The 48,012-nt window shown below is 46.3% G+C and carries 43 protein-coding genes; 38 read left to right on the plus strand and 5 right to left on the minus strand.

Annotation, left to right across the window (positions count from 1 at the left end):
* Positions 1-546, plus strand: a 546-nt coding sequence (locus BM299_RS15275) for a copper amine oxidase N-terminal domain-containing protein (protein WP_131820660.1), incomplete at its 5' end; no start/stop codon positions are given.
* 147 nt (positions 547-693) lie between these two features.
* Here BM299_RS15275 and BM299_RS15280 read toward each other — a convergent pair.
* Complete coding sequence (locus BM299_RS15280; RefSeq protein WP_092486307.1) at positions 694-2,175, minus strand: S-layer homology domain-containing protein; 1,482 nt, start codon at positions 2,173-2,175, stop codon at positions 694-696.
* Positions 2,176-2,373: 198 nt separating this feature from the next.
* Here BM299_RS15280 and BM299_RS15285 point away from each other — a divergent pair, with 198 nt between their 5' ends.
* The gene (locus BM299_RS15285) at positions 2,374-4,086 is read left to right on the plus strand and encodes a stalk domain-containing protein (protein ID WP_245779811.1); all 1,713 of its coding nucleotides are present in this window, start codon (positions 2,374-2,376) and stop codon (positions 4,084-4,086) included.
* A 245-nt stretch (positions 4,087-4,331) separates the two neighbouring features.
* Positions 4,332-5,210, plus strand: coding sequence for a type VII toxin-antitoxin system HepT family RNase toxin (gene hepT, locus BM299_RS15290; RefSeq protein ID WP_245779812.1), 879 nt, complete (start codon positions 4,332-4,334; stop codon positions 5,208-5,210).
* 332 nt (positions 5,211-5,542) lie between these two features.
* On the opposite strand, the gene BM299_RS15295 is transcribed toward hepT, so the two are convergent.
* Entirely contained in the window at positions 5,543-6,397 is an 855-nt protein-coding gene (locus BM299_RS15295) for a stalk domain-containing protein (RefSeq protein WP_092486313.1), read from the minus strand.
* Positions 6,398-6,909: 512 nt separating this feature from the next.
* Here BM299_RS15295 and BM299_RS15300 point away from each other — a divergent pair.
* The 7 genes from BM299_RS15300 to BM299_RS15335 all read left to right on the plus strand — a co-directional run bounded on the left by BM299_RS15300 (position 6,910) and on the right by BM299_RS15335 (position 15,074).
* Positions 6,910-7,371 (plus strand): MarR family winged helix-turn-helix transcriptional regulator, encoded by a 462-nt coding sequence (locus BM299_RS15300; RefSeq protein WP_245779813.1) that lies wholly within the window; start codon positions 6,910-6,912, stop codon positions 7,369-7,371.
* A gap of 95 nt (positions 7,372-7,466) precedes the next feature.
* Positions 7,467-8,564, plus strand: a complete 1,098-nt coding sequence (locus BM299_RS15305) for an efflux RND transporter periplasmic adaptor subunit (RefSeq protein WP_092486316.1) — start codon at positions 7,467-7,469, stop codon at positions 8,562-8,564.
* A gap of 13 nt (positions 8,565-8,577) precedes the next feature.
* Positions 8,578-11,682: an efflux RND transporter permease subunit gene (locus BM299_RS15310; protein ID WP_092486319.1), complete on the plus strand. Its 3,105-nt coding sequence runs from the start codon at positions 8,578-8,580 to the stop codon at positions 11,680-11,682.
* Between the two features lie 256 nt (positions 11,683-11,938).
* Positions 11,939-12,595: an HlyD family secretion protein gene (locus BM299_RS15320; RefSeq protein ID WP_092486325.1), complete on the plus strand. Its 657-nt coding sequence runs from the start codon at positions 11,939-11,941 to the stop codon at positions 12,593-12,595.
* Positions 12,585-14,135: a DHA2 family efflux MFS transporter permease subunit gene (locus BM299_RS15325; protein ID WP_092486328.1), complete on the plus strand. Its 1,551-nt coding sequence runs from the start codon at positions 12,585-12,587 to the stop codon at positions 14,133-14,135. The genes BM299_RS15320 and BM299_RS15325 overlap by 11 nt, the downstream gene beginning before the upstream one ends.
* Before the next feature lie 199 nt (positions 14,136-14,334).
* Positions 14,335-14,604, plus strand: coding sequence for a UPF0175 family protein (locus BM299_RS15330; protein ID WP_092486331.1), 270 nt, complete (start codon positions 14,335-14,337; stop codon positions 14,602-14,604).
* Entirely contained in the window at positions 14,601-15,074 is a 474-nt protein-coding gene (locus BM299_RS15335) for a PIN domain-containing protein (protein WP_092486334.1), read from the plus strand. Before BM299_RS15330 ends, BM299_RS15335 begins: the two co-directional genes overlap by 4 nt.
* Positions 15,075-15,216: 142 nt before the next feature.
* Here the strand turns inward: BM299_RS15335 and BM299_RS15340 are convergent, their stop codons facing one another.
* Both BM299_RS15340 and BM299_RS15345 read right to left on the minus strand, forming a co-directional pair.
* The gene (locus BM299_RS15340; protein ID WP_092486338.1) at positions 15,217-16,701 is read right to left on the minus strand and encodes a hypothetical protein; all 1,485 of its coding nucleotides are present in this window, start codon (positions 16,699-16,701) and stop codon (positions 15,217-15,219) included.
* A gap of 67 nt (positions 16,702-16,768) precedes the next feature.
* A complete protein-coding gene (locus BM299_RS15345) occupies positions 16,769-18,265 on the minus strand; it encodes a hypothetical protein (protein ID WP_092486341.1) in 1,497 nt (498 codons plus the stop codon).
* A gap of 423 nt (positions 18,266-18,688) precedes the next feature.
* Between BM299_RS15345 and BM299_RS15350 the strand changes: the two genes are divergently transcribed.
* The 27 genes from BM299_RS15350 (at position 18,689) to BM299_RS15480 (ending at position 46,793) form a co-directional block, all read left to right on the plus strand.
* Positions 18,689-20,344: a tetratricopeptide repeat protein gene (locus BM299_RS15350; RefSeq protein ID WP_207545208.1), complete on the plus strand. Its 1,656-nt coding sequence runs from the start codon at positions 18,689-18,691 to the stop codon at positions 20,342-20,344.
* A 428-nt stretch (positions 20,345-20,772) separates the two neighbouring features.
* Positions 20,773-23,172, plus strand: coding sequence for an O-antigen ligase family protein (locus BM299_RS15355; RefSeq protein WP_092486344.1), 2,400 nt, complete (start codon positions 20,773-20,775; stop codon positions 23,170-23,172).
* Between the two features lie 66 nt (positions 23,173-23,238).
* On the plus strand, positions 23,239-24,792 hold the full coding sequence (gene wbaP, locus BM299_RS15360; RefSeq protein ID WP_165608366.1) for an undecaprenyl-phosphate galactose phosphotransferase WbaP: 1,554 nt from the start codon (positions 23,239-23,241) through the stop codon (positions 24,790-24,792).
* A gap of 24 nt (positions 24,793-24,816) precedes the next feature.
* Positions 24,817-25,662, plus strand: coding sequence for a PHP domain-containing protein (locus BM299_RS15365; protein WP_207545209.1), 846 nt, complete (start codon positions 24,817-24,819; stop codon positions 25,660-25,662).
* 119 nt (positions 25,663-25,781) lie between these two features.
* The gene (gene cysC, locus BM299_RS15370; protein WP_092486353.1) at positions 25,782-26,384 is read left to right on the plus strand and encodes an adenylyl-sulfate kinase; all 603 of its coding nucleotides are present in this window, start codon (positions 25,782-25,784) and stop codon (positions 26,382-26,384) included.
* Positions 26,385-26,413: 29 nt separating this feature from the next.
* Positions 26,414-27,496 carry a dTDP-glucose 4,6-dehydratase gene (rfbB, locus tag BM299_RS15375; RefSeq protein WP_092486355.1) on the plus strand — a complete coding sequence of 361 codons (1,083 nt, stop codon included), beginning with the start codon at positions 26,414-26,416 and terminating at the stop codon, positions 27,494-27,496.
* Positions 27,496-28,380, plus strand: coding sequence for a glucose-1-phosphate thymidylyltransferase RfbA (rfbA, locus tag BM299_RS15380; protein ID WP_092486358.1), 885 nt, complete (start codon positions 27,496-27,498; stop codon positions 28,378-28,380). The genes rfbB and rfbA overlap by 1 nt, the downstream gene beginning before the upstream one ends.
* Positions 28,377-28,943: a dTDP-4-dehydrorhamnose 3,5-epimerase gene (gene rfbC, locus BM299_RS15385; protein WP_092486361.1), complete on the plus strand. Its 567-nt coding sequence runs from the start codon at positions 28,377-28,379 to the stop codon at positions 28,941-28,943. Before rfbA ends, rfbC begins: the two co-directional genes overlap by 4 nt.
* Positions 28,940-29,863, plus strand: a complete 924-nt coding sequence (gene rfbD / locus BM299_RS15390) for a dTDP-4-dehydrorhamnose reductase (RefSeq protein ID WP_092486364.1) — start codon at positions 28,940-28,942, stop codon at positions 29,861-29,863. Before rfbC ends, rfbD begins: the two co-directional genes overlap by 4 nt.
* Before the next feature lie 82 nt (positions 29,864-29,945).
* Positions 29,946-31,298 carry a flippase gene (locus BM299_RS15395; RefSeq protein ID WP_092486367.1) on the plus strand — a complete coding sequence of 451 codons (1,353 nt, stop codon included), beginning with the start codon at positions 29,946-29,948 and terminating at the stop codon, positions 31,296-31,298.
* Positions 31,288-32,151, plus strand: coding sequence for a sulfotransferase (locus tag BM299_RS15400; protein WP_092486370.1), 864 nt, complete (start codon positions 31,288-31,290; stop codon positions 32,149-32,151). The genes BM299_RS15395 and BM299_RS15400 overlap by 11 nt, the downstream gene beginning before the upstream one ends.
* Positions 32,152-32,165: 14 nt before the next feature.
* The gene (locus BM299_RS15405) at positions 32,166-32,405 is read left to right on the plus strand and encodes a hypothetical protein (protein ID WP_131820661.1); all 240 of its coding nucleotides are present in this window, start codon (positions 32,166-32,168) and stop codon (positions 32,403-32,405) included.
* The gene (locus BM299_RS15410) at positions 32,371-32,760 is read left to right on the plus strand and encodes a hypothetical protein (protein WP_092486376.1); all 390 of its coding nucleotides are present in this window, start codon (positions 32,371-32,373) and stop codon (positions 32,758-32,760) included. Before BM299_RS15405 ends, BM299_RS15410 begins: the two co-directional genes overlap by 35 nt.
* Before the next feature lie 216 nt (positions 32,761-32,976).
* The gene (locus tag BM299_RS15415) at positions 32,977-33,291 is read left to right on the plus strand and encodes a hypothetical protein (protein WP_092486379.1); all 315 of its coding nucleotides are present in this window, start codon (positions 32,977-32,979) and stop codon (positions 33,289-33,291) included.
* Positions 33,292-33,355: 64 nt separating this feature from the next.
* On the plus strand, positions 33,356-34,000 hold the full coding sequence (locus BM299_RS15420) for a hypothetical protein (RefSeq protein ID WP_092486382.1): 645 nt from the start codon (positions 33,356-33,358) through the stop codon (positions 33,998-34,000).
* A 21-nt stretch (positions 34,001-34,021) separates the two neighbouring features.
* Positions 34,022-34,261, plus strand: coding sequence for a hypothetical protein (locus BM299_RS15425; RefSeq protein ID WP_092486385.1), 240 nt, complete (start codon positions 34,022-34,024; stop codon positions 34,259-34,261).
* 13 nt (positions 34,262-34,274) lie between these two features.
* Positions 34,275-34,481, plus strand: a complete 207-nt coding sequence (locus BM299_RS15430) for a hypothetical protein (RefSeq protein ID WP_092486388.1) — start codon at positions 34,275-34,277, stop codon at positions 34,479-34,481.
* Entirely contained in the window at positions 34,453-35,460 is a 1,008-nt protein-coding gene (locus tag BM299_RS15435; protein ID WP_092486391.1) for an MvdC/MvdD family ATP grasp protein, read from the plus strand. Before BM299_RS15430 ends, BM299_RS15435 begins: the two co-directional genes overlap by 29 nt.
* Before the next feature lie 371 nt (positions 35,461-35,831).
* Positions 35,832-36,923 carry a glycosyltransferase gene (locus BM299_RS15440; protein ID WP_092486394.1) on the plus strand — a complete coding sequence of 364 codons (1,092 nt, stop codon included), beginning with the start codon at positions 35,832-35,834 and terminating at the stop codon, positions 36,921-36,923.
* Between the two features lie 17 nt (positions 36,924-36,940).
* Positions 36,941-38,305 (plus strand): UDP-glucose dehydrogenase family protein, encoded by a 1,365-nt coding sequence (locus BM299_RS15445; RefSeq protein ID WP_207545210.1) that lies wholly within the window; start codon positions 36,941-36,943, stop codon positions 38,303-38,305.
* A gap of 32 nt (positions 38,306-38,337) precedes the next feature.
* Entirely contained in the window at positions 38,338-39,306 is a 969-nt protein-coding gene (locus BM299_RS15450) for a GDP-mannose 4,6-dehydratase (protein WP_092486399.1), read from the plus strand.
* A gap of 133 nt (positions 39,307-39,439) precedes the next feature.
* Complete coding sequence (locus tag BM299_RS15455; RefSeq protein WP_165608368.1) at positions 39,440-40,627, plus strand: glycosyltransferase family 4 protein; 1,188 nt, start codon at positions 39,440-39,442, stop codon at positions 40,625-40,627.
* Positions 40,627-41,868, plus strand: coding sequence for an O-antigen ligase family protein (locus BM299_RS15460; protein ID WP_092486405.1), 1,242 nt, complete (start codon positions 40,627-40,629; stop codon positions 41,866-41,868). Before BM299_RS15455 ends, BM299_RS15460 begins: the two co-directional genes overlap by 1 nt.
* A complete protein-coding gene (locus tag BM299_RS15465; protein WP_092486408.1) occupies positions 41,849-42,952 on the plus strand; it encodes a glycosyltransferase family 4 protein in 1,104 nt (367 codons plus the stop codon). The genes BM299_RS15460 and BM299_RS15465 overlap by 20 nt, the downstream gene beginning before the upstream one ends.
* A gap of 62 nt (positions 42,953-43,014) precedes the next feature.
* Positions 43,015-43,944, plus strand: coding sequence for a glycosyltransferase family 2 protein (locus BM299_RS15470; RefSeq protein WP_092486411.1), 930 nt, complete (start codon positions 43,015-43,017; stop codon positions 43,942-43,944).
* A gap of 90 nt (positions 43,945-44,034) precedes the next feature.
* Positions 44,035-45,405: a mannose-1-phosphate guanylyltransferase/mannose-6-phosphate isomerase gene (locus BM299_RS15475; protein ID WP_092486414.1), complete on the plus strand. Its 1,371-nt coding sequence runs from the start codon at positions 44,035-44,037 to the stop codon at positions 45,403-45,405.
* A gap of 95 nt (positions 45,406-45,500) precedes the next feature.
* Positions 45,501-46,793, plus strand: coding sequence for a GumC family protein (locus BM299_RS15480; protein ID WP_092486417.1), 1,293 nt, complete (start codon positions 45,501-45,503; stop codon positions 46,791-46,793).
* A gap of 168 nt (positions 46,794-46,961) precedes the next feature.
* Here BM299_RS15480 and BM299_RS19480 read toward each other — a convergent pair whose 3' ends face one another.
* The gene (locus BM299_RS19480) at positions 46,962-47,156 is read right to left on the minus strand and encodes a helix-turn-helix domain-containing protein (protein WP_165608369.1); all 195 of its coding nucleotides are present in this window, start codon (positions 47,154-47,156) and stop codon (positions 46,962-46,964) included.
* Positions 47,157-47,327: 171 nt separating this feature from the next.
* Here BM299_RS19480 and BM299_RS15490 point away from each other — a divergent pair, with 171 nt between their 5' ends.
* Positions 47,328-47,864 (plus strand): DUF6431 domain-containing protein, encoded by a 537-nt coding sequence (locus BM299_RS15490; protein WP_245779815.1) that lies wholly within the window; start codon positions 47,328-47,330, stop codon positions 47,862-47,864.
* Positions 47,865-48,012 lie beyond the last annotated feature (148 nt).

A 48,012-nucleotide genomic window follows, 5' to 3' on the forward strand; every position in this document is an offset into this window, starting at 1 on the left:
AACGAAGTAAACGATGACGTAGCGGTTAAGGCTGAATTAGGCACAGCTAATGCTAATGGTTATATAGAAATTGAAACTTATGAAGCCTTCGACATAGAAACCTCTACAAGTGATGATGATTACTACAAAGTATTCCCGAAACAAGACGAAGCAGCAGTAGTAGTCAACGCTAAAGTTGGCACCCCTGCTCCTGAAGAAAAAGCTCTGTCCACCAGCATTACCCTGGGTGACAACGGCAGCTACATTTCTGACGGCCGGATCATGGTCCAGCTGCGTGACGCTGCCAAAGCCCTGGGCGTAGCTGAGCAGAACATCTTCTGGGACAACGCCACCAAGACTGCCACCTTTATCAAAGGTGACCGCGTGGCACAACTCACCGTGGGTGATCCTCAGGTCAAACTGAACGGCGTGGCTCTGCCCACTGACAAGGGCGCAGAGCTGAAGGACGGTCGGACCTATGTATCCCTGTCCGCAGCTGGTGTTGCTCTCGGCGCTACCGCCAGCTGGGATAACGCCACCAAGACTGCTACCTTAACTGTTAAGTAATCAATCAGTTTCAACAAATATCAAAAACTTTATAAAATTTAGAAAAGCGCATTGTTTAAAAATGTTTGCAAATATTGCACTAACAAATAGCCCGGGGCTGTCCTGCGCCCCGGGCTTTCCTATTTGCTCGTATACATCCTTGCCACCTTACAACACCTTCTTCATGCTCAGCAAATTATAAACCATCCGGGCGGCTTCCGCCCTGGTTATTGTTTTGTCCGGTTCAAGGTATCCTTTGCGGTTTACCGGCAGCAAGCCGTTTTGTATACAGGTAAGTATATGCGGGCTGTTCCAGCTGTGAACGCTTGCATAGTCACTGGGAAACCAGGCCTTCAGCACCCGGCTTGCCTGTTCCGGTGTTGCCAGCGGAAATCCGCCCGCCCTGGCCATGATGGCGCAGGCTTGTTCCCTGGTAATGTGGCTGTTGGGGTGGAAATACAAACGCCCGTTGTTCTCGGGAGTATTGGGGATCCACCCGGCCCTGGCAGCTGCTTCTATATACTGCGCTTCCAACAAGTCAATGCCGGCTAAATCGCTGTAGGTATGCATGTGCGGCAACAGCGGCTCTACGGGCAGCCGAAAACCCTTTACCAGCAGGCCCGTGAATTCTTTTTTGGTTATGGGCAACTCAGTTGTGCCGGATTTGTCGGCCAGGCCGAAAAACTCCTGCGGAACGGGCGACCCGTCCGGGTATGTCGCCAACGGGTTCATTATTCCCCTGGCCCAGAGCTGGGTGACATAGGGCATGGCCCATTCAAGGTCTATCTTGCCTTCTTCTTTCAGGTAAAAATCCTTAAAATCCTTTATCGCGCGCGCCACTATGTAGTGCCCGAAGCCCGCCTTGTAAAAGGGCACGGTAATGCTGCCCTCGTTCAGGTTGTAGCTGTTCAGCCTTTGCAGCATGTTGGGCCGCAGGGACGCGGGTTCAAAATTGGGCAGGGCGTATAGAACGGTGATTAAATCGCTGTTCGAGTTGGCGGCCTTGCTATCATACTTTAAAGTCAGTTCGCCCTGATTTGCAAGGCTGTAAGAAAGGGAAGCGGCCTTGATGGTGTATACCGGGCTAAGCGGAATGTAATAGGGTGAAAGATTGGCGTTCATGTCTGTGGCTCCGATGCGGATGCTCTGGTCCCACGCGGCTTTGCCGTTGTCCGTAACGGCTGTGTCCTTGGGCAGTTTTAACACGACTGACTTGTTGAAAGCGCTTAATGTCGGGCTAAATACTTCAAAGTAACGAAAGGACCCGGAAACCGGCTCATCTATAACAGTAATCTTAATTTCATCTTTTTCTGTCGTTTTATCATCTTCTTTTTTCCCGGATTTATATTTCTCCGCTTCAGCGCTGATGGTATTTTCGCCGGGCTTGAGCAGGTAATCCCGCAATATCCATAGTTCTGAATCGCCTCCTCCTATCCGGATGGCCTCCTCGCCGTTGATTTCCACGTTTTTGGCATCGGATACCCGCACTTGAATGTCAACCTTGTTAGTGGTGGTGTATGCTCTTTGTGTGTACAACGCCTGTTCGTCGTTGGCCGGTTTCCAGTAAATATTCAGCGCGTGGGCGGGGGCAGCGCTGATAAAACAAAATGAACTTGCCATGCACAGAATAGTAATTGCTTTCTTGAACATTTTTAAACTCCCCTTAGTGCGGTAAACTATTTTTTAAAATAAAATACAGCGGCAAAGTCACTATAATTGAATAATTTGGCTGTTTTTTGCACCTTTCCTGCAAAAGACCGGCAATGGAAAAATAATTTTCACAAGGAACAAAATGAGCTCCTACATGGTCAATATTATTGCATGACCAATGTGGAATGGAGTGATAGCGTGCAGCGTAAATTTATTTTAAGCATATTGCCGGTATTGTTTTTTTTGGTGACAGCTGCCCCGGCTGTTGCCGGGCCCCGTGCTGATACGGTATCCCTAAAGCTGGGAGATGCACAGGCGCAGGTTGACGGGGTGCCCTATGAACTGGGCGTGCCTCCCCGCGCAATTGAAGGCGCGACCGTGTTGCCGCTGCGTTTTATTGCCGAAATTTTCGGGGCGCAAGTAACCTGGGATGCTGAAACGAAAGAGATTACGGTTAAGCAAGATGACAAGCTGATACGCCTGCAGCCGGGCAGCGGTGAGGCTGTAGTAAACGGCGAGGCACAGGCCGTTGCCGGAAAGCCGGTCATTGAAAACGGCACTGCTCTGGTGCCCCTGCGCTTTCTGGTGGAAAGCCTGAATTACGAAGTGACGTATATGCCCCAAACCAAGGAAATACATATCAAGCAATTGCCTCCGCCCAACAAACCGCCGGTGGCGAGTTTTACATTTAAGAACAATACTGTAGCCCAGGGGGAAACGGTAATTTACGAGGACAAAAGCCATGACCCGGACGGCGACCAAATAGCGGAAAGAAAGTGGACGGGCCGGGAGCGGGCGTTTTTTGCCCCGGGGGAATATAAGGTAACTTTAACGGTAAAGGACAGCCGGGGCGCGTGGAGCGAGCCGTGCACGAAAATAATCAAGGTCACGGAAAAAGTCCTTATGGACAGGCTTGCTTATAACCTGCATTATCCTGTGCCCGGCGAACCCCTGGGCAATATTAATATTTCGGTGCTTGACCTGGCGCAAATAGACCCCGCAGTCAGTATGAGCAGGGAAAAAGTGCTGGTCAGCGACAGCCCGGAAATAGTTCGGCAAGACGGTGTATTGTACAGTGACACGTTGAGCGGGGAAAACCGGCTGTATTTTCACCACATAAACGGCTCCGGCGAAACCAAAAAAATTTACCTGCTGGCTGTAAACCAGGGCTTGGAACCGGTGCATTTAACGGTAAAAAAATGGGGCGTGGCCGGGCCTGCCGACCCCATGTCCGTTGGCCGGTCCGCTGCCTACCGTTACCTGGACTTCGACCCGCGTAACGCCCGTTTCCTGGAACTGCAGCCCGGTGAAAAAATAATATTGAATGAAAAAATGAATAATGTCATGAAGCCTGGCCAGGCTCTGCACGGGATGTTTGACATTGATGCCGGTGGGGACCTGCTTTTCGCGGTGGTGGCGGTTGGGAAACAGGATCCGTTAACCGCTTACGAACAACTACCCATTCTCCCCAGGGACGATAATCATATCCGGGGCACGTTCCCCCTGGCCAACCGCTCCGTGTCGGTACAGCTGGATGGCCGGGAGCCTGCCAGGCTGATTGTGGCCGACGGCAAAGATGACGAGTTTTTGTACGGCAAAGATGCGAACACCAGCAATATGGGGCGTTACAGCCTGCGCAGCCACAACAGCGGCAATTACGGGGTGGTATACCGGGTTAAGGTTAGCGCCAGGCACCGGGTGGGTGTAATATTCTCCCCGCGGGGCGGGGTTTTTGCCGGGGCCGGCGAGTGGGACGGGGAGGCCTTTTACCTGCCCAACAGGGGGGTTCTAAAACCCCAAACCGAGTTTGCAATGATCGGCGTGGTGGAGCCGGGACGGGAAAAGGTGCTGGAGTTTATCCCGCCGGCCGGGTCTTACCTGCCTGTTAATCTAATATTTATACCATTTTAATGGCGCTAAACCAGATTAAAATTTGACATATAGAAATACCAAGAAAAAATTCCGGCTTTCGCTATAAGCGGAACTGAATAGCGTGTTTGGACGACCCTGACTTGGACTGAGAAAACTCACTCTGTTTTTTAAAATTGCCCGCTTACTGGATTTTACATTAATACGTTTCATTGACTGTTCGTTTTTGTAATGATATGCTTTAATCAAATTTAACTTCGCAATTGCGAACTGGGATGTGTTATCTGGTGAGCGGGATTACCCCGGCTAAAGCCGTCCTCGGGGAGAAAGATTCCCTGGTATCAATTTTCAAAAGGCACGGCGTGGAGCTGGCATTTTTCTTCGGTTCCGCAGCTGAACAGGACCCGATTATTGAACCCCGTGACGTTGATATTGCCGTATATTTCTCATCTTATAACTTTCGGCGGTACCTTAGCCTGCTGCACGCGATTAGCCGAACTCTACGGCGGAAAGACATAGATCTAACGGTCCTGAATATGGCCGGCCCTGCGTTAAGAATGGAAGTTCTTGTAAAAGGAGATCTTATTTATTGCACTAATGCTGAAAAATTTGCTCATTTTAGTTCAACTACTTTCTTTGACTATGAGGATTATCTTTACTTCAAGGTGCAGTATTTGGACTGTTTAAGGAAGAGAACTCGGGAGGGCCTGTCTGTGGTGGAAAGGAACCTTAACCGCGAACGTATAGAAACCTATCTGTCCAGGATGGATGAATCAATACAGCGTTTGCTGGAATTGCGCGCCAGGTTCTCTTCTTACGATAATTTTATGGAAAACCTTGATACCAGAGAGTTGTGTGTTCACCACCTACGCATTGCTTTGGAATGTGTATTGGACGTTTGCAGGCATTTTCTGGCCGTAAAGGGTGTTTCATTAAGCGAGATAGATACTGCAGGTTTGATCGAATTGGCAGGACAAAAGGGCCTCTTTGACTATAAGTTTGCCCGCAGGATAAAAGGGATGGCCGGTATGCGCAACGCAATCGTGCATGTATACTGGCGGCTTGATTATATGGCGATTTATCGAGCTATTACAAAAGACTTGAGCGACTTTAATGAGTTTATATGCCAGGTAAACAGTTACCTGGAGGAAAGAGGAAAACGGTAGTTAGGTGCCGTGGTGCCCGGTACTCTCTATAATTTATGGTTTCTCGGCAGAAGGCTCTTTGACAATCAGTATGGGGTTGCAGCGGGTCAATGGGCTGCTGCGTAAAACTGATTCCCGAAAGATACGAATATCAGGTGGTAGCGTAACTAAAACAAGGAGAGGCTACTTTATCGCTTTTTGAAAAAGTAGCCTCTCCCCGTTTTCACCCGTTTTCTCTAAACAAAAAAGCTCCCGGCCCATGAAAATGATGCCGGGAATTTAAATGTGTATATTACGTGGTTATTGCATGAACGTTCATTCATAAATTATAGTTTAAATATACCCCGGTATTTCTATTGCTTTTTGAAAAATTCCTCTAATTTCTGCACATAGGTCGGGTTGCCGTCAATTTTAAACTTGCCGGTAAAGTAGGCTACGGTGCCGTTAACTTTGCCTGCGGCAATATCCAGCCACAGCTGCTCCCCAACGGTGATGGTGACGGTGGGGCTGGAAGCGGTACCCTTGCCCGTTGTGCACTGGCCGTCCTTGATGGTGATGTAATACTTACCCGGGTGGCCGTCGGTAATTACAAACTGGTAGGTAAGGGACGTGCCCTTGGCCTTTTCGGGCAGGAACCGGGCTTCCATGCCTGCCAGGTATTTTTCAAAGGGAGTCAGGGCGGCACCGGTGTCGCTGTCGGAGTCGGATTGTGGCGGTTCAGCAGGTTGCGGTTTGGGTTCCGGCTTCGGTTGCGGGGCCGGTGTTGCGGGCTTGGCGGCCGGCGCTGAACCATCGGACGCTATGTTCACGGTGGAAGTGCTGCCGTCCCATGCTACTTTCGCGCCCAGTGCTTCGCTGACGAAGCGCAGAGGCACCATGGTGCTCCCGTTGTAAATTTGGGCTGGCACGTCCATGTCGGCAAGTTTGCCATTTTTGTATGCCTGGCCGCCGATAACCAGCTTGATATTTGTATTTCCCTTGCTGGCATTGACCGTTTTTGTGGCTCCGTCCCATTTAACGCTGGCTCCCAGCGCTTCAAATATGGCCCGCATGGGGACCAGCGTGCGTCCGTTGTCGATCACGGGCGGCGTGTCGCACTGCAGGGTTTTGCCGTCCAAAATCACCGAGGGTGTTCCCGCCTGGGCCGGAACGGCAAGTAAAAGGGCCATTAGCAGAGCAAATACAACCACCAATAATTTTTTTTGCAAACTTATTACCTCCTTAATCTAATTTTGGGGGTTTGAATGAATTATGACATTCTAATTTCCACAAAACCCCATATTCATTTCTGTGGCAAACAACCTCCTTTCATTTGTTGGTAATCCGTCTCTTTGCCAGGTAATTATCCTGTAATTACCTGAGACAAGATTGGTTATTTAATAATATAAAGATAATTGTTTAAAAAATCAATAAATTATATCAATTATTTTTATTTTTGCGTTCTATATCTTGGTGACTGGCCTCCCGGCAGTGCGTGAGAGGTAAAGTCACCTTTTATTTTTGGATAGGCGCCGGTAAAAGGGGGACAGGCACCGATTCACAAAACGAATCGGCGCCAGTCCCCTTTTACGGTCTGTTCCTTTTTTGCTTTTTTTTTTGCACAAAAAAATTTTACGCCGAATTGACAACCCCTTACAGAAGGAATAAACTTAACCCAGTAAATAATTCATCCTGCAAACAATTGTCACTATAACACCGTGCTGCAAAGGGGGAAACATGGTTGAAGCAGGAGGTTCTAACCAGATATTGTGACCGGCTGGACGAAATGCTGCAGCATTTTTTACGCCGCATTCACCTGGAACTGGCCGACGTCCTGGATAAAGGGGTGACGGGCAACCAGTTCGTGGTGATGAAAATGATCTGCGACCGCGGGCGGGCTACGGTATCCGAGGTGGCCGGGGACCTGTGCGTGTCCCTGAGTGCCGTGACGGCCCTGGTGGACCGGTTGTGCCGGGCGGGGATGGTGGTGCGCCGCCGGTCGGAGGAAGACCGCCGGGTGGTATGGTTGGAGTTGACGGACGAGGGCCGCAACATGGTCAATGTCTGCCAGGAGGGAAGGCGGCGGGTCATCCAGCGCTACCTGGGCCGTCTGGACGAAGCAGATTTGTTACATATGATTAAGAATTACGAAAAAATATTATCCTTTATGCGGGAGGAGGGGGAAGAGCACGGCACCAAATAATCCGTTTTTCGCATTTTACCACATAAAACAGAGGGGAGGAGTTTGTCATTAAACCCAAGTCATTATACTATTTATTAATTAGTTTACTGATTATTATGCTGGTCCTGGCCGGCTGCGGCAAGAAAGAGACCGGCACAGGGGAAGGAGAAATCAGCGTCCCCGTGCGCGTCGCCAAAGTTGAAAAGGGGACGCTGGCCGATACCGCCGTGGTTTCCGGTAAACTGGAAGCCCTGGCGGCGTCCGACGTGGTGCCCGGCGGCCAGGGGGGCAAGGTTTATACCGTCAACGTGGAACTGGGCGACCGGGTGAGCAAAGGGCAGACCCTGGTGACGCTGGAACATGACGCCCTGGCGGCGGCTGTGCAGCAGGCCCAACAGGGCGTGGTCCAGGCCGAAGCAGCCCTGCAGCTGGCCAAAATAACTTACGAGCAGGCCAAGGCCAACTATGAAAGAGGCAAGCAGCTTTATGAATCGGGCGCCATCCCCCTGGCCGGCGAAACAGGCTTTGAAACCGCTTTTGAAATACCCTATAAACAAGCCAAGATAGATTTCGAGCAGGTCAAGCCCGCAGCGCTGGAAAATGCCCGGGCGGCCCTGACCATGGCCCGGGAAAATTATAACCACGCCTTCATCAAATCTCCCATCAGCGGTGTGGTGACGGCCATCAACGTGGACCCAGGCGAACTGGCCAGCCCGGCGTCCTCAGTGCCCGTGGTATCGGTAGTCAATCTCGATAAGGTGGTGGTCAACGCCACGGCCACCGAGGGGCAGATCAACAAAATCAAGCAGGGGCAGAAGGTGCCGGTGCTGGTCAGCGCGGTTTCCGCCAAGCCCTTTACCGGGGCGATCACCAACATTGCCCTGGCCGCCGATCCGGCAAGCAAGGCTTACCCCATCAAGGTGCAGATAGACAACCCCGAACATATATTGAAACCCGGTATGTTTGCCGAAGTGCATCTTACCAGTGAGAAAAAGGAAACCTTGATTGTGCCCCGGGAAGCAGTCATCAAGATGGGGGGCAGGGATACCGTTTGGGTTGTTAAAGAAAATCAAGCGACCAGCCGCGTGGTTACCACCGGCATCAGCGACGGAGAAAAAATTGAAATCAAAAAGGGTGTGGAAGCGGGGCAGCAGGTGGTCATATCCGGACAGGACACATTGAAAGAAAACGCCCCAGTGGAAATAAAACAATAGGGGACTGGCACTTATGAAAATAACTGATTTTTCCATTAAGCGCCCCCTGACCATCGCGGTGCTGGTTACCGTCGTCCTGATTCTCGGCGGCGTGTCCCTGAGCCGCCTGAACATCGACCTGTACCCGGAAATGAACCTGCCGGTGGCGGTGGTTATGACCGAATATCCCGGCGCGGGGCCGCAGGAAGTGGAGAACATGATCACCCGCCCCCTGGAATCCATCCTGGGGACGGTGAGTGACCTGGACTCCATACAATCCGTTAGCTCCACGGGGTCATCAACGGTTATCGTTATGTTCAACTGGGGCACGGACATGAATTTCGCCGCCCTGCAGATGCGGGAGAAGGTGGATATCATTAAATCCTTCTTCCCGGATGACGCCGGCAACCCCACCGTGTTTAAAATGGACCCCAACATGCTGCCCATTATGCAGATGTCGGTATCCGGCGGCGACCCGGTGCAGGTAAAGCAAGTTGCCGATGATGTCATCCAGCCCCGGCTGGAAAGGGTACCCGGCGTGGCCGCCGTGCGGGTGGAGGGCGGAGCGGAGCGGGAAATCAAGGTGCTGGCGGACCCCGCCCGTTTGCAGGGATACGGGTTCAGCTTGAATCAGATAGTGCAGGTATTGCAGGCGGAAAACATGAACATTTCCGGCGGGCATGTGGAGGAAGGCAAGAAAGACCTGCTGGTCCGGGCTACCGGCGAGTTTCGGGATCTGAATGACATCCGCAACCTGGTGCTTACCTCACCCACGGGAACCAGGGTGCACCTGGGCGACCTGGCAGAGGTGCTGGACGGCGCCAAGGAATCCACCAGCATCAGCCGGGTGAACGGCAAGCCCGGCCTGACTATATTGATCCACAAACAAAGCGTGGCCAATACCGTTCAGGTGGCCCGGGAAGTTAAAAAAGCTCTGCAGGATATTGAAAAAGATATCCCGGCGGACTTTGAAATCGGCATATTGCTGGACCAGTCCGAGTTTATTGAGCAGTCCATCCAGAGCGTGGTGCACAAGATATTCTTCGGCGGCCTTTTGGCCATGCTGGTGATGCTGGTGTTTCTGCGCAACCTGCGCAGTACGTTGATAATTTCTACGGCCATTCCCATTTCCATTGTATTTACCTTCGTGCTCCTGTATTTCAACGACATGACTTTGAACCTGTTCAGCCTGGGCGGTCTGGCGCTGGGTGTGGGCCTGATCGTGGACGACGCCATTGTGGTGCTGGAAAATATTTACCGTCACCGCCAGCAGGGTTATTCCCGGATGGACGCGGCCCGTGTGGCCACCGATGAGGTGGGCAATGCGGTTATTGCTTCCACTCTAACCACCATAGCCGTATTCCTGCCCATTGTTTTTGTGGAAGGACTGGCCTCGCAGCTGTTCAAGCCCATGGCCCTGACGGTGTCGTTTTCCGTGGCGGCATCCCTGGCCGTGGCCCTGACCCTGGTGCCCCTTTTGGCGTCCAGGTTTCTAAAGCTGACCGAGACCGGGGAAGGCACATTTTCCGGCCGGGTATTCGGCGCCTCCGAGAGGTGGTTCGACCGGCTGCACCGGCGTTATGAAAAAATATTGGCCTGGTCCCTGGGGCACCGCAAACGGGTGATTATTGCCGTAGCGCTGCTATTTGTCGGCAGCCTGGCTCTGACTCCGCTGGTGGGCGCGGAATTCATGCCTGTTATGGACGAGGGTTACGTAAAGGTGCAGGTGGATATGCCCAACGGCACCGGCCTGGAAGAGACCGATCGCTGCATTGCGGTCATTGAGAAACTGGGCGAGCAAATCCCTGAAGTAAAAAATATCTATGCCAGCATTGGCTTTACCGGAAGCGAGAGTATGGGCGGCGAAGTCAGCAGCGACCGGGGCCAGATATTTTTTGAGCTGGTGGACAAAGAACAGCGTAGCCGGAGCACGGAAGACGTGGCGGAAGAGATGCGCGATCTGGTGCGGGGCATCCCCGGCGCTGACATTAAAGTGTCCGCCACCGGTCCGGCCTCCGAGGGGCAGGGCATGGGCTCGCCGGTACAGGTGGATATAAAGGGGGACGACCTGGATACCCTCACCCGCCTGGCGGACGAAGTGACGGAGATAATTGAAAAGGTGCCCGGAACCAGGCAGGTTACCAATAACCTGGCGGACGGCCTGCCGGAATTGCGGGTGCGGGTGGACCGGGAACGGGCCGCGCTTTACGGCCTGAGCGGCGCCGAGATTTCCTCCACGCTGCGCACCGCCATCCAGGGCACGGTGGCCACCCAGTACCGGACGGGTGAGGATGAAATTGACGTACGGGTGCAGCTGGCCAACGCTGAATCGGCCCGCATGGCGGATTTGCAAAACCTGACGGTGATGACCGGTACGGGAGTCGTAGTGCCGCTGCATGTGGTTACCGACATTATTGAGCGGGAGGCGCCCAGTTCCATCAACCGGCAGGACCAGACGCGGATGGTATCCGTGACCGCCAACCTCAGCGGCCGGGACCTGGGCAGCGTGATGAAGGACATCCGGGCCCGGTTGGATCAACTGCCGCTGCCGCCGGGTTACTTCATCGAGTACGGCGGGCAGAACGAGGAAATGATGAAGGCTTTCGGCAACCTGGGCCTGGCGCTGATTCTGGCCATCGTACTGGTGTACCTGGTGATGGTGGCGCAGTTCGAGTCGCTGCTGTACCCGTTTATAATTATGTTCTCCGTGCCCGTGACCATTATCGGCGTGGTGCTGAGCCTGCTGATGTCGGGCCGGCCCTTCAGCGTCCCCGCATTCATCGGCATTATCCTGCTGGCCGGCATTGTGGTGAAAAACGCCATCGTGCTGGTAGACTACGTCAACGTGCTGCGTCGCCGGGGCGTGGAGCGCAACGAGGCCATTTTAAAGGCGGGTCCCACCCGTTTGCGGCCCATTTTGATGACGGCCCTGACGGCTGTTCTGGCCATGCTGCCCATGGCTCTGGGCATCGGCGAAGGGTCCGAGGGCCAGGCGCCCATGGCCACGGTGGTGGTGGGCGGCCTGCTGTTCTCCACCCTGATCACCTTGGTCCTGGTGCCGGTAGTCTACACCATACTGGACGACCTGGGCGGCAAATTCCGCCGCAAAAAACCACCGGTGCCGGGTGTTGAAAGTTAAAACTGTTGAAAGTTGCGGGGGAAAAAGGGGACAGGCTACTTTTTTGCTTTTTAAAAAAGTTGCCTGTACCCTTTTTCCCGAAGGAAGCTACCTGGAGGAAAAGGGGACTGGCTCCTTAAAAGGGGACAGGCACCTTTTTCAAAAAACGAAGAAGGAGCCAGTCCCCTTTTACGGCGCCTGTCCCACTTTCCCGGCGGGAAAAAACTCCTGCGCCGGGTGTTGAAATGTTTTAGAAAGGGGGAAGAAATAAAGCCCAATGAAAAACAAAAAAGCCATTATAACTGTGCTGGCGTTGATGATACTTACCCTGGCCGGCGTAACCGGGTACTACTGGTACGCCAGCGTCCATTATGTAAGCACCGAGGACGCCAAGGTGGACGGCGATATCTACAAGGCCGGCCCGCAAATTGCCGGGGAAATACTTGAGGTAAAGGTTGAGGAAGGCGATACCGTGCGGGCCGGCGAAATTATTGCCAGGCTTGACGATACCTCTTTGCCGTCGGGGGCCAGTACCGACCTGACCCTGGTGAAATCCCCCGTCAGCGGCCTGGTGATCAAAAAACTGGCCCACGCCGGGGAAATCGGCGCGCCGGGCCAGCCCGTGGCCATGGTGGTCCAGCCGGACGCGTTGTATATTACAGCCAATATTGAAGAAACCGACTTGCAAAAGGTGCGGGTCGGCCAAACGGTGGACGTTACCCTGGACAACATCCCGGGGGAAAAATTTGCGGGGCGGGTGGACTTTATCGGTGAGGCTACCCTTTCCACCTTTTCACTGTTGGCCCAGGCCAACTCCGGGGGCAACTTCACCAAGGTGGTGCAGCGCGTTCCGGTGCGCATTCAGCTTGCAGACGTTGACCCGTCACAGCTGGTGTACGGCACCAATGCCGTGGTGAGGATTCATGTCAAATAATAATAATAATATCCCCTGGGCCTCGCTGTTTATCCTAATCGCCGGCGGCTTTATGGCCATCCTGGACAGCAGCATCGTCAACGTGGCCCTGCCCAAGCTGATGTCCATCTTCGGCGTGGGGGCCGAAAGCATCCAGTGGGTGATGACCGCCTACCTGTTGGTGTCCGGGGTGGTAATCCCGGTGACGGGCTACCTGGGCGACCGGTTTGGCTACAAGCGGCTGTATATTTACACCATGGTGGCATTTACCATAGGATCGGCTCTGTGCGCCCTGGCCTGGAGCAACAATTCCCTGGTGGCCTTCCGGGTTATCCAGGCCATGGGCGGCGGCATGATGATTCCCGTCAGCATGGCCATAATCTTTCGCATTGTGCCTCCGGACAAACTGGGTATGGCCCTGGGCGTGTGGGGCATCACAGCCATGCTGGCCCCGGCTGTCGGTCCCACCGCCGGCGGCTACCTGGTTGACAATTTCTCCTGGCATACTATCTTTACTATAAACATACCCATCGGTATAGTGGTCGTTATTCTGGCCGGTTTGATCCTCAAGGAAACGCACTTGCAAACTGAACTGAAATTCGACGTACCCGGGTTTGTTTTAAGCGGTCTTGGTTGCTTTGCCCTGCTGCTGGCCCTGAGCGAAGGGCAGGACAAGGGCTGGACCTCGCAGTACATCGTCACCTTGTTTGTGTCTTCTTTCTTTTTGCTGCTGCTTTTCGTGCTGTGGGAACTGCAAACGCCACAGCCCATGCTGGACATCCGGCTGCTGCGCAACCCGGTGTTTGCGGCAAGCCTGGCCACCACGGCCATTTTGACTATCGGCCTGTTTGCGGCCATATTTCTCATACCCATATACGCTCAGAACCTCATGGGGCTTACCCCCATGCAGACCGGTTTGCTGCTTATGCCCATGGCGCTGATGAGCGGCCTCATGATGCCCATCAGCGGCAAGTTGTACGATAAAATAGGCGCTTTCCCTCTGTGCGCGGTCGGGATGGTTATATTAATTATCACTACCTACAAGCTGCACGTCATCAGTCTGAACACAGACTACCATTGGCTGCAGCGCATGCTGGTGATACGCGCCGCCGGCATGGGCCTGATGATGATGCCCATCACCACCGCGGGCATGAACACCATGCCCCCGTTTTTGTCCGGCCGGGCCTCGGCATTCAACAACCTGGTGCGGCAAATCTCGGCCTCCCTGGGTATCGCATTTCTAACCTGGGTAATGCTGCGCAGGCAGGTCTATCACGCCCAAATAATGGCCGACCACGCCAGTCTCACCAACCCGGTGGCCCCGGAAACAATCCATCGCGTCGGCATGCAGCTGGCCTCCGCCGGTATCCCGGCCGGCCAGGACGGAGCGACGGCGCTGCTTGCGCTGACCGTGCAACAACACTCCATGGCCCTGGGCATCGGTGATACGTTTATAGTCAGCACAGTAATAATTCTTTTTGCGGTGCCACTGATCTTTATGTTGAGCAAAAAGCGGGTGGAAGCCCAGCGGGAAATTGAGATGAAACGGTATGCACCCTGAAAAAAGGGGACTGGCTACTTTTCATGGTAATTATTGCCATAAAAAGTAGCCTGTCCCCTTTTTTTATCTGGGAGACATACAAGATGGCTTTCTTTCCACGATACCGGGGGCGCAAATGCTTAATTGTATTGGTTGTTATTCAACTTACAACTTGTGGTATAATATTATTATAAACAAGGAATAATTTGAGGTGTCATTAATGGAAAATGTAAAAATAGAGTTTAATATACCAAAGGATGTTCTGGTTGCTGCCAGCATATCCGAAAAAAATGCCCCCCACGAAATCAAAAAACTGTTAGCGGTATATTTGTTTAAAGAAAGGATATTGTCTTTTGGAAAGGCGTGTGAATTAAGTGGTCTGGCCAAAACTGAATTTCTTGTACTGATCGGTTGTATGAAAATACCTTTAAACTATGATATAGAGGATTTTGAAGAGGACTTAACGATTGTAAGAGATACAACAGTATGATTATTGTTTCAAATTCAACGCCCCTTATAAGTCTTTCTAAAATTGGCAAGATAGGCTTACTGCAAAACATCTTCGGAAAAGTCTTCATTCCGGATGCGGTATATAATGAAGTTGCAGTTCAAGGTCAGGGGAGAGTCGGTTGGAATTTACCCAGTTATATTAAAGCTAAACATGTGACAAATACAATGGCTTCGCACTTCTTACAGGCTCAGCTTGATTATGGAGAGTCGGAGGCTATTGTTCTGGCAAAGGAAATGAATGCCGATCTGCTTATCTTGGATGAGAAAAAAGCTCGTAGAATAGCAAAACTGAATGGGATAACTGTTATTGGCACTATCGGGGTGCTGCAAAAAGCAAAAGACGAGGGTATTATAAAAAGTATGAGAGAATGCATGGATGAAATGATTCAAAGCGGCATATGGCTTGATGAAAAGCTGTATCGGTTTGTTTTGGAGCAGAATAATGAATAAATTATTTATTTGATGAGATGTAAAAAATTATCAATGATTGAGATACCTTAGCAAGGCAAGGAAAAAAGGGGGACAAATTACCTGCCCCCCTTTTCCACTCACTTAAATTAACAGGTGCTTGGCACCAGGTTTTTACACTTTTTTAGGCTAATGATTCCAAAAAATAACTGGGACAGTCCCATGCTGCACCTTTTTGCCAGGATTGTTCGATATCATGCAAATTTTTGACAATAAAATCTATCAGATTCATTATCCTTGGAGCATGGTTATCCACACTGAAGAGCTGGAAAACCAGGGCTAATAAATCCGGGTTATCTTCTTGGTCTAAAATGTTCCAAGCTTCCTCAGTTAGTATAATATGGTTTTGGGAAGCTCTAAAATTCAATAAATGTTTCAAATTGTAGGCATCGTAGGATATGCCGGATTGTTTTAGTTGTTCGTGTAGGGAACGAATGTCTTCTTTGCGAAAGACAATCTTTATAGGGGAAACTTTGTTTTCGTTTTCGTTGTTACTTTCCTGTTCTTGTTCAGCCTTGTTGGATTCATTTGACACCAGTAGATAATTTTCCCTCTTCATGCTGCATATCGCCTCTTTTTCCTTTTCATACTTGGAGAGTATAGATAAAAGAGATTCTACCCGCGTGCCGGTAATGCCGGCTATTTTTTGGCAAGCTTTTTCCTTTTCAATATAAAAATCAGTAAGGTAATAAACGTTGAAATATTCTGGTGGCATAAACCCAATAGACATAGTGGCACAGGGATCTTTCCCTCTAGGCGAAAAAGCTCCCAGCCAGTGAGCGATATGTAGAATTTTTTCGGGTTGCCAGCGCGGACCTTCGGGGTCTGCGCAAGCTAATTCCACCAATAGTTCGAAGTCGTGTGTACCGTCCAGAATGTGCAGGCATTCTGCCATAGCACCTATTGTTCCTGGCTTATATTCTTTTAAAACTTTTTTAAGAAATTTGCGTAATAATGGTAGATTGGTCTTTTTCAAGAATCGATAAAGGGGGGCCGGACCCTCAACTAATTTATCGGCCACATTCTCGGCCAATTTTAAGCCACTGTATTTTTGTTCGAGTATTTGCCATAATTTTTCGGTCCTTAATAAAACCGGTTTTTTAAGCGGTTTACCCCGGTAGTGTTCTAACCATGTCATTATGGGCTCTAATTTTCGTGCAGTTAGATCTCCAAAGGCATAGGCTCTACCAGGGAAGATATTTTCTGCCAGGATGATTATCGCCAGTACCAGATCGTGATAGGGGTAAGACTGAGTTTTTTCGTAAAAGACCCTAACTTTATTTTCCTTTTGCAAAAGAATATGGAGGTTGGTATTATTCATTAGGTTATTTTTACGATATACAGAAATATCCCGGTAAATGATGAATTGTTCAGCGCGTGTGCCTGATTGAGCATCCCCCACTATTGCAAGGAACTTTCCTTTTTGATCGTGGCTTTCCGGATTGCGACTGAGATATAACCGGTCATAGGTAAACTTTTTTTCAACGCCGAATCTTAAAACAGGTAAAGGAAATTCCTTAATCAAATTAAAAACTTTGTCGTAAAATTGATGCCACTCCTCCGCTTCAATTAGGTGTGGCAAAATGTCAAGCCCGAGGGTAATACCCATTTGAGGTTACCTCCCTTTCAAGCACCGGGTCCTCAGTCCCTCTTTTTTCCTTTTTCATAAACTTGTGCTAGGTGTCCGGTAACGCAAGCGTCAGCCACTCCAGCGCCCCGCTGGTGCTGCGCCAGGCTTCCCGTCCATCATGAGCGTAAATAACTGCTTCATTTTCGTCACCAAAGCCGTAGTAATCCGGCAGCCGCAGCGGGACCGGTTTTTGACCAAGCAGGTATGGCGGCACGTATTTATTTCGCCGCAGCGCTTCCTTGAGATATTCATCTGCTCCGCCGCCGGCTCCTTCGGTACGGAAGGCCAGCAGCGCTTTGCTATAAGCGAGGAAACAGGCGGCGTCACCTTCGTACTCTGAAAGAAGTTTGCGGCACTCTTCGTTTCGGTTTTCCGCCAATAGCCATGAAGCCAGGAAATAACGTACCCCCTGGTTGTCATTTGGATTGAGCCGCAGCATTTCTTGAGAAATTTCAATTGCCTCCCGCCTTTGGCCCGCCTTCCACCGGCAATCGGCCAGGCCCATCAAGGCACTCATATAGGGCCTGGTTTCAATCAACCCCCAGAAATGACCGCTGTTTTGCTTGAAATACAGATCTCCCAGGGCGTATTTCCCTGCCCGGGCCGCTTTTTCATACAGGCTCAATTTCTCTTGCGGGTCCCTGCTTTCACAGGCAAGCAAATTATAGGCATCTGCGCAATAGGGGGATATTTTCAAGGCTTGCATGGCAATATCAATGCGCTTTTGCCTGCCGGTCGTCTCCCAGGCTTCATAAACCATGTCCTGGGCCTGGTTCAATTTTTGTTTCGAAAATTTGTGTGCGGTGACGGGAGTATCCAAAATATTTTCGGCTGTTTTGGCCGGCATTGTTGCCGCTTTTTCTTCAGTGGAGCCAAGCAGTGCCGGTCCTTTTTCTTCTCCCGGCGCCGGGCCGAAACAACGGATAAATGCTTCACGGTCCGGTATCTCCCTGGGGTGTCCGGGCGGGAGATTATTTTCCCACTTTGCGACCTTGCTTTCATCCCCGAAGGAAAAATCCAACAGGTGATGGTAAATTTTATGTTTGTAGTTGGAAGATATGTTTTCTAATCTACGATCTATTATTCTAGCGAGGACAAAGTATAAATAATCCTCCATATCTCTGATGACGCGCACGCCGGAGGCAAACCCGCTGGGAGGATTAACGGGTTGTGTCCCCAGTTTTCTGAGTCCTTCAAACAAGCCGGGGGAAGAAATTGTTTTGGGTACAAAAACGCTGTCCGGTAAGCCCCAAAAATGCTTTTCGTCGCTTTCTTTGCTCCAGGCCAAGTACAAAAAGTCGGCCAGAGGCAACAGCGACCTCGAGGTGGCAAGGTGAAACACTAAATTGCCGCTGAAATGATCCCGCATGATGTAATACACCAGGTGCTCCCTGGAGGATTTTCGGCAAGTGTTGATATTAACGTTCATAGCTTTTTCCTGGTACTTGATCGTACCGTCTTTGCGTACATAAAAATGTTTGGATACGGAAACCAGCAACTGGTGGAGCTGGTTGGCATATGCCGAGCGGAATTGCCTGGACATTTGATAACCCCCGTCGTTATAAGATAGCTAAAATTTATTTCGTTTCTTTATGATTCCATTTCGTTTAATTTAACAATTTTCCTTTTATTATTTACATCAGCAGCCCAAATGAATAAACTCTGCCATAATTTCAGTAGAAAAAAGGGGACAGGCTACTTTTCATGGTAATACTTGCCATAAAAAGCAGCCTGTCCCCTTTTCCTGCAAGTTTTATATTTGTCATACTTAAGGTATAATGGTTTGAAAACTCCGGATGCCGTATTTGTCGCAACTTCCTTGGTTGCTGAAGCGGAGTTATTTATTTCAAACAATGATCAACTTACAAAGGTGCAGGAGCTGCGCATAATCAACATTAATGATTTTACATAATACCTTGCATTCTTTAGCGGGGACTTTAGCTTGAGAGAGGTGTACAGCGTAACAATGAAAGTCAAAAAAGCGGAGGAACTTGCGGAAAAAGGAAAAGAATTGCTTGATACAGGTGACTTCCGGGCTGCCCAAAAGGCGTTTGCCGAAGCCCTGGAACTGGACGAGGCCGCCCCTATACGCAACAACCTGGCGCTGGCCGCCTTCATGGCCGGCGAGCCCCGGCGCGCCCTCGAGGTGCTGGAGCCGTACCTGGACCCGGAAAACGAAAAAGCCGGGGCGAACCCTTTTACCTACGCCCTGGCCGGCAGGATCCACTGCTCCCTTGGCCGGAAGGATTTGGCCCGCCGGCTGCTGCAGCAGGCCGTGCGCAGCTTCGAAGAGGGAATGAGGGAACTCCGACGTTCGGGACGGCAGCAGGACCTGCGCTCTTTCCGGGAATACACGGTAATCATCATGCGGGCGGCTGCCGACCTGGAGGACCACCGGCTGGTATTCGACCTCTATCGCCGCTGGGAATCCCATCATATTTCCTGGGAAAATAAATTTTTGGCCGCGGCGGCCTGTTTTAACATTGGGCGTTACAAGCGGTCCGCATCCCTCTGGTCCTCCATAGCCGGGATGCACCGGCTGTTTGCGGTTATGCAGCAGCTGGCCTTCATGGTGGAGCGGGGCGTTATTCCCCCCTTTGAAATGGGCTACGAACTTCATCCCGCGGAAAAACTGCAGGAGAAGATTGGAGATGCCGGCGCCAGCGAGGAGGCGCGCCGGCGGTACGTGCAGGACAGCTATTATCGCGTGGCGCTGCTGGCCTGGATATTTGAAGATGACAGCTCCCAAAACGCCGGCCGCGCCATGTATTCCCTGGTATATTACGGCGACGAGTGGGGTGAAAAACTGGGCCGGCAGGTGCTGGAATATTCCGGGTTTTCGCCTTCCCTGAAGATGGCGGCAGCGGACGCCCTGATGGCCAGGGGCATCCTGCGGGAAGGGGAACCCGTACCCATGTTTATCAACGGGCAACAGCGGCTGGTGGAAATTAAAAAGAGCCCTGTTTCGCTTGAGCCCGATGAAGAACTGGACGAAATAGTAGCCCGGGCGATTCATCTACGGGATAACGGACAAACAGAAGAGGCCATAGCCCTGCTTCAGGACATTCAACGGGAAGGCAAATTCTACCCCCCGGCGCTTATGATCCTGGCCAACCTTCTACGTCATAAAGGCGAATTGGATGAAGCCTTGCAAATAATGAAAATGCTGGAGGAAATAGCTCCCGAGGAACCGGCCCTACTGTTCAACCTGGCGGCGCTCATGCTGCAAATGGGCGAGCCGCAGCGGGCCCGGGAATACTTGGAGCGGATCGACGACCGGGAAACAGGAAATGACTTCAGACAAAAGCTAAAAGGGCTGAAAAAAGAAATCGAGTTGGCCGAAGTAACCTCATTGCTTTTTCATGATACAGAGTACCTCTCAAATGAGTACGCTGAAGAACAGCGCCTGAAAATCGAGGAAAAACCCCTTCCTGCGGACGCCACCCTCGCCCGGGGGCTGAAGAAAATGTTACTGGCTGGAAGGAGCTTGCTTGGTCTACGACCTCGAACCCGCGCGACGCCGCCGGGAGCGGGAGGAGCAGCTAAAAGACTTTCTCACCCGTTACGGCAACCTGGAAGAGATCGTGCGGGAACTGGACAAAGAAGAACGGAAACTGCTTAAATACCTGCTGCAGCGGGGAGGGTGGAGCAGGCTGAACGCTGTTACGCGCAAGTTCGGGACCATGGAGGGCGACGGTTTCTTCTGGGGGGAGTACGATCCGGAATCCCCTCTGGGCATCCTCTGGTCCCAGGCCCTGGTGATGGTGGGCCGGGCCACCGTCGAAGGCCGTCGTTGCAAAATTGCCACCATCCCCCTCGAACTGCGGGAGCCTTTGGGGGAAATACTGAACATCAATTAAATTTAATAGATATGGCCAGGAAAAAGGGGACTGGCTCTTTTTTCGCACTTTGAAAAAAGTGCCTGTCCCCTTTTTCCCCAAATTATCATTTTTCAACTTTGCAGGCAGGATCATGTAATAATTTGTAGAAGTAAATATCGTTTGCAGCAACCTGCTACGCTGCTAATTATCATTAGGGGTAACCACACAAATGACCGCCAAAAAGAAAAAATCAAAAAAAGAAGTCACGATAAAAAGCAGCCTTAAAGACAAGCAAGAATTCGACTGGCTGCACCAGATAGCCTTCTGGGGCCTGGCTTTGCTGCTCTTTTTCCCGCCCTACTTTCGGGGGTTGTTTTTCGCCCCGGAGCAGGAAAAAGCGCTCATGTTCGCCACCCTGGTATTCTGGCTCACCTTCCTGTGGCGCTGGCTGCAAAACGACCACAAATTCCTGCGCGGCCCCCTGGACTGGTTCGCCCTGGCCCTGCCGGTGGTTTACATAATATCCACCTTTACGGCGGTAAATAAAGGATATGCCATTGACGAAGTGGTCAAAAACATACTGTACTTCCTTACATACTGGTCCGCTTCGCGGCTGGTCCGCAATGAGGAAGATGTACATAAGCTGTTGCATGTTATTTATGTAAGCGCCACCGGCGTGGCCCTGGCGGGGCTGGCTACGGCGACGGGGATTGTACATATAAAAGATGGGTTTAACGGAACATATATTTCATCAACTTTTCAATACCATAATGCCTTGGCCGCTTACCTTGGGGCGGTGCTGTTTATAGGATTTTACTTGTGGAACTGTGCCAATGATCGCCAGTGCGATGCTTTGGTTAATAAACTAAATAATACAAAAGAAACCGTTGACGTTAAACTGGCTCGTTTAAATCCTACGGGTTATCTTTATGCTTGTGGTAACTTTTTGCTGTTGGCCGTTCTTATTGGCAGCAAGTCCCGGGGTGGCTTGCTGGTATTTGGTGTAGTGTTTATTCTATACTTATTAGGTATAGGACCTAAAAGACGGCTTACGGGCTTGTTAATGACAGGTTATCTGGGCGCGGTATCTTATGGTGTTACCGGTAAATTTATTTCCCTGGTCCAGAACGGTCAACATAATACGGCTTGGTTATGGATTATGGCCGGCATTATACTGGCCCTGGCCGGGCAATTGGCTTTTGATTTGCTCAACCGTCTTATCTTCGGACGGTGGCCGGGTGACGATAAGAAGTTTATCACAGCTTTTGTCATCTTAGCGGCCATTGTTATAGTTGCCACCGGAATATGGATTACCGGTAAGCCCCAAATTACAGAAAAAATATCCAGCTTCGAATATCTAAAAACCGCTTTTCACCGGTTTTACTACATGGAAAGTGCATTGAATATGATCAAGGAACGCCCACTGCTGGGCTGGGGCGGGGGCGGCTGGAAAGAAGCCTACGAGGCTTACCTGAGTTACCGGTATACCACCCGGGAAGTGCACAGCTACTATTTCCAGGTGGGTGTGGAAACGGGCATTGCCGGTATTATAATCGTGCTTGGCATCTGGCTGTCCTTCCTGGCGTCGGCTTGCCGGCTGTTCTTTGCAAACAAGGTAAACGATACGAACCGGCAGCTGGCGTGGTTATTTACAGTCGTTTTTTTCATGCTCGCCGGCCATGCCCTTATTGACTTTGACTTGTCCCTTTCGGCTATCACACTTGTATTGTGGAGCGTTGTTGGCATGACATATGGCCTGCAACGGGCAGTAAAGGGAGAAAAAAGGAGTCAAGCGAAACAAACCGCTGGCTTTGCCCCCCTTGTTGCGGTAACGGTAGTCTCACTGGTTGTTTTACTGATAAGTGCTTCTCTCTTTAATGCTTTCAATCTGTATAACCAGGGGATCTCCTATTTAAGGGCAAATAATGCTGCCAGGGGGGTAGAAAGCTTGGAAAAGGCCGCTGCCTACAACCCGTTTAATGCCAATTACCGGATTGCCCTGTCCCGGGTCTACAGCGGGTTGGGTAAAAGCGATGACGCCGTTGCCGAGGCCCGGGCGGCGGTTGACCTGAGCCCGTATAGTTTTGCAGTGCGCAATAACCTGGTGAAAATAGCCATAGCAAGCGGCAGCCATGAATTGGCTGCCGGGGAAATTGAAAACACCCTGCAATTAGCCCCCAATAACATAGAGGTCTACGAAGAATACGCCCAAAATTATGTAAACCTGGGCGTTAAAGAATTGACTTCCGGCAAAAAGGAAATGGTGCGAGAGTATTTTAAACAAGCTATTAATGTTATGCAATTAATAAATAACCGGGTACAGTCCCTTAACGAGAAAGATAATAAAATGTGGCAAGGCCCCCGGCTTGCAGTAAACGGCAAAATTAAGCTTTTCGCCGGACAGGCATATTATTTTATGGGCAACTTCACGGAAGCGCAAAAATATTTGCAGCAGGCTTCCAAATCAGGCAAAAAAGAAATTAAGGGCCAGGCTCTGGTCTGGCTGGCATTATTAAATGAGAAAAAGGGACGTGTGGTACAGGCCAATAAGTTAATGGACCAGGCAAACAAATTAACCCCGGAATTTGCACAAAAATACCCAGACCTCAAGAAAATACCGCTTCTCTAAAGGTAACATTATTTTAAGATATTGGTATATATCTAAAGGATTTCTTCTGAAGGGCTTGTGGTAGACTTGAGTTATAACCAGGGCATCAAAACCATAAATGCTACGACCACCGGTGTTGCGGATGGGCAATGTTCGCTTTCCCGACATAAATCTTCCCCGCACATAGAAACGGTTAGTCATGGTAAACTTCAGTTTTTGGCTGTTCCCTTGCTGATTTTAAATGATGTGGCGGCTTTCTATTTTAGCATATTAATTGCCTACGCGATAAGGGCGCTGTTATTACCTGTTATTATTAAAACTTTTCCGCAAATATTTTTGTTGATGGTTTTTAATACTTTATGGTGGGTACCTGCACTTGCTTGTATATTTTTCATTTTCGAAAAATCATATACAAAGCGCCTTCCATTTTGGCAGGAAGCCGGTCATATAGTAAAAACAACTACTCTGGTTTTTTTGGTAGCTATATGTATAGTATTTTTAGCCAAGCTGGGCGACACTACTTCGCGAACCCTGGTGCTGGTAGCCTGGACTATCAGTCTGTTCGTGGTGCCAACTTTTCGGTATCTAGGTAAGTTATTACTGGTAAAGTTGCATATATGGGAAAAACCCGTTATTATCGTTGGTGCCGGAGAAACGGGAAAACTTATTCTCAAGGCGATTCAATGCCAGCCTACCATAGGCTATAAACCGGTTGGTTTTCTGGATGATGACAAGGTTAAACAGTTACATCCTCCTGAACTTCCTTCGGGACAAAAAGTTCCGGTACTGGGGAATTTTGATGAAGCTGAAACCGTAATGGAACATACCGGTGTTTATGATGTTATTGTGGCAGCGCCTGGCTTGCAAGGAAAAAATTTGGTGCAACTGGTTAACAGGTTGCAACGCAAGGCGAATAATCTTTTAGTGGTACCTGACCTCTTCGGCATGGCCATGGAAGGAGTTGACGTGCAGTACCTTTTCGATGAGCGTACTTTGGTTCTTGGTATTAAAAATAATTTGAATGATAAGTTAAATGTTACAATCAAGAGAGTCTTCGATTTGCTTACGGGAATGTTGATTTTTATTGGTTTGCTGCCATTTATGGTACTAATAGCGATACTTATAAAATTGGAATCTAATGGTCCGGTTATTTTTGCACATCGACGTGTAGGAAAAGATGGGATTGAATTTAACTGTTTAAAATTTCGGACCATGGTAAGCAATGCGCAACAAGTTTTGGAGGAATTACTTGATAATGACCCCGAATCTCGTGAGGAATGGAATAGGGATTTTAAATTAAAAAATGATCCGCGTGTTACCCGTATAGGGAAACTTTTGCGCAAAACCAGCCTGGATGAACTGCCACAGATAATAAACGTACTAATGGGCCAAATGAGCCTGGTTGGACCTAGACCTATAGTTAAGGATGAAATAATCAAGTACGGTTCGAGGATAAATTATTATTACCAGGTGCCGCCAGGAATTACCGGTTTGTGGCAGGTAAGCGGAAGAAGCGATATTGATTACAAAACAAGGGTGCAAATTGATACCTGGTACGTGCGCAATTGGTCTCTGTGGTTGGACATTACGTTGCTTATTCGCACTATAAATGTTGTTTTAGCCCGCAAGGGTGCTTATTAAAATTATTTGAAAGAGGAATTGGATTTGGAAAAGTATGCAGACCTTCATATTCATTCTACCGCTTCTGACGGTATATTTACTCCATCGGATATAGTTAAACTGGCTAAGCAAAAGGGCTTTTCTTGTATAGCTTTGGCAGATCATGATACGGTTGGCGGAGTGAAAGAGGCTCTTAAAACAGGGTCATATGGGGGTCTTAAGGTTATACCAGCAGTGGAGATGTCAACGTTATATGATGGGGGCGAAGTACATATATTGGGCTATTATGTTAACATTGATGACGGGCAGTTTTTACAATGTTTATCCAGGATAGCCCAAGCACGAATTGAACGCGCTCAAGGCATGGTGAAAAAGTTACAAAACTTAGGTATCGAGATTACCTGGGAAGACGTTTTAAGAGAAGGTAGCGATATGAACAGTATTGGTCGCCCTCATATTGCTAGAGTGTTACTGAAGAAAGGACATATTTCGGCTATAAGTGAAGCTTTTACCAGCGATTATATAGGCAGAAACGGTAAAGCTTATGTGGAACGTTATGAAATAACACCAGCTGAAGCAATAAAAATTATAACAAATGCAGGGGGCATACCTGTACTGGCTCACCCGGGCTTTTTCAGGAAGACGAGTCGTTTAAAAAGGAACGATATTGAATATTTTGTTGCAGAGGGACTTCGCGGCATAGAGGTTTATCATACCAAGCATACTTCGAATGATACAAATTTTTACCATAACATAGCCTGTGAAATGAAGTTGTTGATAACCGGTGGATCCGACTGTCACGGTGATAAAAATGAAGAAATATTATTGGGGAAGATTAAGCTACCATATGAATATGTAAATAATCTCAGGCAGGCTGCATCAATCTCGTAGAGAGGTTAAGCAATTAACTGAGAAAGAATAAAGTTACAGTTTGATAAATCTGTGAGGTTTGTTTGATATTAATCAAGATTGGGTTTGTAGGATAGCTAATAACAAGGGGATGTTTTTGATTGGAAAAAGCGGTAAATAATGTTGTCTGGCAACAATATTCAATTACAAAGGAACACAGGCAGCAGTTAAACAAACACAAAAGCTTTGTCGTATGGTTCACTGGGCTGTCTGCCTCGGGTAAATCCACCCTCTCCAACGCTTTGGAATGCAAGCTTCATGAAATGGGCATTCGCACATATCTCCTTGATGGAGACAACGTCCGCCAGGGGCTGTGCAAAGACCTGGGTTTTTCCGAGGAAGACCGCAAAGAAAACATCCGGCGTATTGCCGAAGTGGCCAAGCTGTTTGTAGATGCTGGCATCGTGGTCATAACGGCGTTTATTTCCCCCTACAGGGCGGATCGGGAAATGGCCCGGCGATTGTTTAAGCCGGGGGAATTTATCGAAGTCTACGTAAAATGCCCCCTGCATGAGTGCGAGCGCAGGGATCCCAAAGGGCTGTACCGCAAAGCCCGGAGCGGGAAAATTAGTAACTTTACCGGTATAACTGCGCCTTATGAAGAACCAGAACAGCCGGAAATTATCGTTGACACTCATAAAAGTAATGTTGAAGATGCAGTGGAGCGAATTATAAGCTATTTAAAAACAATTAAAAAAGATTAACGTGAATCAGGAAAGGAAACTAGCAGGTTATGAATACGATACTGGTTACCGGCGGAGCCGGTTTTATCGGCAGCAACTTTGTTAGACACACTCTTGAACGGGGTAAAATCAAAATTATTAATCTTGATAAACTTACATACGCGGGAAACCTGGAATCGATGGCTGATGTTATGGATAGCCCAGATCATATATTTGTACAAGGAAGCATTGGTGATAGGAATTTAGTTAAACAGTTATTATGTGAATACTGCCCAAATGCTGTAGTCAATCTCGCTGCAGAATCTCATGTGGACCGCTCCATTGACGGGCCAGCGGATTTTATACATACAAATATTGTAGGCACATTCGAACTGCTGGAAGCAGCTAGAGCATATTGGAGTCAGCTAAACGGCGCAGAAAAAGAAAGCTTCCGTTTTTTACACGTTTCAACAGACGAGGTTTACGGCTCCCTTGGTCCCGAAGGGTATTTCACAGAAGAAAGTCCTTACGCCCCGAATTCACCATATTCGGCATCCAAGGCATCCTCGGATCACCTGGTGCGTGCTTACCATCATACATACGGTTTGCCGGTGTTAACAACAAATTGCTCTAACAACTACGGTCCATACCAGTTTCCGGAGAAACTTATCCCTTTAATGATTTTGAATGCCCTTGACAACAAACCGCTTCCGGTTTACGGTGACGGGCAAAATGTACGGGATTGGCTCTATGTTGAGGACCACTGCCGGGCTCTCCTGACCGTTTTGGACAAAGGTCAGCCCGGAGAAGTATATAACATTGGCGGCAATAACGAAAAGACCAATCTTGATGTGGTTCATACCTTGTGTGACTTGCTGGACGAAGTGCTCCCGCGTAAAGATGGCAATAGCTACCGCAAGCTAATTAAGTTCGTAAAGGATCGCCCCGGCCACGACCGGCGCTATGCCATCGATGCAAGTAAAATAAAGCGAGAACTGAGCTGGATGCCCGTTGAGACTTTTGAAACCGGTCTACATAAAACAGTACAGTGGTATCTGAACAATCAGGAATGGTGGCGACGAGTGTTGGACGGTAGCTATCGCGGTGAACGCCTGGGGCTTGGTAACAAGCTCTCTTTTCAGGGAGGAAAATAATGATTAAAAAAGGCATCATCCTTGCCGGTGGTTCCGGCACCCGCCTTTACCCTCTCACCAGGGTGGTAAGCAAGCAGCTTATGCCGGTTTACGATAAACCTATGATCTACTACCCCCTGAGCATTCTGATGCTGGCGGGAATTACGGAAATACTGGTTATTACCACCCCGCAGGACAGTCATCTTTTTGCTGAATTGCTCCGGGACGGTAGCCAGTGGGGGATCAATATACAGTACGCGGTGCAGCCCAGCCCGGACGGGCTGGCCCAGGCTTTCATCATCGGGCGGGATTTTATCGGCAAGGATGGTTGTGCGCTTATTTTGGGGGATAACATCTATTACGGGCACGGCCTGACCGGTAAATTAAGGAATGCTGCGGCTCAAGAGCAGGGCGCCACCGTTTTCGGCTACTGGGTCAGGGACCCGGAACGTTACGGCGTGGTGGAATTCGACGCCGAAGGCCGGGCGGTAAGTATAGAAGAAAAACCGGCCCGGCCCAAATCCAACTATGCCGTCACCGGACTTTACTTTTACGACAACCAGGTTGTTGACATGGCCGCCGGCTTAAAGCCGTCACCCCGGGGCGAACTGGAGATAACCGACATTAACAAGCTTTACCTGCAGCAGGGTCAATTGCGGGTGGAAAAACTCAGTCGAGGTTATGCCTGGCTGGATACCGGCACCCATGAAACTCTCCTGCAGGCGGCCAAATTTATTGAAACCATCGAGCAGAGGCAGGGTCTTAAAATATCCTGTCCGGAGGAAATTGCCTACCGCATGGGATTTATCAGTGCCGAACAGGTGGTTAAACTGGCCGAACCGCTGAAAAAGAACGGCTATGGCCAGTATCTCCTGAATTTGGCCCGGGACGGTAGAACTATATGAATGTGCTAGAAACTAAACTGCCCGGTGTATTAATAATAGAACCTGACGTATTTGGCGACGCCCGGGGTTATTTCATGGAAACCTGGCAGCAGGCCCGCTATGCGCAAGCCGGGTTGCCCGGCAACTTTGTTCAGGACAACCTTTCCTTTTCAACCAGGGGGGTTTTGCGAGGCCTGCATTTCCAAAATCCCAACGCGCAGGGCAAACTTGTATTTGTCCTGCAGGGAGAGGTATTTGACGTGGCGGTGGATATCCGCGCCGGTTCACCAACTTTCGGCCAGTGGGTCGGCGTCACCCTCTCCAGCGAAAACAAACGCCAGCTATACATACCCGAAGGGTTTGCACACGGTTTCTGTGTTACCAGCGAAACCGCCCTGTTTGCATATAAGTGTACAGATATTTATAACCCTGCCGCCGAAGGCGGCATCATTTGGAACGACCCTGACATCGGTATCGATTGGCCAATAGATAATCCCATCCTTTCGGAAAAAGACCGGGGTTATCAACAGTTGAAAGATATACCCGGGGAAAAGCTTCCTCAATTCGGGAGTGTAATCAAATGAATTCCTCTTTACGCCTAACACCTCACCTCTCACTTAAAATAATGCTAACCGGTAAAAACGGGCAGGTTGGCTGGGAACTGCAGCGCACCCTTGCCCCGTTGGGCCAAGTGATAGCTTTGGGCAGGCAAGATTTAGACCTTGCCGACCCCGGTCAAATCCGGGAGCGAGTGAGGGAAATTAAACCGGATATTATTGTCAACGCTGCTGCTTACACCGCTGTAGACAAAGCGGAGGAAGAGCCGGAACTGGCTATGTCCGTCAACGGCATCGCCCCCGGCATTTTGGCGGAAGAAGCTAAACTTATTGATGCCGCTATCGTTCATTATTCCACCGATTATGTTTTCAATGGTCAAAAAAATAGCCCTTACACCGAGGAAGATGAGCCGGAACCATTAAACGTCTATGGCAAAACCAAGCTGGCGGGGGAGCAGGCTATCAAGGCGGTGGGGGTACCGTACCTGATTTTGCGCACCAGTTGGGTTTACGGCATGCGGGGGAAAAACTTTTTGCTAACAATCCTGCGGCTGGCGTGGGAGCGCGAGGAATTACGCGTTGTAGACGACCAGATCGGCTCCCCCACCTGGAGCCGCATGGTTGCCGAAGCAACGGCCCAAATACTGGCTCGGGTTTATTCACCCCTTATGCCTTACCCCTCACTCCTTACGGACGTAAGCGGTATTTATCATTTAAGCGCAGGCGGGCATACGAGCTGGTACGGCTTTACAAAAGAAATTATAAAATACGCCTCACGCCTCACTCCTTACTCCTTGCAGGTCAGTCCGATTCCGTCCGCGGATTACCCGGCACCCGCCCGCAGGCCGGCGTATTCGGTGTTGTCTAACTTAAAGTTGAAAGAAACTTTTGGTGTTGCAATGCCCGATTGGGAGTTATTGTTAAAAATCGCTATTGAGGAATCATAAAGATATGCGTGATAAAATTATCGGGTAAAAAATGATCTCATGGATGAAGGAGAACATGAGATGATTATGAGGTTGTTAAACCATGCGCATTCTTGCCCTGATATTTAACCGTATTTCCGCGTTTTTCGGTTTGGACTGGCATATGAAAGAAGTTTTAAGCGGTGCCTTCGTAGCTTTTACATTCAAGGTTCTGGGAGCGGGATTGGGTTTTGCTTTTAATGTATTACTTGCCAGATTGCTTGGAGCTGAAAGGGCGGGTTTATACTATTTAGCTTTTACCGTGATTACCATTGCCACGGTAGTTGGCCGCATGGGTTTGGATAATGCATTGCTTAGGTTTACCGCTACTAATGCTGTTCAAGAAAAATGGGAAAAGGTATCCGGTGTTTACCGTAAGGGAATATTTATAGCAGTTATTGCCTCTTTAGTTGCTACCATTATTGTTGGTAGCAGTGCAAGTTGGGTTGCCAAGGGCATTTTTTCTGAACCAGCTTTAGTGAAGCCAATAAGGTTAATGGCTTTGGCCATCTTGCCCATAAGTTTGCTGACCCTGCACGCGGAATTACTGAAAGGTTTAAAAAGAATACGAGATGCTATGCTGGTGCAGGGTGTTGGTGTTCCTTTAATTAGTATATCACTTCTTGCATTCCTAGGCGGTCCCTTCCAGGTTACCGGGGCGGTAACGGCATATGTTTGTGCTACAACTATTGTGCTTTTATTGAGCGTAGCTTTATGGCGGCGGGCCACTCCCAAACTCAGGGGCGTCCGCGGTACCTTCGATACCCGCTTGTTATTAGCAACCAGTATGCCGTTGTTACTGGTGGCTTCCATGAACTTGATCATGAGTTGGACCGACACGATTATGCTTGGCTTTTGGATCGACAGCAAATCGGTTGGCATTTATAATATTGCCATGCGTGCCGCCATGCTGACCAGTTTTATTCTTTTTGCTGTTAACAGTATCGTTGCGCCGAAGTTTGCGGCTTTATACGCGAAAGGAGAACTGGAGGCTTTAGGTATTGTTGCCCGAAATTCAACTGCATTAATGACTGTTCTTGCTTTACCTATTTTATTGTTGTTTATTTTGAGTCCCAAGTTTATACTTGGGATTTTCGGACCAGGCTTTATAAGCGGTAGTAATGTCCTTATTATTCTGGCGCTTGGGCAATTTGTTAATGTTGCAACGGGATCGGTTGGATATCTATTAATGATGACCGGCTATGAAAAGTTGATGCGAAATAATATCATCGGTTCAGCGATTCTTAACATTATACTTAATACATTACTAGTGCCCAAATATGGTATTACAGGTGCAGCTATAGCAACCGCTGTCAGTCTTGCAATAATGAATCTGGTTTCAGCCGGACTTGTTTACTGGAAACTTTCGATTATTACACTGCCAATACCGAAAGGGGCTTATATACGTGCAAAATAATATAAATAGGCTACCAATAATAATCATAGGTATGCACCGTTCCGGTACCAGCATGCTTACCCGCATGCTGGAAGAGCTGGGGCTATTTATGGGTAAGGAGAAAGAAAGTAACCACGAAGCTCTGTTTTTCCTAAGGTTAAATGATTGGTTGCTAAGGCAAAGTGGTGGTGCCTGGGATCACCCAGAGCCTATAAAGCATCTTTTAAATAATACCCAGGTCCGCGCCCTCATGATGGATTATATTCGTTATATGATGAAAACTCCCCGGGTGGTCAGTTACCTGGGTTGGGGCAAATACCTGCGATACCGTACACCGGCCAATCTAGACATTCCCTGGGGCTGGAAAGACCCGCGCAATACTTACACGCTCCCTATCTGGCTTGATCTCTTTCCCGATGCAAAGGTTATTCATATTTATCGTAATGGTGTTGACGTGGCAAATAGCTTAAAGGTACGGGCAGAAAAAATACTAGTAAACTCAAAAGCATTGTACTTAAGGCGAAAGTTGCTCTACTGGGTGCGTCCAAAGAAAGGTGGCTTTACTCATTCGCTACGTTGTGTTAATTTAAGCGGTGGTTTTTCATTATGGACAGATTACTTGCGGGAGGCTCAATCCCACGTCAGGTCTCTGGGGAGTAACGCCATAGAAATAAAGTATGAAGATTTTCTTGCTGATCCTTATACTTCATTAAAATATATTTGTAAGTTTTGCGAGCTTGAAATCAATGATGAAATCATCCGTCAAGTTTCCGGGAAGGTGAAAAAAGGCCGGGCATACGCTTATAAGGACAAACCTGAATTACAAACTTTTGCTGCACAAGTGGCGGATCGCCTAAAATTATTCGGTTATTGATACCGCATATCGATATGAAAAGAAAGTACATTGCGGCTGAAGATATATGCCGCAATATCATCTTTGATAAAAAATTGAATAACTTTGCCAGGAAGTATTTGGTTAAGGGTAATGAGTGCCTTGTGGAGTATGTTATGAATTTTGAAGCCGAACATGACTCGCTTTCCGCCATGGTCGGAGAATTTTTGATGCTACACGAGGGCGTTGCGTTCAGCGTGTATGGTGAAAAACATTCCTTTAACCATGCTGATTAACTGGTTTGGTCCAAAAGGTGTTGAAGCACTGCTGGAACAAGGTGCGATAGAATTCGTCCTGCGTGATGATATAATTACATACGCTGTGGATGATATTAATGGTACCTTACCCCTGCAAACCGGCCAGTTGAATTCCAGCGTTCATTGTGACCCGGAGGCTTCAGCTACGGAGGGCCTCAAGTGGTTGGCCAGGCCGCTTCCCAGGCGAAATCGGCGAGCCCTGGTGCGAAAAGCAATTAAAGCATATAAAGCGGTTCCCAGTGACTTGAATAAAGAAGCGGTGGAGATAGGGTATAGACGCTATAAGTCTAAGCTGCGGGTATTACACTTGATTTGCTTGATGTTTATATTTTAGATGGCCTTGGCAAAGGGTGGACGCCGAAGGATTTTATCGACAGGCAGTTAAAACCCCTGGCGGGAGAAAATGAAACAAGGTAAAGCTTTTATTGAAAAACGGTTAAACCTTTAGTGGAAAACGAAATAGAATAACTCTATTATTTATTATTTATCAGGTTGGCATACTTATGCGGGAGTGCCGTGAGCCGTAGCACAGGCCGGAAGGAGTTAAAATATGTCTATAAAGGTTGGTGGGTATACGTTTGAAGGACCGTATTCATCAACGAACAGCTTGGAGGACAGGTCGGGCGTTTATGCAATTTTGTGTACTACGGGCGATGCAAACACTTATTCCTTGATTGATGTCGGGGAATCTTCGGAAGTGAAAACCAGGGTGGAGAATCATGACCGCGCGGGTTGCTGGAGTGAAAATTGTTTAAATACCTTAAGATGCGCAGTTTATTATACCCCGCATAAACAGCAAGCGGGTCGTAAGGAAATTGAACAAGAGATACGCGACAAATATAGTATTCCTTGCGGCGAAAGGTAAAATGAAGTAGGTTAGTTAACTGGCTCACGGTGCTTGGTTTTTTATGGTATAACGAGGTAAGTTCATGCCGAAGCTAACCAGGATAATTAAAAATATTGGACAACTGTTTTGGCCTTTTCTCGAAGGTGAAGTCAAACCGGATACAACTATTTATACCTGCGAAAAAAGGATGTTGCAGGAAATTGAAAATATACAAGATGTTCCATTGCTTAATCAATTTGCTTCCATGGCTGAAAAACTATACCTGGAAGAAAAAGAGCGCTTACAAACCGTAGAAGGAAAGGGAGCAACCTTTTTAGGAACATCCGGATTTGCAGCAACACTGCTTATTTGGTTGGCTCAAATTGTAGTTGATAAAAGTTTTTTTAAAAATGATTGCTGGTTTTCAATCATGATCTTGACATTATATATAGCCACACAGGTTTATTTCTTGAGAACCATTTATCTTTCAGCACGGTGCCTGTCGCGTCGGGGATACCGTGCCATAGACAGAAGAATAGTTTTACCGGATTCCGGTATTAACCAAAGCCAATATTTGAAAAGGTTGGCTGTAATGTATGTGGCCAATTATTCTCATAATCGCAGGGTGACCAATGAAAAAACGGATTTGGTGGCTCTGGCGCAGGAAAATTTTATGCGGGCTGTTATCTGCATTGGAGTTATAGGAATATTTTTCATTGCCCAGAAGGCTTTTGCTCAATTAGTTTAAATTTAAAATGAAGGGGGTAACATGCCGCGCCCGTTTATCGCCATGTTTGCGTCGCCGGTGGAGCAGGAGTGCATAAATCTTAAATATGATTATGGGAAAGATATTTCGGTAACAGGTGATAATCAACCAATTATTTCAGTCAATTATCCGTGCAATGAATTGTTGACAAAAACAGAAGTTCAAAGGGAAGATGACGATGATGCTTTCGATTTTCTGACGAAAACAAAAGTTGAACGGGAAGATGACGACGATTATTTTTAGGGAGGCACTTGGCATGAACGTATTTATTGGCCAGTTTGCGGAAGCACTGCAAAAAAAACACTGTTTTTTTTCTTATTCGGAAGCCAAAGAAGTTAATGTTAACAGCGATGACCCAGAAAAAATATTTATCCTCACCGATACGGCGGAGGCCGAGCTGTTAACTAAAACATTTGTTGAAAGAGAAGACGACGATGAAGGTTTCGATGACTTATACCGGTAGGGATTTAATTTTGCTCCTAACCAACAAGGAGGATCTTACTGCCGATTTTGTTGTGTTGGAATTGCAAAAGCGAAATATACCCTATTTCAGGTTTAATACCGAGGATTTCCCTTATAAAATAAAGGCCGGGATTTCGTGCCGCAACAGCTTGGTAAACGGTTATATTGACGACGGAAAGAATATCATTGATCTAAAAGGGGTTAAAAGCATCTGGTATAGAAGGCCAAAACGGGCAGTTCCGGGCGAAAATATTAATAACGAATTTGAGCGTTTTTGTAGAATGGAATCTTGGTATTTTCTCCGTGGACTGTGGGAAAATATCGACTGCTTCTGGGTCAGCCACCCCTATAATTTGGAAAAAGCGAGGAGCAAGATTAGACAGTTGGCTGTTGCGCAACAAATCGGGTTGAAAATTCCAGATACCCTGGTATCCAACAACCCGTCGGAAGTAAAACGTTTTTTTGAAGAATTGAAGGGGGAAATGGTGGTCAAGCCGGTACGGTCGGGGCTTGTACGGGGAGATGTGAAAGATTATGTTATTTATACAAGTAAAGTCTCGGTTGAGCATTTGGAAAAATTGGACGGCCTGAAGTTTGCCCCTTCTATTTTCCAGGCGTGCATCCCTAAAAAATATGACATCAGGGTAACCGTTATCGGTGAAAAAGTTTTTCCGGTGGAAATCCATTCTCAAAGTAACCCGGAAGCTGTAATTGATTGGAGAAAACCTCAGGATGTGAAGCTGGAACACCGGGTCCATGACCTCCCTGTTGAAATAAAAACAAAATGTTTGCAACTTGTAAAGTTTTATGGTATCCAATTTGCGGCTATTGACTTGGTTCTCTCCAGGGACGGTAAGTATTATTTTCTTGAACTGAACCCAAACGGCCAGTGGGCCTGGATAGAACAGAGAACTGGTATACCACTAACGGAGAGTTTGGTTGATTTGTTAGTTAATCTTGACTCTGACGCGTGTAAGTGAAAAATTAAGTAATAATGTTACGGGATGTAAATCTGTTAAATGGAAACTTTAATTGGTATGGAGCGAGGTTTTAAGGTAAAGTGGGTCTTGCCCGGGGTTGCATTATTTTTAAATGGGACAGGTCTACAGATTGTTTAGAAGGAGTGCTTCGCGAGCAATTTCAGAAGGCAAAAAGAGATGTCAGTTAATGAATAACATCAATGAATTTGCTAATGGTTTCGTAGAAGTATATTATAACCTTACCTCATATATAGATAAAAAATAAGTTAATTAATGCTTAAGAATGAAATTCCATTGGTCTCCAAGCTTTTGTTGCTGCACGAGGGCGTTAAGGTGCTCATTTTTTTAAAGCTGAAAATAGGTGAGTTATTATGAAGCCATTTTATAAAGTTTGTGCTGTAATTCTAACATATGGCGAGAGGAAATACTTACTTGAGCAAGTTATAGATTCGTTGATGAGGCAAACGTACCCACTTAACAAAATCATTATTGTAGATAATGCTGCTGATAAAAAAACCGGCGAATTTCTAAGCAATCTAGCTCGGTTTAACTCCAAAATAAGTATTATATATTTAAATGAGAACACTGGTTCTGCTAAAGGTTATAAAATAGGTATAAAGGAAGCGTGCAAAATTGCGTGTGATTATGTTTGGCTTTTAGACGACGACAATATGCCTGAAGATAATGCGCTTGAAGAGTTGATTTGTGCGTGGGATGCCTTACATGTAAACAGTTTAAATACTATAACCGCTCTATTATCTTTAAGGTTAGATCGAAAGCAGTATGTTAAGGTGGCAGAAGGTGGAAGTGTAAAAAAATACTTCGGAAAACAGAACAGTTTTTTAGGTTTTCATCTTGTAGATATACCTAGCAAGCTAATTAACAAAATAGCTGTTTCTTTTCAAAAAAGTAACGTTAAACAAGTACAGCTTGCTAATATTAATTTAAAAAATGTTGATGTTCCTTATGCCCCTTATGGTGGATTATTTCTCCATAAGAATATAATTGATTATATTGGATATCCTGATGAGAATTTTTATCTGTACAGTGACGATCATGACTTTACATACAGAATTACCCAATTAGGAGGAAGAATTGCGTTAATACCTTCCAGTAAAATAATAGATATAGATAAATCCTGGCACATAGAACGAGGAAACAAATTAAGCTTTATTCCTCAATTTATAAAAAAAATCAATGAAAATAATATGTTTAGAATCTATTATAGTATTAGAAATAGGATTTATTTTGAAAAAAATAATGTTGTAAATAATCTTTTTATTTATTACTTAAATACGTTTATTTATTCTTTTTGGGTATCTTTAGTTTCTATTTTCGGAGTTATAATTTCCCCCAAAAACCAATTTGCAAAGATATTATTAGTATATTACATAAGCGTAAAAGATGGCTTATTTGGTAAGTTAGGAAAGCGAAACGATTGGGGATTTAATTATAAAAATTGATATAGCTTCTTGAGAGGATGAAAATTTTGCAAATAACAGTCATAGGATGCGGCTACGTTGGTCTTACTACATCCGTAGCTCTTGCATACATAGGCCACCGGGTACATTGCATAGATCAAAACCAGGAGCGTGTTCAAGCTTTACAAAATGGCATTGTTCCCATGCATGAAATGGGCGTAGCGGAACTATTAGGGCAATTACGCGACCGTATTTCATTCGGTCGCTGGGATTCTTTCAACCTTACTACTGAAGTGATAATTATTGCTGTAGGCACGCCGCGTAAAGATAACGGGGAAGCCGATACATCCTATGTAGAAGCGGTAGCTCGAGAATTAGGACAGCGTTTATCAGGAGACGGATTACCTATTATTGTGAATAAATCTACCGTACCTATAGGTTCGGCCCGGCGTGTGGAATCAGTGGTAAGTTATTATCTAAAAAGCCGCGGGATTAATATACCTGTAACAGTTGCATCAAATCCCGAGTTTTTACGGGAAGGCGTTGCCCTCTATGATACTTTCTATCCTGACCGTATTGTAGTTGGGGCTAATCAAGGTGAGGCTATTAATATTTTGCGAGAAATGTATGCCCCCATTCTGGAACAAACTTTTATTCCACCCGAATTTTTGCCTAGACCGGACAGTTATAATCTTCCGGCTTTCATTACTACCACCCCGACCAGTGCGGAACTTATAAAGTACGCCGCAAATACATTCCTGGCCATGAAAATATCTTATATTAATGAAATAGCCGGGCTTGCTGAAAGGGTGGGTGCTGATATTTTAGAAGTAGCTCGAGGTATTGGGTTGGATAAGCGGATCGGAGTGCAATATCTTAACGCTGGTATTGGGTGGGGCGGTAGTTGTTTTGGTAAGGACGTGCAGGCTTTAATCCATACTGCCGGCCAGTATGATTATGATATGCCTTTGAGTAGCGCCACAATCCAGGTTAACTTACGCCAAAGGGAAGAAATTATTAGAAAGCTACAGTCTGCTCTTAAGGTTCTCCGTGGTAGTACAGTGGGGCTTTTAGGACTCTCTTTCAAGCCAGGCACAGATGACCTGCGTGATGCTCCTTCCATTACCGTGGCCAAGCGACTGATTGAAATGGGTGCTCATGTGAAGGCATATGACCCGGTGGCCATGGAAAACTGCCGCAAAAGTCACCCGGAGTTGGATATGTTATATGCAAACAGTGCAGAGGAGCTTGCACACGGATCGGACGCTTTAGTGCTAGTAACCGAGTGGAAGGAATTTTTAAGTTTACCATATAACCAACTGGGGAAATTAATGAGGCAGAAAGTAATAGTAGATGGACGAAATGTATTAGACAGGCAGTTGCTAACCGAAGCAGGGTTTAATTATATTGGTGTTGGACGTTAATTACTTTAATTAACAAGGAATGGATGGTGCTTATGAACACAATATTGGTTACCGGAGCAGCAGGGTTTATAGGTAGTAAGGTTTCGGAACTGCTTCTTACCCAGGGCTACAATGTAATAGGAATAGATAATCTTAACGAATATTATGATGTAAGGCTTAAATTGTGGCGCTTAGACAATCTCAAGAAATATACTAACTTTAAATTTTATCAGGTTGATATTGAAAACGTTGAAGCTTTAAAAATAATATACCAGTTACATTGCCTTGATGCGGTAATAAATGAGGCAGCTCGGGCCGGTGTTCGTTATAGTTTGGAGAACCCTCACATTTATTTTTCAACCAATGCGGCTGGGTGCCTCAATATATTAGAATTATGCAGGGAATACAAAGTGCCCAAATTTATTTTGGCTTCAACTTCATCCCTTTACGCCGGGCAGGAAACACCTTTCTATGAAGATTTACCTGTTAATACTCCCATTTCTCCCTATGCTGCTTCTAAAAAATCAGCCGAAGCCATGGCATATACTTATCATTATCTATATGGCCTTGACGTAACGGTATTGCGCTACTTTACGGTATACGGCCCTGCGGGAAGGCCGGATATGAGTTATTTTAGGTTTATTAAGTGGATTATGGAAGGAAGTCCTTTAGAAATTTACGGCGATGGCAGTCAGAGCAGAGATTTTACTTATATAGATGATATTGCTAGAGGAACCATTAATGCCTTAAAACCTATGGGCTATAAAGTAATTAACCTTGGAAATAGCAATCCCGATCGTCTTTCTAGAATGATCCAACTAATTGAAAAATATACGGGCAATAAGGCCCGGTTCAAGTACAAAGAGTTTCACAAGGCTGATATGTCCGCTACTTGGGCGGATATTAGTAAAGCACGGCTGGTTTTGGGATGGGAACCAATGATAAGCTTGGAAGAAGGTATTAAGAATACGGTAGATTGGGTAATAAATAATTGGGAATGGGTGGCTAGTATTAAAATTTAACAGTAAACAATAAAATGTAAATCTTTTGGGGTTTATCTGTTATTTATTGTTTCCCCTAATTTTAGGTGTTGCTTTAGTAGGTTTATATATGGCCTATAATTTATTGTTAAAATTTTTGTCGAGGATTTTCTATATGAAAGTGCTATTTATTAATACGCTATACTATCCTAACATTGTTGGCGGTGCTGAACGTTCGGTACAATTTTTAGCTGAGGCTTTAGTGCATGAGAGCCATAATTCAGTGGTTATAAGCACAATGCCGGGGACAGGAGTGCAAACCGGTGAAGTCAATGGAGTTAAAGTATACTATGTTGGGCTAAAAAATTTTTACTGGCCTTTCAGGGATAAACAAAACCCGGCTTTATTAAAACCATTTTGGCATTTGATTGACTCTTATAATCCCTTTATGGCCAAGGAAGTTGATAAGATTATCGAGAAAGAAAGGCCGGACGTGGTGCACACCAATAATTTGGCGGGCTTTTCCGTTACAGTGTGGCCCGTAGTTAAAAGAAGGGGGCTGTCCCTGGTACATACAATCAGGGATTATTACTTACTTTGCCCTGCTTCGAATATGTTTAAGCATAATAGTAATTGTGAGAAGCAGTGTGGAATCTGCCGCATTTATTCTAAACCGAGAGGTTATTATTCTAATTTGGTAAATGTAGTAGTCGGGAACAGCAAATTCATACTTGAAAAACATATATTACAAGGTCTTTTCCCTTCAGCAAAACAAAGGGTCGTATTTAATGCTTATAAAAGTAATAGCGTACCTGTAATATCTCGGAAACATAAGCCAATGAGATTTGGGTACATTGGTCAACTTAATCAGGCTAAGGGTGTAGAATTTATACTCAAAGCTATTATGAATAGTAATATCGAAAATTTTACTTTAGACGTAGCGGGGCGAGGCAATCCGGAATACGAAAACTATTTAAAAAAACAAAGTACAAGTAATGTTTGCTTTTTAGGTTTTGTTCAGCCGGAAAATTTTTTTTCTCAAATTGATGTACTTTTTGTTCCTTCTCTTTGGCACGAACCGCTACCTAGAACTATCTTTGAAGCTTATTCATATGGCATACCGGTAGTTGGTTCTAATCGCGGAGGGATTCCTGAATTAATCGAGGAGGGGCGGACAGGATTTCTTTTTGACCCCGATAGGCCTGAAGAATTCTTAAAAATAATTGTTAAATTAGTGAATAATCCAGATTTGGTGTATAACATGCGTGAAGCATGTTTAAAGAAGGCCGAGGAATTTACGCCGGAAAGGATAATTAAGCAATATTTGCAAGTTTATTTTGAATCTCTTGAGAAGGATTGCTAATGATACGGGTAATTATATCTAAAGATAAGATAAGATGTATTTCTAGCTTTGGGCTTGGCTTCCTGCTGTTGGCGAATTTTTACCTTATTCCCTGGTTAGAAAAGACACCACGTGCAACGGATGTTTTGGGTTTTTTATTAGGAGTTTGGTTGATATGGGTTTTTCTTACTAAAGGCTTAAAGCCATTAGTTTTGTGTATCATGGGAGCATTAGCAATACCATTTATCCTGTGGGGATTATACTCCGTAGGTATAGGGGATTTTGCTACAACTGTATTAAGTGTTCGTTGGCTTCTTGCTTTACCTTGGGCATATGCTTTATACTCCCTTACATACAAACCTGGGACGCGTCAATATTTATTATGGGGAATGTGGTGGGGAGCAGTCTTTAATTTAATAGTTATGGGATTACAATATTTAGGATATGCTGAGGTTCTTCAAAACATTGGTTTGGCTGCACAGGATTCGGCTCATTCTTCCATATATGGTCAATTTCGAACGCCAGGAATGCACGGTCATCCGAATGGAGGAATAGCGGTTGTTAGTATAATTATTCCATTAAGTCTTTATATGGTTTTTATAGAACGTAAAAGATTATGGGTGTTATTTATAAGTTTAGCAATTCTGTTCCTGGGAGGAGTTTTTACTTCTACAAGATCAGCTGTTTTGGTATCACTGGTGTGCATTTTAACGGTATTGATGCTCAATTTTAAATGGAAACGCACATTAAAGTTAGTTGCTATGCTTTTTATCTGTGGTTCACTAGTTTTAAGTTTTATTGGACCACCGGGTGGATGGAATCGCTGGTTGGATGAACGAAATTTGTCTGTTAATTCTAGCGAAAGATTTTTATCTACAAAGGTTTCATTAGCTTTGGCTCTTGAGTATCCATTAGGGCTAGGTGTTGAGAGTGCAGAGCAACAACTAATTCAACATTCAAGTATAGCCGCGACTCACAATGCTTTTACTCATACAGCCATGTTATTTGGTATTTTGGTTTCTGCATTATTATTAGTTTTTATGGTATATTTATCTGCCCTTCTAGTTTTTCGGTTAAGAAATTCATGGTTTATTGAAAGCATTTTAGCTTTACATCTTTTAGGTTTGTTCTTTTTTGAAGAACATCATAACAACCCAACTTTTATTATTTTGAGTTGTTGGTTGATTGTGGCGGGAATACATCTATTTAAGTATTTGTTTAGATATATAGGAGATCATCCCTATGAAAAAAATTTATATTAACGCGCGCTTTCTCACTCAAACAATTACTGGTGTGCAGCGTTATGCTATTGAATTAGTTAAATCATTAGATGCGTTAATGGATAAGGGAGAAGTAAATATAAATCACTACTCTTTTGTTTTGCTTGCTCCTCGAAATATTAAAAATGAACTTCATCTTAAATGGATCCCACTTAAATACGTTGGTTGTCTTAAAGGACATCTTTGGGAACAGTTAGAGTTACCCCTGTACGCTCATAATGGTTTATTGGTAAATTTATGTAATGTTGGACCATTGTTGGTAAGAAATCAGGTTTTAACAATTCACGATGTATTCTCAATTGAATATCCGCATTGGGTAGGGAGGAATTTTCATCACTGGTATTCATTTTTATTACCACGTTTAGCGCAACGGGTGCGAAAAATTCTTACTGTCTCTGAATATTCAAAGAGACGGATAGTTGAGGTGCTTGGAGTACCGTCACAAAAGGTACAAGTTGTTTATAATGGGATAGATAATGATTTCAAGCCGGTAGATGCCAAGGCTCTACAAGCAGTGCGCCAAAAGTATGATCTACCAGATAAATTTATACTAACGCTGGGTTCACTTGAGCCACGAAAGAATTTGGATGGTTTGGTGAAAGCTTGGTTGATGATGCCGGTTGAATATCGCAAACCTTTGGTTATTGCGGGTGGGTTAGGGGCAAGACAAGTATTTGGAAAATACGAGATAGAGTTTATTAAAGAAAAAGGATTAAAGTTATTGGGCTATGTTTCAGATGAAGATTTACCAGCTCTGTATGCGACAGCTGAGGTATTTGTTTATGTGCCTTTTGTGGAAGGCTTTGGCCTTCCGCCGGTTGAGGCACTGGCATGTGGGGCACGCGTTGTTACTTCTAACACTTCAGCCATGTTAGAAACCTGTCAGGGTTTGGCGGTTTTGGTTAATCCAACGGATATTGAAAGTATTTCACGCGGAATAGTCGAAGCATTACAAACGAGGTTGTCGCTTAATGAGAAATTGAGTCAATCTGAAAAGATTAAGAAACGTTTTAACTGGATGCATACGGCTCAGCAGGTACAAGAAGTATTGGAGAGATATATTTAAAAATTCTCTTATTTCCACTAACTACATAAAACAAAAAGCTAACCCCAAGTGAGGTTTTGATTATGTATAGATTTGCAGTTGTTATACCAACTTTAAATGGGGGCCATACTTTTGAGAGATTATTGGCATCTGTAGATGATCAAATTTTAAAACCAAATAGGAAAATTGTTATAGACTCTGGGTCTGATGATGATACTGTTAATATTGCTAAAAAATATAACTGGGAAATAGTTTTAATTAGCAAAGAAGAATATAATCATGGTGCAACACGACAAATGGGTGTAAAATTGGTTACTGATTGTGACATTGTGGTTTATTTAACACAAGATGCAATTTTAACAAACTCCGAAACACTAACAAGTATAATAAGTAACTTTAAGCAATCTGATATTGGTGCAGCCTATGGAAGGCAACTTCCTCACTTAAATGCTAGGCCTTTTGGCGCTCATGCCAGATTATTTAATTATTCGGATAAAAGCATGGTCAAGTCTATAGATAACGCGGCACAATTCGGAATAAAGGCTGCCTTTATTTCGAATTCTTTTGCTGCCTATAGAATAAATGCTCTACTTTCTGTAGGTGGTTTTCCATCTAATACCATCTTAAGTGAAGATACTTACGTGGCAGCTAAAATGCTTTTAGCTGGTTGGAAAATTTATTATAATGCAGAAGCGCAGGTTTATCACTCTCACGATTATACCTTGTTGCAGGAATTCAGGAGGTATTTTGATATAGGAGTATTTCATTCTAGGGAATCATGGATTAGGGAAAAATTCGGGAAGGCTGAAGGGGAAGGAATGCGCTTTGTTTTATCAGAAATTAATTACTTATGGAAAAGTGGAAATAGTCTTTTAATACCGGAAGCTTGTATCCGTACTTTTATTAAGTTGCTAGGATATCGGCTTGGATTGAAAGAAAATATCATTCCTCATAGATTTAAATGTTTATTTAGTATGCACAAAAAATATTGGATAAGAAAGAATATGGCATGAACATCATTATTGCGGCGGGGCTGTGTTAACTTGAAGGAGATTTCGTTTTTGCTGTAAGCGTTCTGAAAAGAGCAATTGGAGGACTGAACTATGAAAGCTGTCATTTTGGCCGGGGGCAGCGGCACCAGGCTGTGGCCTTTGAGTAGAAACAACTTTCCGAAGCAGTTTTTAAAATTGAAAAACATGGACAAGTCCATTTTCCAGCTCTCCTTTGAAAGGTGCTTGAAACTTGCCGGTCTGGCGGAAATATACATAGTGACCAATAAAAACTATAAATTCCTGGTGCTGGGGCAAATTGAGGAACTTGGCTACAGGTTTACCGAGAGTCATATTTTGGTTGAACCGCAGGGTAAAAATACCCTGCCGGCCATATATTACGCCGTGAAGGAAATACAAAAGCAGGGTGACGATATAACGGCGGTTTTTCCGTCCGACCACTTGATTGAAGATGAAGAAAAATTTATCCGCACTGTCAAGGAAGGCGAGCAACTGGCCGGGGAATATATCATCACTTACGGCATCCGCCCGAACAAGCCGCATACGGGCTACGGGTACATTAAGCCCGCGACGCCCCTGGGGCCCGGTTACCAGGTCGCTGAATTCAAAGAAAAGCCGGACCATGAGACCGCGCTGGTTTACCTGGAAAAGGGTTACTTGTGGAACAGCGGCATGTTTATGTTCAGGACGGATATTTTTACCGGAGAAGTCAGGCGGCACAGCCCGGAAGTCTATGAAGCCTTCAAATCAAGCGATATCAATGAAATTTACGAAAAAACGCCCAGTATATCCATAGATTACGGGATCATGGAAAAATCCGGGCGGGTGGCCGTCATTCCGTTAAACATCAAGTGGAGCGACCTGGGAAGTTTCGATACCTTTTATGACGAATTTGCCAGGGATGAAAACGGTAATATCACTTTTAACGGTGAAATACTGATTGATTCGTCAAACAACCTTCTATACACCAGCAAGGATAAAACCGTGGCGTTAATCGGCGCCAGCGATTTAATTGTGGTTGACCAGAAAGACGCGCTGCTTATTTGTAAAAAAGACCAATCGCAAAAAGTTAAAGAAGTGGTTGACCGGCTAAAAGCCGGCAACAATCCCCGGGCGGATTATCATTTGACCACCTACAGGCCGTGGGGGTCGTATACCATTTTGGAGGAAGGACTGTTTTATAAAATCAAGCGCATCACCGTTTTGCCGGGAAAAAAGCTGAGCTACCAGCTGCACCACCACCGCAGTGAGCACTGGATCGTGGTCAAGGGAACGGCCAGGGTTACCGTGGAAGGGGCGGAGTCTTTCGTGAGAAGCGGCGAAAGCACCTTTGTAAAATCGGGATACAAGCACAGGCTGGAAAACCCCGGCAAGGTTTTGCTGGAGGTAATCGAGGTGCAGCTGGGCGAATACCTGGAAGAAGATGATATAGTCAGGTTTGATGATGATTTCGGCAGGTGCTAGGATGCGTAAGGGATTCACTGCAACAGGAAACGGGCAGTTCCTGTCGAATATACCCAAAAAGTACATATCAGTGGATACGTAAGGAGCTGGTAACCATGGAAGAAGAAATTAATCTTCGGGAATTGATTGAGGTTTTAATCAATGGAAAGTGGATAATCATTGGCATTTGCTTTGTTTCTGTGCTGCTTGCCGGCGTGCTGAGTTTTTTTGTATTGCCTGAAAAATACGAGGCCAGGGCTACCATCATGGTTAAGGAACAGCCCAAGACGGAACCTGAAAACGGGTCGCTGGAGGCTTTATTAAGCAGCCTGTCCAAGTCGCCGGAAATGACTGTGGAAGCCTATCGCCAGCAGGTGACCAACCCGTGGATTTTGCAAAAGGTAATTAAAGAGTTGGAATTGGATCCAGAGGTGTACAGTATAAAAAGTTTAAGGGAGGCCATTAGTACCGAGGTGGTCAAGGATACCAATTTGATCCGAATCACTGTTTCGGGTACTGATCCAATTTTAATTACATCTATTGCAAATACTTTGGCTAAAAATTTTGTCCAATATATTTCGGAAAAAACCACCCACCAGCTTGGTATGTCCGTGGAGTTTCTGGGTACGCAGATTAAAGAGCAGGAAAAGGAACTGGCCGCGGCGGTGAACGAGTACCAGAAGTTTTTGGCACAGCCCGGAGGGGTTCGGGAACTGGAACAGGAAATTAATGCCAAGCTTACCCTGCTGACTGATTTTAAGAATCAGTTAATTCGTAACCAGGTGGAAATTGAACAAAACAGGGCTTCTCTTAAGCAGGTAGAGAGTAATTTGGCGGAAACTCCGGAAAAACTGGTAACCGAGAAAAATCTGGCGGATGACGCTTATTTGTTTAATGTCGCAGGCGAGGCGAGCGGCGCTTCGGTAAAGGACCTTTCCGGCCTGAGGATGCAAAGTGAGGAAATAAATCCTACTTACATAGGGCTGGTTAACGAAAGGGCCAATTTAAAGAAAACCCTGGCCAACCTGTCTGCTCAACAGGAGCAATTAAAAGTGCAAATTTCCCTGGCCCAAAAGGAATTGGAGAATTTACAGGCCGAACTGGCTGAAAAGCGTGTGGAAAACGACCGGCTGGAACAAAAAGTGAACATGCTGCGGAATAATTACAAGGCTATTCAGGAGCGGTATGAGGAAACGAAATTGAGCAAAGCCGCCCAGGTGGGAGAAAACAATCTTATTTTACTCAGCCCGGCAATAGAGCCGGAAAACCCGGTGGGGCCGCGAAAAATGCTAAACATGGCCGTGGCCGGGGTGCTGGGTATGATGGTCAGCGTATTTTTGGTGTTCTTCAGGGAGTTCTGGCGCAAATCGGCGCCCCAGGTGGCAGCCGGCGTTAACAATGTAAAATAATATATTGCCATTGCAAAACCCGGTTTACGCCGGGTTTTTGGTTTTAATAGCAGGTGCTGGTGTTTCCTGGCGAGCAGTGTTTCCGCCTGTTCCCAGGAAAACCAGGTGGTATATGCAAATATGGTATTATATATAAAGGGCGAATGGGAGCGGTTTCGCAGAACGACTTTATTTTGGGAGGATAGTGTTTGTTTCTCTTTTCTTTTGTAAAACAAGCTCAAGACCTATCCCATCTAGAATTCTAATGAAATTATCCAAAGTAGGAGTATGTTTTTCTTGTTCGAATCTTGATATTACTTGTTGTTTTACACCAATCTTTTTGGCTAGGTTTTCCTGAGTTAAACCTAATTCTGTTCCTGCCACCCTATAAAATCCGAAAGCTGATGATATTGCCTGTCCAAAAGTTGCCATATATAATGACCATAACTTAAAGAAAGGAAAGACGCCCCCGTTTGGATGTGCAACTGCGCCAACAGAAGCACCCAGAGGCGTCCCCACTCATAAGTATGGTCATTGTAACAGAATATGAGCTAATTGAAAACCCTGAAAAAGGTGTTTTTTGTTAAGAGCGCGGAGCAGATCCCATGCCCCTGTTGTAATGGTCCCCTATACGTCATTGGTAGCCGGCAGCGTAAATACATAAATGACCTTGGAGACGAGATAATTCTCATCATCCGCCGGCTCCGCTGTGAACACTGCAGCAAGATACACCACGAACTACCGGATATTCTCGTTCCATATAAACGTTACAGCAGTGAAAGCATCGAGGTGGTCATAACCGGGAACACTGCACTGACCGTAACAGCCGACGAATCCACATTAAATCGTTGGCGCCACTGGTTTAGGGCACTGCAGAACCACTTCCTGGGCTGCCTGGCTTCCATCGCCACCCTGCTCGGTAAAGAATCTGTGAAAGAAACGTCCCGTCTTTCCAAGTCCACGCTCCAAGGGATATGGAACTATGTTGGTGATGCTGTCGGCTGGCTAGCTAGAGTTGTCCGTCCGGTAGTAAATATAAATTCTTGGGTACATACCCGTTCTGCATTCCTGTCCACCACAGGCGGGAGATAAACTCATGCTAAAGCCTAAAAACGAGGAGGTTTTAGCATGAAGGACCAACAAAAAGCCGAAGAAATTGCCGCCCAGCGGATGCAGTTGATATCCCCGCTGCTAGCGGACGGGCTTGATGCGGCCAAAATTAGAGAACTCAAGAAAAACA

The sequence above is a fragment of the Desulfoscipio geothermicus DSM 3669 genome (genome assembly GCF_900115975.1).
Lineage (GTDB): Bacteria > Bacillota > Desulfotomaculia > Desulfotomaculales > Desulfallaceae > Desulfoscipio > Desulfoscipio geothermicus.

Bases quoted from the DNA above. Each gene is read 5' to 3' on its own strand.
- BM299_RS15330 (WP_092486331.1), top strand. From the start codon at position 14,335: ATGGAAAATGTAAAAATAGAGTTTAATATACCAAAGGATGTTCTGGTT.
- BM299_RS15415 (WP_092486379.1), top strand. From the start codon at position 32,977: ATGTCTATAAAGGTTGGTGGGTATACGTTTGAAGGACCGTATTCATCA.
- BM299_RS15280 (WP_092486307.1), bottom strand. From the start codon at position 2,175: ATGTTCAAGAAAGCAATTACTATTCTGTGCATGGCAAGTTCATTTTGT.
- BM299_RS15355 (WP_092486344.1), top strand. From the start codon at position 20,773: ATGACCGCCAAAAAGAAAAAATCAAAAAAAGAAGTCACGATAAAAAGC.
- rfbC (WP_092486361.1), top strand. From the start codon at position 28,377: ATGAATGTGCTAGAAACTAAACTGCCCGGTGTATTAATAATAGAACCT.
- BM299_RS15465 (WP_092486408.1), top strand. From the start codon at position 41,849: ATGAAAAAAATTTATATTAACGCGCGCTTTCTCACTCAAACAATTACT.
- BM299_RS15345 (WP_092486341.1), bottom strand. From the start codon at position 18,265: ATGTCCAGGCAATTCCGCTCGGCATATGCCAACCAGCTCCACCAGTTG.
- BM299_RS15320 (WP_092486325.1), top strand. From the start codon at position 11,939: ATGAAAAACAAAAAAGCCATTATAACTGTGCTGGCGTTGATGATACTT.
- BM299_RS15435 (WP_092486391.1), top strand. From the start codon at position 34,453: ATGAAGGTTTCGATGACTTATACCGGTAGGGATTTAATTTTGCTCCTA.
- BM299_RS15470 (WP_092486411.1), top strand. From the start codon at position 43,015: ATGTATAGATTTGCAGTTGTTATACCAACTTTAAATGGGGGCCATACT.
- rfbB (WP_092486355.1), top strand. From the start codon at position 26,414: ATGAATACGATACTGGTTACCGGCGGAGCCGGTTTTATCGGCAGCAAC.
- BM299_RS15410 (WP_092486376.1), top strand. From the start codon at position 32,371: ATGGTGAAAAACATTCCTTTAACCATGCTGATTAACTGGTTTGGTCCA.
- BM299_RS15445 (WP_207545210.1), top strand. From the start codon at position 36,941: ATGAAAATTTTGCAAATAACAGTCATAGGATGCGGCTACGTTGGTCTT.
- BM299_RS15430 (WP_092486388.1), top strand. From the start codon at position 34,275: ATGAACGTATTTATTGGCCAGTTTGCGGAAGCACTGCAAAAAAAACAC.
- BM299_RS15335 (WP_092486334.1), top strand. From the start codon at position 14,601: ATGATTATTGTTTCAAATTCAACGCCCCTTATAAGTCTTTCTAAAATT.
- rfbA (WP_092486358.1), top strand. From the start codon at position 27,496: ATGATTAAAAAAGGCATCATCCTTGCCGGTGGTTCCGGCACCCGCCTT.
- BM299_RS15480 (WP_092486417.1), top strand. From the start codon at position 45,501: ATGGAAGAAGAAATTAATCTTCGGGAATTGATTGAGGTTTTAATCAAT.
- rfbD (WP_092486364.1), top strand. From the start codon at position 28,940: ATGAATTCCTCTTTACGCCTAACACCTCACCTCTCACTTAAAATAATG.
- BM299_RS15460 (WP_092486405.1), top strand. From the start codon at position 40,627: ATGATACGGGTAATTATATCTAAAGATAAGATAAGATGTATTTCTAGC.
- BM299_RS15350 (WP_207545208.1), top strand. From the start codon at position 18,689: ATGAAAGTCAAAAAAGCGGAGGAACTTGCGGAAAAAGGAAAAGAATTG.
- BM299_RS15405 (WP_131820661.1), top strand. From the start codon at position 32,166: ATGAAAAGAAAGTACATTGCGGCTGAAGATATATGCCGCAATATCATC.
- BM299_RS15420 (WP_092486382.1), top strand. From the start codon at position 33,356: ATGCCGAAGCTAACCAGGATAATTAAAAATATTGGACAACTGTTTTGG.
- BM299_RS15305 (WP_092486316.1), top strand. From the start codon at position 7,467: ATGCTGGTCCTGGCCGGCTGCGGCAAGAAAGAGACCGGCACAGGGGAA.
- BM299_RS15475 (WP_092486414.1), top strand. From the start codon at position 44,035: ATGAAAGCTGTCATTTTGGCCGGGGGCAGCGGCACCAGGCTGTGGCCT.
- BM299_RS15455 (WP_165608368.1), top strand. From the start codon at position 39,440: ATGAAAGTGCTATTTATTAATACGCTATACTATCCTAACATTGTTGGC.
- BM299_RS15425 (WP_092486385.1), top strand. From the start codon at position 34,022: ATGCCGCGCCCGTTTATCGCCATGTTTGCGTCGCCGGTGGAGCAGGAG.
- BM299_RS15440 (WP_092486394.1), top strand. From the start codon at position 35,832: ATGAAGCCATTTTATAAAGTTTGTGCTGTAATTCTAACATATGGCGAG.
- BM299_RS15395 (WP_092486367.1), top strand. From the start codon at position 29,946: ATGCGCATTCTTGCCCTGATATTTAACCGTATTTCCGCGTTTTTCGGT.
- BM299_RS15450 (WP_092486399.1), top strand. From the start codon at position 38,338: ATGAACACAATATTGGTTACCGGAGCAGCAGGGTTTATAGGTAGTAAG.
- BM299_RS15340 (WP_092486338.1), bottom strand. From the start codon at position 16,701: ATGGGTATTACCCTCGGGCTTGACATTTTGCCACACCTAATTGAAGCG.
- BM299_RS15325 (WP_092486328.1), top strand. From the start codon at position 12,585: ATGTCAAATAATAATAATAATATCCCCTGGGCCTCGCTGTTTATCCTA.
- BM299_RS15310 (WP_092486319.1), top strand. From the start codon at position 8,578: ATGAAAATAACTGATTTTTCCATTAAGCGCCCCCTGACCATCGCGGTG.